Origin of the sequence: Mesocricetibacter intestinalis, from assembly GCF_004363295.1 — a bacterium.
Classification (GTDB): domain Bacteria; phylum Pseudomonadota; class Gammaproteobacteria; order Enterobacterales; family Pasteurellaceae; genus Mesocricetibacter; species Mesocricetibacter intestinalis.
Genome location: NZ_SNYQ01000002.1, coordinates 187,409 through 245,079, shown reverse-complemented (window position 1 = coordinate 245,079; position 57,671 = coordinate 187,409). Strand labels below are relative to the sequence as shown.

At 44.8% G+C, this 57,671-nt stretch carries 35 protein-coding genes and 2 pseudogenes (2 of these 37 running past the window's edge); 5 read left to right on the top strand and 32 right to left on the bottom strand.

Annotation, left to right across the window (positions count from 1 at the left end):
• Positions 1-520 carry the 5' portion of a type I DNA topoisomerase gene (topA, locus tag EDC45_RS03850; protein WP_133543633.1) on the bottom strand. The gene continues 2,087 nt to the left of window position 1, outside the view, so only the first 520 of its 2,607 coding nucleotides appear in the window; it begins with the start codon at positions 518-520; its stop codon lies off the left edge, out of view.
• Positions 521-786: 266 nt separating this feature from the next.
• On the opposite strand from topA, the gene EDC45_RS03845 reads away from it, so the two are divergent.
• Positions 787-1,683, top strand: coding sequence for a LysR family transcriptional regulator (locus EDC45_RS03845; RefSeq protein ID WP_133543631.1), 897 nt, complete (start codon positions 787-789; stop codon positions 1,681-1,683).
• Between the two features lie 8 nt (positions 1,684-1,691).
• Here the strand turns inward: EDC45_RS03845 and recD are convergent, their stop codons facing one another.
• From recD to EDC45_RS03790, 11 genes are all read right to left on the bottom strand, one after another.
• Positions 1,692-3,587, bottom strand: coding sequence for an exodeoxyribonuclease V subunit alpha (gene recD, locus EDC45_RS03840; RefSeq protein WP_133543629.1), 1,896 nt, complete (start codon positions 3,585-3,587; stop codon positions 1,692-1,694).
• A 12-nt stretch (positions 3,588-3,599) separates the two neighbouring features.
• Complete coding sequence (gene recB, locus EDC45_RS03835) at positions 3,600-7,286, bottom strand: exodeoxyribonuclease V subunit beta (protein WP_133543627.1); 3,687 nt, start codon at positions 7,284-7,286, stop codon at positions 3,600-3,602.
• Positions 7,287-7,410: 124 nt separating this feature from the next.
• Complete coding sequence (locus EDC45_RS03830; RefSeq protein ID WP_133543625.1) at positions 7,411-7,767, bottom strand: DsrE/DsrF/TusD sulfur relay family protein; 357 nt, start codon at positions 7,765-7,767, stop codon at positions 7,411-7,413.
• Positions 7,768-7,795: 28 nt separating this feature from the next.
• Positions 7,796-9,106, bottom strand: coding sequence for an NCS2 family permease (locus EDC45_RS03825; protein ID WP_133543623.1), 1,311 nt, complete (start codon positions 9,104-9,106; stop codon positions 7,796-7,798).
• A gap of 257 nt (positions 9,107-9,363) precedes the next feature.
• Positions 9,364-11,130: an assimilatory sulfite reductase (NADPH) hemoprotein subunit gene (gene cysI / locus EDC45_RS03820; protein ID WP_133543621.1), complete on the bottom strand. Its 1,767-nt coding sequence runs from the start codon at positions 11,128-11,130 to the stop codon at positions 9,364-9,366.
• 22 nt (positions 11,131-11,152) lie between these two features.
• Positions 11,153-12,952, bottom strand: a complete 1,800-nt coding sequence (locus EDC45_RS03815) for an assimilatory sulfite reductase (NADPH) flavoprotein subunit (protein ID WP_133543619.1) — start codon at positions 12,950-12,952, stop codon at positions 11,153-11,155.
• Positions 12,953-13,074: 122 nt separating this feature from the next.
• Positions 13,075-14,373 (bottom strand): sulfate adenylyltransferase subunit 1, encoded by a 1,299-nt coding sequence (locus EDC45_RS03810; RefSeq protein WP_424960659.1) that lies wholly within the window; start codon positions 14,371-14,373, stop codon positions 13,075-13,077.
• A 17-nt stretch (positions 14,374-14,390) separates the two neighbouring features.
• Positions 14,391-15,317: a sulfate adenylyltransferase subunit CysD gene (gene cysD, locus EDC45_RS03805; RefSeq protein WP_133543615.1), complete on the bottom strand. Its 927-nt coding sequence runs from the start codon at positions 15,315-15,317 to the stop codon at positions 14,391-14,393.
• A 60-nt stretch (positions 15,318-15,377) separates the two neighbouring features.
• Positions 15,378-16,109, bottom strand: a complete 732-nt coding sequence (locus tag EDC45_RS03800) for a phosphoadenylyl-sulfate reductase (RefSeq protein ID WP_133543613.1) — start codon at positions 16,107-16,109, stop codon at positions 15,378-15,380.
• Positions 16,110-16,133: 24 nt separating this feature from the next.
• Positions 16,134-17,570 carry a siroheme synthase CysG gene (gene cysG, locus EDC45_RS03795; protein ID WP_133543611.1) on the bottom strand — a complete coding sequence of 479 codons (1,437 nt, stop codon included), beginning with the start codon at positions 17,568-17,570 and terminating at the stop codon, positions 16,134-16,136.
• On the bottom strand, positions 17,567-18,622 hold the full coding sequence (locus tag EDC45_RS03790) for a sulfate ABC transporter substrate-binding protein (protein ID WP_133543609.1): 1,056 nt from the start codon (positions 18,620-18,622) through the stop codon (positions 17,567-17,569). The genes cysG and EDC45_RS03790 overlap by 4 nt, the downstream gene beginning before the upstream one ends.
• Before the next feature lie 285 nt (positions 18,623-18,907).
• Between EDC45_RS03790 and cysT the strand changes: the two genes are divergently transcribed.
• From cysT to EDC45_RS03775, 3 genes are read left to right on the top strand one after another with little or no spacing between them, the layout of a single operon-like run.
• Positions 18,908-19,729, top strand: coding sequence for a sulfate ABC transporter permease subunit CysT (gene cysT, locus EDC45_RS03785; RefSeq protein WP_133543607.1), 822 nt, complete (start codon positions 18,908-18,910; stop codon positions 19,727-19,729).
• A gap of 7 nt (positions 19,730-19,736) precedes the next feature.
• The gene (cysW, locus tag EDC45_RS03780) at positions 19,737-20,600 is read left to right on the top strand and encodes a sulfate ABC transporter permease subunit CysW (protein ID WP_133543605.1); all 864 of its coding nucleotides are present in this window, start codon (positions 19,737-19,739) and stop codon (positions 20,598-20,600) included.
• Positions 20,601-20,623: 23 nt separating this feature from the next.
• Complete coding sequence (locus EDC45_RS03775; RefSeq protein WP_133543603.1) at positions 20,624-21,697, top strand: sulfate/molybdate ABC transporter ATP-binding protein; 1,074 nt, start codon at positions 20,624-20,626, stop codon at positions 21,695-21,697.
• Between the two features lie 75 nt (positions 21,698-21,772).
• Here the strand turns inward: EDC45_RS03775 and EDC45_RS03770 are convergent, their stop codons facing one another.
• The 17 genes and pseudogenes from EDC45_RS03770 to EDC45_RS03685 all read right to left on the bottom strand — a co-directional run bounded on the left by EDC45_RS03770 (position 21,773) and on the right by EDC45_RS03685 (position 45,626).
• A complete protein-coding gene (locus EDC45_RS03770; protein WP_133543601.1) occupies positions 21,773-22,909 on the bottom strand; it encodes a DUF2827 family protein in 1,137 nt (378 codons plus the stop codon).
• Between the two features lie 77 nt (positions 22,910-22,986).
• Complete coding sequence (locus tag EDC45_RS03765; protein ID WP_166635098.1) at positions 22,987-23,619, bottom strand: YadA family autotransporter adhesin; 633 nt, start codon at positions 23,617-23,619, stop codon at positions 22,987-22,989.
• Entirely contained in the window at positions 23,616-28,190 is a 4,575-nt protein-coding gene (locus EDC45_RS03760) for a coiled-coil domain-containing protein (RefSeq protein ID WP_133543599.1), read from the bottom strand. Before EDC45_RS03760 ends, EDC45_RS03765 begins: the two co-directional genes overlap by 4 nt.
• Before the next feature lie 886 nt (positions 28,191-29,076).
• Positions 29,077-29,196: pseudogene (locus EDC45_RS10465) on the bottom strand (ESPR domain-containing protein); the annotation flags it as partial.
• 755 nt (positions 29,197-29,951) lie between these two features.
• The gene (locus tag EDC45_RS03750; RefSeq protein WP_133543597.1) at positions 29,952-30,647 is read right to left on the bottom strand and encodes a hypothetical protein; all 696 of its coding nucleotides are present in this window, start codon (positions 30,645-30,647) and stop codon (positions 29,952-29,954) included.
• Between the two features lie 218 nt (positions 30,648-30,865).
• Entirely contained in the window at positions 30,866-31,558 is a 693-nt protein-coding gene (locus EDC45_RS03745) for a hypothetical protein (RefSeq protein ID WP_133543595.1), read from the bottom strand.
• Between the two features lie 478 nt (positions 31,559-32,036).
• Positions 32,037-32,345, bottom strand: coding sequence for a hypothetical protein (locus EDC45_RS03735; RefSeq protein WP_133543593.1), 309 nt, complete (start codon positions 32,343-32,345; stop codon positions 32,037-32,039).
• A gap of 84 nt (positions 32,346-32,429) precedes the next feature.
• Positions 32,430-32,807 carry a hypothetical protein gene (locus EDC45_RS03730; RefSeq protein ID WP_133543591.1) on the bottom strand — a complete coding sequence of 126 codons (378 nt, stop codon included), beginning with the start codon at positions 32,805-32,807 and terminating at the stop codon, positions 32,430-32,432.
• An 88-nt stretch (positions 32,808-32,895) separates the two neighbouring features.
• Positions 32,896-33,204, bottom strand: coding sequence for a hypothetical protein (locus tag EDC45_RS03725; RefSeq protein ID WP_133543589.1), 309 nt, complete (start codon positions 33,202-33,204; stop codon positions 32,896-32,898).
• 548 nt (positions 33,205-33,752) lie between these two features.
• On the bottom strand, positions 33,753-34,061 hold the full coding sequence (locus tag EDC45_RS03720) for a hypothetical protein (protein ID WP_133543587.1): 309 nt from the start codon (positions 34,059-34,061) through the stop codon (positions 33,753-33,755).
• Positions 34,062-34,145: 84 nt separating this feature from the next.
• Positions 34,146-34,523: a hypothetical protein gene (locus tag EDC45_RS03715; protein WP_133543585.1), complete on the bottom strand. Its 378-nt coding sequence runs from the start codon at positions 34,521-34,523 to the stop codon at positions 34,146-34,148.
• An 88-nt stretch (positions 34,524-34,611) separates the two neighbouring features.
• Entirely contained in the window at positions 34,612-34,920 is a 309-nt protein-coding gene (locus tag EDC45_RS03710; protein WP_133543583.1) for a hypothetical protein, read from the bottom strand.
• 2 nt (positions 34,921-34,922) lie between these two features.
• Positions 34,923-35,120 (bottom strand): hypothetical protein, encoded by a 198-nt coding sequence (locus EDC45_RS03705; RefSeq protein WP_133543581.1) that lies wholly within the window; start codon positions 35,118-35,120, stop codon positions 34,923-34,925.
• Positions 35,121-35,355: 235 nt separating this feature from the next.
• Entirely contained in the window at positions 35,356-35,664 is a 309-nt protein-coding gene (locus EDC45_RS03700) for a hypothetical protein (protein WP_133543579.1), read from the bottom strand.
• A gap of 116 nt (positions 35,665-35,780) precedes the next feature.
• Positions 35,781-36,089: a hypothetical protein gene (locus EDC45_RS03695; RefSeq protein WP_133543577.1), complete on the bottom strand. Its 309-nt coding sequence runs from the start codon at positions 36,087-36,089 to the stop codon at positions 35,781-35,783.
• Between the two features lie 2 nt (positions 36,090-36,091).
• Entirely contained in the window at positions 36,092-43,828 is a 7,737-nt protein-coding gene (locus EDC45_RS03690; RefSeq protein WP_133543575.1) for a two-partner secretion domain-containing protein, read from the bottom strand.
• 34 nt (positions 43,829-43,862) lie between these two features.
• Positions 43,863-45,626 carry a ShlB/FhaC/HecB family hemolysin secretion/activation protein gene (locus EDC45_RS03685; protein WP_133543573.1) on the bottom strand — a complete coding sequence of 588 codons (1,764 nt, stop codon included), beginning with the start codon at positions 45,624-45,626 and terminating at the stop codon, positions 43,863-43,865.
• Between the two features lie 820 nt (positions 45,627-46,446).
• On the opposite strand from EDC45_RS03685, the gene EDC45_RS03680 reads away from it, so the two are divergent.
• Positions 46,447-53,484, top strand: a complete 7,038-nt coding sequence (locus EDC45_RS03680; RefSeq protein WP_133543571.1) for an ESPR-type extended signal peptide-containing protein — start codon at positions 46,447-46,449, stop codon at positions 53,482-53,484.
• 397 nt (positions 53,485-53,881) lie between these two features.
• On the opposite strand, the gene EDC45_RS03675 is transcribed toward EDC45_RS03680, so the two are convergent.
• From EDC45_RS03675 to EDC45_RS03665, 3 genes and pseudogenes are all read right to left on the bottom strand, one after another.
• The gene (locus EDC45_RS03675) at positions 53,882-55,270 is read right to left on the bottom strand and encodes a DASS family sodium-coupled anion symporter (RefSeq protein ID WP_166635102.1); all 1,389 of its coding nucleotides are present in this window, start codon (positions 55,268-55,270) and stop codon (positions 53,882-53,884) included.
• A 328-nt stretch (positions 55,271-55,598) separates the two neighbouring features.
• A pseudogene (locus tag EDC45_RS10460) lies at positions 55,599-56,386 on the bottom strand (ATP-binding protein).
• 334 nt (positions 56,387-56,720) lie between these two features.
• Positions 56,721-57,671 carry the 3' end of a leucine-rich repeat domain-containing protein gene (locus EDC45_RS03665; protein ID WP_424960658.1) on the bottom strand. The gene runs 1,569 nt beyond the window's last position, so the window shows 951 of its 2,520 coding nt (coding positions 1,570-2,520); the start codon falls outside the window, past its right edge; its stop codon occupies positions 56,721-56,723.

Below are 57,671 nucleotides of genomic sequence, written 5' to 3'. Positions count from 1 at the left end.
GGGTTTGCTGCGCATTAACCCGATCCAAATTCAGCTGTTCCGGCTTCTCAAAGGCCTGCTTAATCGCATTTTTAGTGATTTCATTAAATACCACCCGGCTGAAACGACTGTCATCGCCACCGATAACTTCGCGCAAATGCCAGGCAATGGCTTCTCCTTCACGGTCCAAATCGGTAGCCAGATAAATATGATCCGCTTTTTTCGCCAAGGACTTCAGCTCGGAAACCACCTTTTCCTTTCCCGGCAAAATTTGATAATTGGCTTTCCAGTCATGATAAGGATCGATCCCCATCCGTTTTACCAAGGCATTACGCTCTTTTTCTTTTTTTACTTTTTCCTTTTCTTCCGCACTTAATCCCTTGGTGGATACCGGCTTGGCTTTTTCACCGGCGGATATGCCGGCGCCGGGTAAATCGCGGATATGCCCCACACTGGACTTTACTACATAATCGGAACCCAGATATTTATTAATGGTTTTCGCTTTTGCCGGCGATTCCACAATAACTAAGGATTTGGTCATTTTTTATTACCTGATTCTTTTGTACTTATAAAATATTTGCGTTCAATCTTAATATTTGATATGACTACGCAGCGAAATATGATTATTTTTGATTATATGACTTTTTTGCTACCGGAAGGAATTATTTATCTATTTTCCGTATTCTTAACTATCCTCAACCGATACTCCGAGGCTGTTGATAATTTATATTCCCCCCCGCAAGGGTTAGTGAATTATCGACAGACCCTATTCTTTGGTCAATAGTTTTTTTATGAAAGGTGAAATAAGTGGATAAACTAAATGCAATTTCAATATTTTGCCGGGTCATAGAAACCCAGAGCTTTACTCAGGCGGCGGCTTATGAAAATATTTCCGTCGCCATGGCGAGCAAATTGGTCGCCCAATTGGAGGAACAACTTAAAACCCGCTTACTGCAACGCACGACAAGAAAAATAATTCCCACCGAAGCGGGACTGGAATATTACCGACGCTGCCAACCTATTCTGACCGAATTAGCGGAGGCGGATGCCAGCATCAGCGCCCTTTCAACGACCCTACACGGCCATCTTACGGTTTCCGTGCCGATGGATTTCGGCTTGCGCTTTATTGCGCCGAATCTGCCTAATTTCGTAAAAGCGCACCCTAATTTACATGTGGAAATGGAATTTAGTGATCGCCGGGTGGATTTAATGACGGAGGGTTATGATCTGGCGCTACGCATCGGCGCCCTGCAAGACAGCACCCTGGTGGCAAAAAAACTGGCAACCTCATCGGTTCATTTCGTTGCCTCCCCGGACTATTTGGAAAAACATGGCAGACCGCAAACGCCGGAAGATTTACAGCATCACGACTGCTTGCTGTATAAAGCCATAGGTAATCAGATTTACTGGGAGTTCAGCGAACCCGGCGGTAAAGTCAGAAGATTGAAAATGCAGTCCAAGGTAATTTGCAATAACGGTATGACATTGGCCTGCCTGGCAAAATCCGGATTGGGAATTATTACTTCTCCGCGTTTTCTCATTGAAGAAGAACTAAAAAGCGGCGAACTGGTGGAAGTATTGGCCGATTATCCGCAACCGAAGCTGGATATGCACGTAATTTATCCCCATCGCCGCCACTTAGCGGCGAAAGTAAAAGCCTTTATCACCTTTCTGAGCGAACTGAACTTTTGTCAGGACAAATAAGGGGGCGCCTAATCCTGTTGCAGCTGCCGGCCCAATCCGCTTTGTCGTTGTACGGATTTTCTCAGCGCACTTTTCCAAACATTTTTCGTGCCGAATACGCTCAGCTGCGACTTGGCTCGAGTTACCGCCGTATAGACCAGTTCTTTACTCAGTAAAGGCGAATTATGCGGCGGCAAAATCAAGAAAGTATGCTCAAATTCCGAGCCCTGTGATTTATGTACCGTCATCACAAATGCCGTTTCATGGGCGGGAACCCGGCTGGGAGATATGGCTTTATACTGCCCTTCTCCCGTTTCAAACCAGACCTTATCGGCGAAAAACAAGCCTATATCCCCGTTAAATAATCCGACATTGCTGTCATTGCGAATAACCATCACTGGTTTCCCTACATACCAGTCGCGGCTGTGTTTAAAATACAGCGCACCTTTACGGCGCAGGCCCTCGGCAATGCGTTGATTAAGCAACTCCACGCCCGACTCGCCGCTACGCAAAGCGGTGAGAAAACGGATTCGCTTAAAGGCATTAAAAATCCGTGCGACACTTTGCCCGTCAAACTGCGTAGATTCTCGAATCAGGTTAAGGTAAGCAAGATATTCCTTAACCGCCATACTCACCGCACGCGCAGCGTAATCCGGCGGATTATTCTGTTGTGCTGCACGGATAGCGGATTCCGCATCAATAAATTCAATATCGGTAAAATGTTCAAACAGGCTCAGGCTGCTCTCGGCCTGCATCTCGTTTACCGCTTTAGCCAGCCGGCCGATACCTGAGTGTTGACCGAAACGACGACTTTCATACAGATAGCACAAATGATCGCGAATCGGATTTCCCGCCGCTTGATAATCCGTTACTTCACCGGTTACATCCCTCAGATAATCGGCAAAATCACGCCCGTACCCCTGTTGCAGAAAGGCGCCTAGCTCACCGATAACAGCCCCCGCCTCCACCGAAGCGAGCTGATCCTTATCCCCCAGTAAAATAAGTCTGGCATCGGGTTTCAGCGCTTTCAACAGTTCGGCCAATAATCTCAGATCAAGCATAGAAGCCTCATCCACCACCAATACGTCCGCCGGCAGCGGATTATTCCCCTTGCCTCTTGGATACCCCTCGCCGAGCAAACGATGAACGGTCATACCTTCATTGGGAACCGATTGACGCAATGGCGCCGGCAGCGACATTTTATTCAGCGCATCGGCGATACTTTCGCTTAAGCGGGCGGCGGCTTTACCTGTAGGTGCCGCCAGCCGGATATGCAGTTTTGTCCCGTTAAGCTTCTGTAATGCGATTAATAAACGCGCTACGGTAAAGGTTTTTCCCGTACCGGGTCCGCCGGATATAAGGCAAAATTGCTGGCGCAACGCTGCGGCAATAGCGATTTTCTGCCCCGGATTACAGCTTTGTTCTTCCTTAAGTAAGGCTTTTACTTGTTCTATCTGAGCGCTATCGGTAAATAAGGGGCTATTTTTCACCGCCCTTTTCAAGTAACGGGCAACAAAATATTCGTCCTGCCAGCTGCGGTAAAAATAGAGGGCGTTAAACTGAAACACTAAGGGAGTAATCCGCTGCCGAGGCGCGCTGCTAAAAGCTATATGCCCTGCCAACGCCTCCTGCCAGCGGCTAAGAGGTAACCCTTCGATTTTACTGCGGATAGCGCCGAGATATTCAGCCCCCTCAGCCCGTTCCGCAAGCTCAAAAGGATTATGCAGCAACGCCTCGTTCAAAAATAGACAGGTATTTCCGCGCTGCTGCGCAAAGGTAATTAATGCCGCCAGCAGAACCGCTAAATCGGCAACCGCTGCGGAATAATTATGAGGTCGTTGTTTCTCCGCAATCAGTGCGGCGAAATAATATTCGCTTGCGCCGATCAATTGTTGTTGTTTCAGTTGGGCTAAAATGCTCAGCATATGGAATCCCGCTTAAAAAAGTGCGTCCAGCGCTTCAATCAGACGCTCATCAGGTTTAGTGTAAAACACGCCGTATTCTTCTTCCCTGCCGTTCATACCGCGTAGGAAGAGATAGTATACGCCGCCGAAATCGCGGCGGTAGCAATAATTGCTGTCCCGCGTACCAAGATAACGATGCAGGGCCAGGGTATAGAGTAAATATTGCAGATCATATTGATTATTTTGCATCCCTTGTTGCAAAACATCCTTGCCATAATGTTGCGGACTCATACCTAACAGATTGGATTTATAATCGGCAATATAATATTTTCCCCCATGGCGGAAAACCAAATCCATAAACCCTCGGATCATGCCTTTAATTTCCTCTAACTGCCAGTCCCGGCAATACAGCGGATGATATTGTTGCAGCAGACGATTAAATTCTCCAATCTTGAGATTGCGGCTTAATTTCAGATAAAACTGCATTTCCTGCAGATAATCCGAGGGAGCCAAATCTTTCAGGGCGATGCCGACCTCTGCCAGGGGATGGCTGCGGATATTTTCCAACCATTGAGCGAGCGGCGCCTGCCATTCTTGCGCCAGCTGTAATGTGTGGCATAAGGACTGTATCCCCTCTTCCGCCACCGGGCCGAAAGCATATTTTTCGAAATAACGATGTAGGGCGTTCCCCACATAAATTCCGTGCGGAAAATCAACGGGCGAAAACCCCGGCGGATAATCCTGAAAACGGCTTTCCTGTTGCCCCTCCGGCGACATATTATCCGCCGCAAGGGAAAAGTTATTCCGTTCTTCTCCCGCGTATTCTCCCTGCTCGGAAAAAGCATAAAAATCCACCCCGCTTAGCGGTTCCGAAGACGCAAGCATACCCGAACTCTTTTGTTCATGCATACGTGCCAGCGCGGTAAAGCCGAGAACCCGCCAGTCCCGTTCGATATTAAGGTTAAAGTATTCTCCCTCCAGCAGCGGAGGCCGAATTTCCTCCGTTAGCGCAGCAATCTCCTCTTCTCCATCGAACGCCATAATACGTAAATTCTGTTCGCCGATACGCCGCCCCAATGCCTCCAACAAAGGCCGGCTCTGATAAGTGCCGTCAAGCCCCCTTGTTTCGCCGATTTCGCCCTGAGTCAATGCATATAGCAGAGCATTCCATTGTTTTTCAAACTGCGTCGGCAAAACAAAAGAAATATGGTATTTAGCTCGGGTTAAAGCAACATACAGCAGACGCATTTCTTCCGCCAGGGATTCCTTATCTCGCTGCTCTTGATGTTGATTATCCATATCCCAATGTATTGCTTCCCGCGCCTTATCATAATAAGTGGAAATATCCCGTCGCGACGGCGTTTTAACGCCTTTAGCGATAAAAGGCAACCAAACGAGAGGATATTCGAGTCCTTTGGATTTATGTACGGTTACCACTCTGACCAGCTGCCGTTCGCTTTCCAATCTTATGCGCTGAGCATCGGTGCGGTTCTCTCCCTGAATCTGCGCCTCCAGCCAATGTACCAGGGCAGCTTCATTTTCATTTGTGGCGGCAGCCTGTTGCAAAAGCTCCGCCAGATGAAACAGATCCGTTACCCTTCTTTCCCCTTCTGCGCTACCAATCAAGCGCTGCACTATAGCTTCGCGCATAAATAGGCGATGCAGCATGGCTAAAACGCCCTGATAGCGCCAGATGCGCTGATAATGCAAAAAGCGCTCCACCCATTGTTCCCAATCCTTTTCACTATGCTTGATATGGTGAATATCCTGCGCCGTCAGTGAAAAAGTCGAGGTGGCAATCGCATTTAAAATATTACGTTCGTTCAGAGGGTTAAGACAGGCATTCAAAATCAGTAATAAATCTTTAGCTTCCCCGGCATCGAATACGTTGCTATCGTCAGATAAATAAACCGAAGGGATATCATAGGCCAATAAGGCTTTTCGGATCTCTGCGGCCTCATAGCGATTGCGCACCAGTACGGCAATATCCTTCGGCTGTAACGGAACCAGTTCTTGCTCTCCGCCAAATCCGGTATTATTCTGCGCCGCATCCTTCAACCATCGGGCAATACTTTGCGCACAACAACGGGCGGCTTGGGTTTCGTCGCCGAGATAAAAATCAAAGGCAGCGGCCTTTTGTCCGTTATCCATAAAGGGCGATAGCTTTTTGCCGTTGCCCACCGGTTCAAAACCTATGCCTTTATATAAGAAGGGCGCATGCAGAGAAAAGTCAAACAGCCCATTAACCGCCTTCAATAAATCCTGATGGGAGCGATAATTTAATCCTAGGGTTAGACGAAGCGCTGCCTGCCTTGAGGCTTTCAGGTAAGTGAAAATATCCGCACCGCGGAAGCGATAAATAGCCTGTTTCGGATCCCCGATCATTAAAAAACCGGTTGGAATTTCCGCGTTGGTCGGCGCGCCCATATAGAGTTTGTGGAAAATCTGGTATTGATTGTTATCGGTATCCTGAAATTCGTCAATCATGGCAAAAGGATAACGGTGGCGGACGGCATCCGCCAGTTCGTCGCCGCTCCGAGCATATAAGGCCTGTTTAAACAGATGGAGCAGATCCTCAAAGCTCTTTTCTTTATGCTTCAGTTTGTAATCCAGCAATTTAGCTCTTACGCCCCGAATATAATGGGCAAGGATCAGTTTGCGATATAATTCCGTATCCGCAAGGCTTTCCCTTACATTATCCAATTGTTCAAACAGCGGATGGTAAATAGGCTCCGCGCCCTCTTCCGCATAATCGATTAAAGCCTGTTGGGAAAAATACTTTATCCCCTTTTCCGGCAGGGCGGTTTCATAGGAATTTTGCGCCCAATCCTTCATTTCGCGCAGCCATTTAGGCGGATTGGAAGAATTAAAGACCCGTCGTTTCAGACGTTTTTTTTCGCCTTTTTTATAATCGCGCCCAATTTCCTCCAGAATCAGCCTTTCGATATCCTCCGCCTGCGCCAGCCATGCGGCTTTCAGTTGATCTAATGCCTGTTGCCCTCGTAATAAATAACCTTCGAAAAATTCCTGCAAAGAAAGATTCAGTAAACTGCCGTGCTGGGTTTCTATTTTCAACATATCGCCATACACATAAGGGCGAATTTCCGCCATAACCTGCTGTGGCGAAATAAAATGGCGATGAATAAAACGGGCGATCTGCAAAGGCTGCGGATAAAAATTCTCGCGCCAAAATTCTGCGCAGAATCTCTCTATCAGTTCGCTTTCGTCAGCCACCAGTTCCAAATCGAAATGAATGCCGGAATGAAAAGCGTACTGCATCAACATACGGCGACAAAAACCGTGAATAGTATAAATCGCCGCCATATCCATATTTCGTTCCGCAATATTCAGGCGTTCCACCGCCAGACCGATATCCAACTCGTCCACCAGCGTTTCCAACATCGCATTATCCGTATTGCGAAAAATCGCCTTATCCCCCTGGCGGCGGTAAATATTGAGTAAGGCCTTAGCCCTTTGAATACGTTCGCGGATCCTCGCCTTTAATTCCTGGGTCGCCGCTTCGGTAAAGGTAACCACCAGAATCTGCTCCACCCTCAGCGGGCGGGCAAAATTATGTGCCGCCGGCTGTCCGGCTTGCAGCAACAACCTTAAATATAATGAGGCGATGGTATAGGTTTTGCCGGTACCCGCCGAAGCTTCGATTAATACCCGACTGTTCAGCGGGACGGAAACAGGATCAAGTGCGGTAGTTTTTTCCATGCTTTTTTCAGTATAAAGGGCCATTGATTATAAGGCGGCGTTATTATAGCAATTTTGCCGTTAGCCGGCTCCCTTCCCATAAAACAACGCCTTCCCGCAGGAAGGCGTCAAATATAGCGGAAAATTAGAAGTTCAGTACTTTATCCGCTTCAAACGTCCAGTCCGCCAGTTCGATTAAGGTGCCGATCTGAACCCCCTCCGCCAACGGCAGCTCGGTAATACCGCGCGCATTGGTACAGGTTTTACAAAGTTTCACCGTTGCGCCCTGTGCGGTCAGAATTTCCAGCATCTGCTGAACATGGTATCCTTCCGCCGGCTGCTGTTTGGCCAGTCCGCCGCTTACCGCATCGGACATTAAAAACAACTTCAGTTCAATCTCCTCTTTATACTGTTCCTGCAGCTGTAGCGCCAACCGTAATCCGCTGAAGAAACTTTCGTTGCCGTAGGGGGCGGAGTTAATAATAAAAAGTAATTTCTGCATAATTTTTTCCTCTATCCGAAGGTCGGACTTAGCCGACCCATATAAATTTAATTAAGAACAGCAGGGAAACCACCCAAACCGGCCCGTTAATTTCTTTTAGTCGTCCGGTTCCGGCTTTCATAATACAGTAGCTGATAAAACCGAAGGCGATACCTTCCGTAATAGAATAAGTAAAAGGCATCATGGCGGCGGTAATAAACGCCGGTGCCGCTTCGGTCAGATCTTCCCATTTAACCTTAATCAGGCTGGAAGCCATTAAAATGCCGACATAAACCAAGGCTCCCGCCGTTGCATAAGCCGGAACCAGCGCCGCCAGCGGAGAAAAGAAAATGGTCAGCAGGAATAAAACGCCCACCGTAACCGCGGTCATACCGGTACGACCGCCAACAGACACTCCGGCGCCGCTTTCCACATAGGTACTGATAGCGGAAGTTCCGATAAAGGAACCGCTCACCGCACTGACGCTATCCACATATAACGCCTGTTTCATTTTCGGGAATCGTCCTTGTGCATCGCTAATGCCCGCCTTATCCGTTACCCCTAGCAATGTTCCCGAAGAATCGAACAAATTCACCAGTAAAAAAGAGAAAATAATGCCGAGCAGTGCGGTATCCAAAGCACCGGCGATATCTACTTTTCCGACCACCGCGTCCAAACTCGGCGGCATGGAAATAATGCCTTGGAAAATAACATTCTGATCAAAATACAAAGCCAGAGCGGTAATAGTTACAATAGAAACCAGTACGCCGGAAAAAATATTGCGCGCCGCCAGTACGACAATAATAAAGAAACCTAAAATGCCCAATAATACTTTCGGATCATGCAAATCGCCAAGCGCTACCAAGGTTGCGGGATTGGCTACCACCAAACCCATATTTTTAAAGCCGATCAGGGCGATAAAAAATCCGATACCCGCCCCGATGCCGACCCGCAGGCTTAAGGGAATGGAAGCCATAAGCCAGTAACGAATCTGGAATAATGTCAGCAATAATAAGCCCACGGAGCCCCAAAAAATGGCGCCCATACCGATTTGCCAAGAATACCCCAGTTTACCCACCACCACATAAGCGAAAAACGCATTTAGCCCCATGGCGGGCGCCAATGCAATCGGCAGGTTACTGAACAGCCCCATGGCGATGGTACCCAAGCCCGCAATAAGGCAGGTAGTTACAAAGACCACCTGTTTGTCCATACCGGCATCGCCTAAAATGGAGGGGTTCACAAAAACGATATATACCATGGTGAAAAATGTGGTCAATCCGGCGATAATTTCCGTTTTTACCGAACTATTATGTTGTTTTAGCTGAAAAAAGCGCTGAAGAGAAGATTGATGTTCCATGTCTCTGTTCCAAATGAATTTAAAAAGTCCGTATGAAAAACGACGAGATCAATTAAGATGACGGGAGTTTTTCTTGCCGAGTTTAACAAAATTGAATTCAGACTGCGATCTTTTTTCAGGGCTTATGCTTTAATTTGCCGCTTTCTTAAATCCCTTAAAAATATCAGCCGGAGTTACCCGCTAGGATAAATCCGGCTTTCAACATAGCTGCTATTTTGCCTAAGGCTTTAAGGATAAGTCTGTTTAGCCCCCATAAATCAATTGTTAAGCGTCGGAATCAATGCGGCATTCCAGAAATCCACAGCAGCATTTACCACCGGTTGAATAATACCTGTGCGAATCACAAAATCACCGAAACCTTCGTTTTCCTCACGTTCCGCCGCCCAGCGCCCGATCAGAGCGTCCAGTTCCTGCTGAATTTCCGCCAGGGTAATATTTTCCCGATACAGACGCGGAATACGCGCCCCTTCGCGATCACCGCCGATATGCAGGTTATAACGCCCCGGGGCTTTTCCCACCAGGCCGATTTCCGCCAGCATCGCCCGTCCGCAACCGTTCGGACAACCGGTAATGCGGGTAACGATAAAATCATCGCTAAGTTGATATTTAGCCATCAGTTTATCCAGTTCATCGATAAATGCCGGTAAAATCCGTTCCGCTTCCGCCATGGCCAAGGGGCAGGTGGGAAAAGAAACGCAGGACATAGAATATTCGCGCAGTTTGCTGACCCGATGGGAAATCAAACCGTAACGGCGCGCCAAGGCTTCGATTTGCGCCTTATCCTGCTCCGCCACATTGGCGATAATCATATTTTGATTGGCGGTAATACGAAAATCCCCCTTATGTACCTTGGCTATTTCCAGCATACCGGTCAATAGCGGTTTATCCGGCTGATCGGTTAAACGCCCGCTCTCGATAAACAGCGTTAAATGCCAGTTATTATCAATCCCTTTAACCCAACCGATACGATCGCCCCGTTCAGTGAATTTAAACGGGCGTATGGGTTCGAATTTTGCCCCCATGCGCTTTTCCACTTCGGCTCGGAAGCCTTCCAAGGTCATACGTTGAATGGTATAGCGGGTACGGGCATTTTTACGATCACTGCGGTTACCGAAATCCCGTTGCGTTGTAACAACGGCTTCTGCTGCCGCTAAGGTTTTATCCAACGGCACATAACCCAGTTCTAAGGAAACGTTCGGATAGGTTTTAGTATTACCATGTTCCATAGAAAGCCCGCCGCCCGCCAGAACATTAAAGCCGCATAATTTTCCCGCTTGGTCCTGAACGGCGATAAAATTTAAATCGTTACCGTACACATCCACATCATTAAGGGGCGGGATCGCAACGGCGGTTTTAAACTTACGCGGTAAAAAAGTGTTACCCAAGATAGGCTCTTCTTCCGGCTTTAGCAGCTCTTCCGAACTGCCGATTTTTTTACCGTCCACCCATACATCCAAATATCCCCTGGAACGCGGTAACAAATGTTCGGAAATTTTCTTGGCAAACTCATAGGCCTGCTGATGCAATTCCGATTCAATCGGGTTGGAGGTACAGAGTACGTTACGATTCATATCCGCGGCGGTAGCAATGGAATCCAGCCCGATTTTATGCAGCAGACGATGCATCGACTGCAACTGCCCTTTGGGCACGCCGTGATACTGGAAAGTCTGACGATTGGTTAAGCGGATGGATTGATAATAGGTATGTTCCCGGGCAAATTTATCGATTTCAATCCATTGCTGAGGTTTAATAATACCGCCGGGTAAGCGACAACGTAACAACATGAATTTAAGCGGCTCAAGCTTTTCCTGCAAACGTTCGGCGCGAATGTCCCGATCGTCCTGCTCGTACATACCGTGGAACCGAATCAACTGAAAGTTATCCCCTTTGAACCCGCCGCTGAGCGGATCCGCCAAATCCTCCAAAATGGTGCCGCGTAAAAAATTACTCTCCCGTTTTAGCCTTTCGTTATCGGACAGCGGTTGTTTTTTCCAATCCTGATTTTCTATATCCTGTTTACTCATTTCTTTATCCCCACCAATAAAATTAATAGATATCGCGTTGATAGCGACCCTGTTCACGCAATTCGTTCAAATATTCTTCCGCTCCTTCATTGTCAAAACCGCCCTTTTCCCCGATAACTTCAAGCAAGGCTGTTTCCACCGCTTTCGCCATGCCGGAGGCATCGCCGCAAACGTACAGATGTGCGCCTCGTTGTAACCATTGCCAAAGCTCATCTGCGTTATGACGAATTTTGTCCTGAACATATATTTTTTGCGCTTGATCCCTCGACCAGGCAAAATCATACTTATGCAAATAGCCCTCTTTAACAAACTGTTGCCATTCGAGCTGGTATAAAAAATCCTGAGTAAAATGCGGGTTACCGAAGATCAGCCAGTTTTCGCCGCTCGCCTGTTGTGCCGCACGCTGTTGAACAAAGGCGCGGAAAGGTGCGATACCGGTACCGGAGCCGATCATAATTACGGGTTTATCCTGCTGTTCCGGCAGCCGGAAATTCTCATTGCTTTCGATAAAAATATTGATGCTGTCCCCTTCGCGTACGCGATCCGCCAAATAACCTGAAGCCGCCCCGCTGCGGGTTTTGCCCCGGTGTTCGAAACGCAGGGCGCCTAAGGTTAAATGGACTTCCTCCCCCACTTCTTCCGCCGCTGAGGAAATGGAATATAAGCGCGGCTGTAAAGGACGCAATAAGTTTGCCAGTTGCGTTGCGCTTAATTTCCCCGGATAATCCGCCACTACGTCCGCCAGCATGGTACTTTGTACATAAGCCTGCAGTTTTTCTCCCTCTGCCGCCAATGCTTTCAGTTCGGAATTATCAATTTGTTCGGCATATTGTTTTACAAAGCTCGGCGTATTCTGGCTGATTTCCAGTCGGGATAAGAGCGCGGTGCGAAGCGGTAAGACCTCGTCTTGGATTTTTATTTCTTCCTCGCCGCTTAGGCCGCTGCCGTGTAGAATTTCCTCCACTAACAAGGGATCATTTTCAAACCATACCCCCAGCGCATCGCCCGGCTGGTAACTCAATCCGGAACCGCTTAGATCCAGTTCTATATGGCGAACGTCTTTTTGCGAGTGGCGACCGGTAATTTTCTGATTGGTCAGTAAAGTAGCGGCAAAAGGATGCTGACGATCAAACACCGCCTGCGGGTCCGCTTTGTTGGAGGCGACGGGAGAAATAGCGTTTACGGCGGTGGAAGTCGTTGTTTTTTGCTGAATAATCCGCACCATGTTTTCGATCCAACCGTCGGCGGTAGCGGTGAAATCCAGATCCGCATCGGTTCGTGGCGCTAAGGCTTTTGCCCCCAGTTCGCTCAGGCGTTGATCAAAATCTTTTCCGGCCCGACAGAATTGGGGATAGGAGCTGTCCCCCAATCCCAACACCGCATATTCCAGCCCGCTCAGATCCGGTGCTTTTCGCCCCTGCAGGAATTTGTACAAAGGCAACCCTTCTTCCGGAACTTCGCCCTCCCCCTGTGTGGAAGTTACCAACAGCAGGCATTTTTCCGTAGCGATATTTTTAGCTTTATAGTCCTTTAATGCGCTGCGTTTTACGCCGATTCCCGCCGCACTCAACTGCTGCGCCAGTTTATCCGCAACGGATTTGGCATTACCGGTTTGAGAAGCGGACAGTACGGTTACCGCCAAAGGCTCTGCTGTTGGCGCGCTTTGTATAAGGACGCCCGCTGTTTCCGGTTGCGCCCCCGAAGCGGCGGCTTTCGCCCAGCAGTAGCCGGAAAGCCAAGCCAGCTGCAAAGGGGCTAAATCATTCAGAATACGTGCGGTTTCCGCACTAAAAGGAAATTCGTTCGTTGTGTTTGTGCTCATATTGTTCCCCGCATTAAATGGGTAATTCTTGCTTGCCCGTAAGTGCGGTGATTTTTCGACGTCGTTTAAAAACGACGATAAAAAAACACCGCACTTTTGTCTGTTCCGACCTTCTGCCGCACTTAGCTGTCCAGCCCGGTAATAATACCCGCCGCTACGGTATGGTAAGTCGCTTCATCGATGAGAATGAAGGATCCGCCGACAGCGTTATCTTCATAAAGGGTGGCGGCAATAGGTTGCTGTAGAACAAGGTTGATGCGGGCAATATCATTCACTGCCACCTGCTCTCTGCCGCTGCTTTGAGATAGGGTTTCCACATCCAATACGCTGGCGATATGTTTGATCCGGGCAAAAACGGTTTTGGTTGTATGTTTAAGCAGGTATTTGCGCGCCGGATTGAGGGGGCGCTGATCAAACCAACATAGGGTTGCCGCCAGCGCTTGCGTCGGTACTAAGGGCGAATCCTGCGCCACAAACACATCGCCGCGGGAAATATCAATATCTTTATCCAAACACAGGGTTATCACCTGGTCGGTTTTAGCCGAATCAGAGGCGCCCTTGGGGTGAATAATTTCCCTAATTTCCGCCTGCTGTGCGCTAGGTTCGATACGGATTTTATCACCGACGCGGATCTCTCCGGCTTCTACCCTGCCTTGATAGCCGCGGAAATCGTTCTGCTTATCCGCATCTTGACGAATCACATACTGGACCGGAAAGAAAAAGGCTTCCCCTTTGCGTTGTTGTTCCTTCGTCGGCAAATTTTCCAAAATACTCAGTAAGGGCTCGCCCTGATACCAGGGCATACTTTCACTGCTGTAGACCAGGTTATCCCCCAATAAAGCGGATACGGGCACAAAACGGAGATTGCGTAATCCGAGTTGCTCCGCCAGGGCTTGGTAAGCCGTGCAAATACGCTCGAATTTTTCTCGGCTATAATCGAGTAAATCCATCTTATTTACCGCAACGATAATATGCGGGCAATTAAGCAGGCGCAGTATGGCGGAATGGCGCTTGGTCTGTGCCAGCAGTTGCAATTCCTCGGCGGCAAAATTTAATTGAGAGGCATCAATCAATACCACGGCCGCCGTAGCGGTGGAAGCGCCGGTAACCATATTGCGGGTATATTGTTCATGTCCCGGGGTATCGGCAATAATAAATTTACGCTTAGGGGTGGAAAAGTAGCGATAGGCCACATCAATGGTGATCCCCTGTTCGCGCTCCGCTTCCAGTCCGTCGGTAAGCCGGGAAAAATCGATCGCCTGTCCGCTGTTTTTGCTTCCTTTGTTTTGCAATAAATCGATTTGATCGGTCAGTAACGCCTTGCTGTCATATAATAAACGCCCGATTAATGTGCTTTTGCCGTCATCTACGCTGCCGGCGGTAATAAAACGTAGAGGGGTGAGTTTTGTTGTCATATAAATTCCTTAGCCTAATATGCTTAGAAGTAGCCTTCTTTTTTACGTTTTTCCATTGCCGCTTCACTCGCCTGATCGTCCAGTCGGGTGGCGCTGCGTTCCGAAATATCGGCGACGGCGGTTTCACGAATAATGTCTTCGGCATTTTGCGCTTCGCTCGCGACCGGACAGGTGCAGCTGATATCGCCTACGGTACGGAAACGTACATTGATAATTCGGCTTTGTTCGCCGCTTCCCTTCGGCGTTAAGTCCGTTACCGGTACCAGCAATCCTCCGCGTTTCACCACTTCGCGCGGGTGGCTGTAATAAATGGAAGGTAGTTCCAGCTTTTCCCGTGCGATATATTGCCAGATATCCAACTCGGTCCAATTGGAAATAGGGAATACCCGCATATTTTCCCCTTTGTGCAATTTAGCGTTATATAGCGACCATAGCTCCGGGCGCTGAGCTTTAGGATCCCATTGTCCGAACTCGTCGCGGAAAGAAAAAATCCGCTCTTTGGCCCGCGCTTTTTCTTCATCTCGTCTGGCTCCGCCCATTAAGGCGTCAAATCCATTATCCGCAATGGTTTCCAGCAAGGTAACCGCCTGTGCGGCGTTACGGCTGTCGGTTTCCTTGCGTAAGACCACGCTACCGCGCTTAATGGAATCTTCCACATGGCCAACAATCAGCTTCGCCCCTAATTTTTGTACCAGTTGATCGCGAAAAGCGATCACTTCCGGATAGTTATGCCCGGTATCTATATGTAGCAAGGGAAAGGGCAATTTGATCCTACGTTCGCCTAACTTAAAGGCCTTGCAGGCCAGTGCCAGCAAAACCACGGAGTCCTTACCGCCGGAAAACAGCAAAGCGGGATTGGCACATTCCGCCACCACTTCACGAATAATATAAATGGATTCGGCCTCCAGCCAGTCCAGATGCCCGTTCTGCAGTTGTGTTTGAATTGTCATCGTTATTCTTCCTTATGGATTTATAATTAAATCGGGAGCCCTTAGCGCTGAAAGATAAAATTATTTATGCAGACCGCATTCTTTACTGTCTTTATTTTCCCACCACCAGCGCCCGGCTCGAATGTCTTCGCCCTGCTTAATCGGGCGGGTGCAGGGATCGCAACCGATACTCGGATAGCCCTGTTGATAGAGTCTGTTGTAGGGTACCCCCTGCTGTAGAATATAAGCCCAGACCTCCCGTTCCGACCAATCGAAAATGGGGTTGTATTTATCCATGTTGCGGGCATTATCCCGCTCGGCAAAGGCAAGTTCGCTGCGGGTTGTCGATTGTTCCCGGCGTTGTCCGGTCAACCAGGCGTCCGCACCATTCAAGGCACGGTTAAGGGGTTCGATTTTACGCAGAAAACAACAACGCCGGCGCAGTTCTACACTCTCGTAATAAGCTTGTGCGCCCTGTTCCGTAATGAAATTTTGAGTCTGCGCCCGATTCGGCTGAAAACGTATCAGTTTCAGATCGGGATAGGTTCGTTCAATAAGCTTCAATAAATCCAGGGTTTCTTGGGGCAACAGACCGGTATCCAGAGTAAAAATACCGATATTCAGCCCATGTCTTGCAATCAAATCGGTAATCAGCATATCTTCCGCCGCCAGGCTGGAGGCAAAGCGTACTTGGCTATGGCTGTCCTCAATCTGACGCAGGCGCTGTAACAGCAATTCTTTTTTATAGGCTAAATTTTCCAACACCGCCTTATCTGGTTGCGGAATTTGCCATAAATTCGGTCGTTCAATCATATTGCTTTCCTTTAATAACGAAATTTAAGCGACCTGATCCCAATGAGGGTTCAGACTGTCCAATGTAAAGTGCGGTTGTTTTTGATAGAGTTTTTGTTCGCCGAACCAGGCTAGTTTTTCTTGTAACGCCACCACTTCGCCGATCACTATTAATGCCGGTGTTTCAGCTTCCGACGCCAGTTCGGATAAATTTAACAAGGTTCCGACTCTGGTTCGCTGGGCGGCTCGGGTAGCCTGCGAAATAACCGCAACCGGCGTATCCGGCGCACGTCCGTGGCTTTGCAAATTGGCAGATATATCCGCCGCTTTCAGCGTTCCCATATAGATCACCAGGGTCTGGCGGGAGCGAGCCAGCGTCTGCCATTCGATGGGCGCAGAATCCGCCTTGAGCTGGCCGCTTACAAACAAAACGCTTTGGGCATAATCGCGATGGGTAAGGGGTATACCGGCATAAGCGCTGGCACCTATGGCAGCGGTAATCCCCGGTACCAGGCTAAAAGGGATATGATGCTGCGCCAGTATTTCCAGCTCTTCGCCCCCTCTCCCGAAAACAAAGGGATCGCCTCCCTTTAGACGCACTACCCGTTTGCCCCGAGTGGCGAAGCGTACCAATAATCGGTTGATTTCCTGCTGGGCCATTTGTTCGCCGCCCGCCCGTTTACCCACAAAAATTCTTTCCGCATCACGTCGGATAAGCTCCAGCACCTGTTCGGATACCAATGCGTCATAAAGCACGACGTCCGCCTGCTGAAGTTCCTGCAAACCCTTTAGGGTCAATAAACCGGCATCGCCGGGGCCGGCGCCCACCAGTGCAACCGAGCCGCCGCGATAATCCCGCTGCAACTGACGGCTCAATTCCCGCTCCGCCTCTTCTAACCGCCGATTTTTGACCAAACGAGCTACAGGCCCGTTAAAAATCCCCTCCCAGAAGCGGCGGCGCTCCGTTACCGTTTTCAACCTTTCTTTCACCTGATTCCGCCATTGCCCCGAAAGTTGCGCCATAGCACCTAAATGCTGAGGCAGTAAAGCTTCCAGCTTTTCACGCAGCAGTCGAGCCAGCACCGGTGCCGTACCGCCGCTGGATATGGCGATTTGCAACGGATGGCGATCAATAATTGAAGGAAAAATAAAGCTACAGTGCGCTTGATCATCCACAACATTCACCAACTTATGTCGGCGTTCCGCCGCCTGAAACACCCGTTGATTAAGCTGTTCGTCATCGGTTGCCGCAATCACCAGAAAAACGCTTTCCAACTGGGAGGAATTAAACTCGCGTGCAATCCAGCTGATATTCGCGCGCTGATAAAGTTGTTCCAAGGTGGAATTCAGCATTTGCGCCGTAACCCGCACTTGCGCCCCGGCTTTAAGCAGCAGGGCGATTTTACGCGCCGCAACGCTGCCGCCGCCGACCACAAGCACCGGGCGCCCTTTTAAATCGGCAAAAACAGGCAAATAATTCATGGTTTCTCCTTAGCTGTCGGCGCAAGCTGTTTTGCCTTCTGCACAGCCGTATAAAGTTGATCAAAGGATCCCTGAGCGGTGAAATGAATGCGGTTAATACTGTCCCAATCGCCAAATACATCATTAACTTTAAAACTGTTCACCGCAGGGAAACGCTCGGCATAAGCGGCCAGAATCTGCGGATTACTCGGGCGGAAATAATGTTCCGCCGCCAATTTTTGTGCCTGTTCCGACCAAAGATTGAGTAAATAGGCTCGCGCCAAAGTGCGAACATTGCCATATGCGCTGTTTTTTTCCACTTCCGCCACCAATACCGGCGTGTAAGCGCTGTAACTGGGATAGATAATCTCGAACTTATCTTCGCCTGATGAGCGCATGGCAAGTGCCGCTTCGTTTTCCGGCGTAATCAGTACATCGCCCAGTCCGCGCCGAGTAAAAGCGAGGCTGGCACTACGTGCCCCCGCCTCCAATAAAGGCACATTGGACAACACCTCGCGAACAAAGCTTGTTTGCTGTTTTGCTCCGGAAAAGTTTTTTTGCGCATAAGCCCACAGCGATAAATAAGCAAAACGTCCGTTAGCGGAGGTTTTCGGATTGGCGAAGATAACCGATATTTCCCTTGCGGCCAGATCCGCCCAATCTCGGATCCCTTTAGGGTTACCTTTGCGTACCAGAAAAACCATAACGGAACCAAAAGGCGTGGCATGATTAGGTAAGGCTTCTTGCCATTGAGGATTCACCAAGCCTTTTTTTACCAACATATCAATATCGCTTTCCTGAGTCAGGCTAACCACATCCGCCGGTAATCCGTTGGCAACGCTTATTGTTTGTTTAGCTGCTCCGCCATGGGATTGGGAAATCGTAAAATCCTGTCCGTATTGGTGCTGATAAAAGCGACGAAACTGGGGATTATAGGCTTTATAAAAATCCCGAATCACATCGTAGGATACGTTTAACAAGAGGGGGCGTTCCTTATTACCGATGTTTTTCACAGCGAACGGAACGAGAAGCAAGAGCAGACAGAAAGCGGATATACATACAAATTTTTTCATTCTGTCCCCCTCTAATGACAACTCGGATACTTGACGTTTAAGTGATGACAATTAGTTATAAAGTAAAAAATTTGGGGGATAAAATAACGATTTTGAATTTCTTATAACCAAAACAGATAATATTCTTTGTTTTAATAATCAAAATATGCACAAAAGTTATAAGAAATAATTTTATGTTCTTTGCGCCGGAGAAAAAGTGCGGTTATTTTTTTAACAGTTTTCAATTGTTGCCCTTCCTGCCCCGCAGTTAAGGGAATCCCTATCTAAGAGCATAAAGGAGAGTGAATGAATTATCTTCTTCCGGGCTTCCGGCGCGGCCTGACCCTTACCCTGCTCTGGCTTGGTTCTATGCTGGTGCTACCGTTGATCTTGCTGATTCTGACCGCATTGCAACTTGAAGCCGGCGAAATTATGCAGATTATCAGCAGCCCCCAGGTTGTCGCCTCTATTCTGCTGTCGTTTAAAATGGCTTTTATTGCCATGGGCGTAAATCTGCTATTCGGTTTTGTATTGGCATGGATACTGGTACGTTATGATTTTTTCGGTAAAAAATTGGTAGATGCGCTGATCGACCTGCCTTTTGCACTGCCTACCGCAGTGGCGGGTATTGCACTGGCTTCGCTGTACTCCGCTAATGGATTATTCGGCGGCCTGCTTGCCCGCATCGGGGTTCAAATCGCCTATACTCCCAGCGGTATTGCCCTTGCCCTGATTTTTGTCAGCCTCCCCTTTGTGGTACGAGCCGTTCAGCCCGTATTGGCGACACTTGATCCTTCCTATGAAGAAGCCGCCGCCATTCTGGGCGCATCAAAACTCACCCGTTTGCGCCGTATTCTAGTTCCGGCATTGCTGCCGGCATTGATTAGCGGTGCGGGTATGGGGTTTGCCCGTTCCCTCGGCGAATATGGCTCGGTTATTTTTATTGCCGGTAATGTTCCCTTGGTTTCGGAAATCGCTCCGCTGATCATTATGTCTAAACTGGATCTGTATGATGTTCGCGGCGCCTCCGTAGTGGCACTGCTAATGCTACTGATTTCCTTTCTGATTATTTTGCTGATCAACCGTTTGCAATGGGCATTCAGCAAGCGTTTTATCCAAGTAAGTTGAGGTTTCCATGCGCTCCCGGTTATCTCAATCCTTAAACTGGCAAAAATGGCTTTTGCTTATTATCGGCTTAAGCTTCTTTGCCCTGATTTTACTGGCGCCGCTGCTCACGGTTTTTTATTATGCACTTGAACAGGGAATCACCGTCTTTGTGCGAGCCATCAGCAATGAAGAAGCATTAGCCGCCCTTTGGCTGACAATAAAAGTAGCCCTAATCAGCCTGCCGATTAATATCTTTGTCGGCATTGTGATGGCATGGACCATCGCTTACTACAATTTCAAAGGAAAAGCGCTGCTGACCGCTCTGTTGGATTTACCTTTCGCCATTTCTCCCGTGGTCGTCGGCCTGATGTTTCTGCTGTTATTCGGTCTGGAGGGGTTATTCGGCGGCTGGTTGTATGAACATCAGATTCGGGTGATGTTCGCTTTACCTAGCATCGTTATGGTTACCCTGTTCGTTACTTTTCCGTTGATTGCAAAATCCTTAATCCCGACGATGACGGCGCAAGGTAACAGCGAAGAGCAAGCGGCATTAATTCTGGGTGCTTCCACTTTTACCCTGTTCTTCCGTATAACCCTACCGAAAATAAAATGGGCGCTGATTTACGGCGTCATTCTGAGTAATGCCCGTGCCATGGGAGAATTCGGCGCCGTCAGTGTTGTTTCCGGGCATATTCGCGGGCTGACCAATACGATTCCGCTGTATGTGGAGATCAGCTATAACGAATACCAATTTGTCGCCGCTTTTGCCTGCTCCGCACTGTTGGCGTTACTGGCAATTTTTACCCTGCTACTGCAACATCTGATAAAACGCCGGCATGGAGAACCCCCTAGCCATACGGATAACGCGCCCTCCGTTACCCGCCCCTTATAAAGCCGAAATAAAAGGAAACCTCTATGTCCATTCGTATTGAAAACCTGGAAAAATATTTTGCCGGCTTCCACGCCCTAAAGAATATCAATCTGACCTTTGGCCAGAATCAGCTGACCGCGCTACTCGGCCCGAGCGGATGCGGAAAAACCACCTTATTGCGCACCATCGCCGGACTGGAATTTGCCGACAGCGGCAATATTTATTTCGGCGATAAAAAAGTTACCGCACTTTCCGCCGCACAGCGTAATGTAGGCTTTGTATTTCAGCACTATGCCTTATTTCCGAATATGAATGTATTTGATAATATTGCTTTCGGTCTACAGGTTAAACCGCGCCGGCTGCGTCCCGAAAAAGAAAAAATCCGCCAAAAAGTAACCGCTCTTTTAGCATTGGTTGAGCTGAGCCATCTCGCCGCCGCTTATCCTAATCAGCTTTCCGGCGGTCAACGCCAGCGTGTTGCTCTGGCTCGTTCCCTGGCGGTAGAACCTCAGGTACTCTTGCTGGACGAGCCTTTCGGTGCGCTAGATGCACAGGTACGTAAGACCCTGCGCCGCTGGCTGCGAGATTTACACCTTGAACTCAAGGTTACTTCGGTGTTTGTAACCCATGATCAGGAGGAAGCGCTGGACGTTTCCGATCGCATTGTGGTTATGAACCGCGGCAGTATAGAACAGAGCGATCAGCCGGAGCGTATCTATCATTCACCGCAAACCCCCTTCGTAACACAATTTGTGGGTGATGTTAATGTATTTCACGGGCATATTGATCAGGGAAATCTGGTGGTGGGAGAATTTGCACACCGCTTTAATAATACGAACCAAACTCAGGCGATCGATAATCAATCGGCCACCGCTTATATCCGCCCTTACGAACTTACTCTCTCCCGCTCTGCGGAAAACGCTCTGGCTTCAGGACGAATCGTTCATATTAACGCCATAGGTTTTATTGTACGGATTGAAATTGAAAGCCGACAAAGCGAACAGCCCATTGAAGTGATTCTGACTAAAAATGATTATCTGCAACAGAAGTATCAGGTAAAGGATCTGGTTTATTTAGTACCGGATAAGCTCAATCTGTTTCAGCAAATGAATATCTGAGCAAATCCGGAGAAACAAATAATCTCCGGATTCCGTCCCAAAGATAAAATTAGACAAGTAAGAAGAAAAAAATAGCTATTCAAACAGGCGCTTTAACTCTTTTTCATAATGGTAAATATTTACCGGATTATCCGGTAACAACGAGTCGAGATATTCATTCGCTCGTTTAACATAGTCCGCATGATTTCTATCATGATGCTCAATCACTTCCAGTAAAACTTTAGCGCCTTCAAAAGCATCAAACTGATCATAATAATAGCCGATCCCTTTCGGTAATAATTTTGAATTATGAATAAAGGGATAACCGCCGTATAAAGCATCATTATAGGCATAATTCAAACCGTTTTCCCATTGATGACTAAGCACCACATCCACATAACGGGTCAGAAAATCCGGCATCTGATAACGGTCTTCCACCGTCATCACATTATCTTTTACAATCTGGGTTCGACCGATAAAATTAAAAAAGGTCGGATTATCTTTTTTATCATAGGTATTGCAGGCATAATAATGCTTTATCTTTTCCGGCTCCGTACGATAAGCCTGTTCAACAATCAAAATCGGAATAAAACTGGTTTTGACCACATTAATATTGGGTTCAAAACTCGCAATCCGTTTACCTTTTTCACGCCTTTCGGGGCGATAGCCAAACTCTAAATTATGCTGTTCTTTTAATCGCTTAATCACTTTATCACAAAATAGCGGCGACCATATTGCGGGAACAACACGGGATTCGCAGCAATACATAATAGAAAAATAAGAACGGCAGGTATTTTCATGTTGGGGAATCATCCATATCGCATCAAAAGTTACCCCGTTAAATGTACGCCCTGCCGGCTTTTCAAAAATAAAATATTCCATATCCATAATAAAATCATTGCCTATTTTGTAGCAGACAACTTTTCCGTTATGGGCATGCATGCGCTCTTTCTGATGGGGTTCAATGGTTAAAGTTCCTTCAATCAATACATCCAATTCATCAATCACATCATCAATATAGGCAAACTTTAATCCCAGATTATCTAGCATAAAGCCTTCCGGCGGGGTCGTACGTTTTTCCGGCCCCCAGGATACCAAAACAACATCTTCAACCAAGTTGGAATGTTCGAATAAGGTAAAAAGATGAATAATATTTTGATTTGCTCCGTTAGACCAAATATCCGTGATCTTTGGTTCTAAATTAAAAGTGATTCCTACTTTATATTTACGCATAAATTTCTCACTAACAATATAAAAAAATCACTCAGATGATACATACCTGAGTGATTTTGATAAAGATTAATTAATCATTATTTCCATTGATAACCAATACCGGCCCCCACGTTCAAATCACCACGGGTTGAAGCCGCACCGCTAACTTTGAAAATAATTTTATTATTATCCGATAACTTAGAGTAACCGACCGCAACGGCATTCTCGCCTTTAAAGTTTCCTACGCCGACACCTACTGTATTCGCCCCAGGCTGCGTTACTTGCGGGATATTAGCCATTGCAGTAACGCCGGCAATACCTGCACGAAGTTTTTTATCGGTTCTTCTCAAATCTCTACGCACAGATTCGGTCTGAGCCTTAACCTCATTAAGCTGATTAACATTAACCGCATCCGTCCCGTTAATCCCCCGAGCTACATTAGTAATACGACGTTCATTACCCTCGCTGCCGACAGAAACGGTATTTGGTGCATCTGCAACAGAATTAGTACCTAATGCAACAGAATTATCCGCTTTTGCTTGGGCATTTTGTCCTAGGGCTGTCGCATCTTTCGCCGTTGCTTTTGCATTGCTGCCAATTGCCGTTGTATTTTCCTCACTCGCTTCGGAGCCATAACCTAAAGCGGTTGAGTTTTTACCCGTTGCTTTAGCACTATCTGCATTTCCATCATTATTTGCACTGAAAGAGGTTTTACCGTCTTCACTGATCAAACCTGCATCTTCAATTTTTTGTAATGTTGAACTTGCACTATCCGCCGCTGTTTCTGCTTTTGTTGCGGAATCATCTGCCGCACTAGCTGCACTTTCTGCAGACTGGGCCGAACTATCTGCTGCGGTTGCTGAGCTATCTGCGGCTGTTGCCGAGCTATCTGCTGCAGTTGCTGATGAATTTGCCGCTGTCGCTGAACTATCTGCTGCAGTCGCTGAGCTATCGGCAGCTGTTGCTGAAGAGTTTGCGGCGGTTGCCGAACTATCTGCTGCAGTCGCTGAAGAGTTTGCGGCGGTTGCCGAACTATCTGCTGCAGTTGCTGAACTATCTGCAGCTGTTGCTGAGCTATCTGCTGCTGTTGCTGATGAATTCGCAGCGGTTGCTGAGCTATCTGCTGCAGTTGCTGAACTATCTGCTGCAGTCGCTGAACTATCTGCTGCTGTTGCTGAGCTATCGGCTGCTGTTGCTGAGCTATCGGCTGCAGTTGCTGAGCTATTTGCTGCAGTTGCTGAGCTATCTGCGGCTGTTGCCGAGCTATCTGCTGCTGTTGCTGAGCTATCGGCAGCAGTCGCTGAGCTATCTGCTGCAGTTGCCGAACTATCTGCTGCAGTTGCTGAGCTATTTGCTGCTGTTGCTGAGCTATCTGCTGCAGTTGCTGATGAATTTGCAGCGGTTGCTGAACTATCTGCTGCAGTTGCTGATGAATTTGCAGCGGTTGCTGAACTATCTGCTGCAGTCGCTGAGCTATTTGCTGCAGTTGCTGAAGAGTTTGCAGCGGTTGCTGAACTATCTGCTGCTGTTGCTGAGCTATCTGCTGCAGTTGCTGATGAATTCGCAGCGGTTGCTGAGCTATCTGCTGCAGTTGCCGAACTATCTGCTGCGGTTGCTGATGAATTTGCAGCGGTTGCTGAACTATCTGCTGCAGTTGCTGAGCTATTTGCTGCAGTTGCTGAAGAGTTTGCAGCGGTTGCTGAACTATCTGCTGCAGTTGCTGAAGAGTTTGCGGCGGTTGCCGAACTATCTGCTGCTGTTGCCGAACTATCTGCTGCAGTCGCTGAAGAGTTTGCAGCGGTTGCTGAACTATCTGCGGCTGTTGCTGAACTATCTGCGGCTGTTGCTGAGCTATCTGCGGCTGTTGCTGAGCTATCTGCGGCTGTTGCTGAGCTATCGGCTGCTGTTGCTGAAGAGTTTGCGGCGGTTGCTGAGCTTGCCGATGATTGAGCTGATTGATCCGCTGCAGTTGCAGAGCTTGCCGATGATTGTGCTGATTGATCCGCTGCAGTTGCTGAGCTTGCCGCTGATTGAGCTGATTGATCCGCTGCAGTTGCAGAGCTTGCCGATGATTGGGCTGATTTATCCGCTGCAGTTGCTGAGCTTGCCGATGATTGAGCTGATTGATCCGCTGCAGTTGCTGAGCTTGCCGATGATTGAGCTGATTGATCCGCTGCAGTTGCTGAGCTTGCCGATGATTGGGCTGATTGATCCGCTGCAGTTGCAGAGCTTGCCGCTGATTGAGCTGATTGATCCGCTGCAGTTGCAGAGTTTGCCGATGATTGTGCTGATTGATCCGCTGCAGTTGCAGAGCTTGCCGCTGATTGGGCTGAATTGCTTGCAGCTGTTGCTGAGCTTGCCGATGATTGAGCTGATTGATCCGCTGCAGTTGCAGAGCTTGCCGCTGATTGGGCTGAATTGCTTGCAGCTGTTGCTGAGCTTGCCGCTGACTTAGCAGATTTATCTGCTGCTGTAGCAGAGCTTGCCGATGATTGTGCTGACTTATCCGCTGCCGTAGCTGAATCCGCTGCAGATTGAGCTGAATTATCTGCTGCTGTTGCTGAGCTTGCCGATGATTGTGCTGATTGATCCGCTGCAGTTGCAGAGCTTGCCGCTGATTGAGCTGATTGATCCGCTGCTGTAGCAGAGTTTGCCGCTGATTGAGCTGAATTGCTTGCAGCTGTTGCTGAATCCGCTGCGGATTGGGCAGCTGTACTTGCTTCTGTTGCTGAGTTTGCCGCTGACTTAGCGGATTGATCTGCTGCTGCAGCTGAACTTGCTGATGATTGTGCTGATTTATCCGCTGCTGTAGCTGAATCCGCTGCAGATTGAGCGGAAGTACTTGCCTCTGTTGCGGAATTTGCTGCAGCTGTTGCCGAGTTTGCAGCCGAATTAGCTGATTGTTCAGCAGCCGTAGCTGAGCCTGCTGCCGATTGAGCTGAATTATCTGCTGCTGTTGCTGAATCCGCTGCGGATTGGGCAGATTTATCCGCTGCCGTAGCTGAATCCGCTGCAGACTGAGCTGATTTACCCGCTTCTGTCGCTGAATCAGCTGCAGATTGGGCTGAATTGCTTGCAGCTGTTGCTGAGCTTGCCGATGATTGGGCTGAATTGCTTGCAGCTGTTGCTGAGCTTGCCGATGATTGGGCTGATTTATCCGCTGCTGTTGCTGAATCCGCTGCGGATTGGGCAGCTGTACTTGCTTCTGTTGCTGAGTTTGCCGCTGACTTAGCGGATTGATCTGCTGCTTCAGCTGAACTTGCTGATGATTGTGCTGACTTATCCGCTGCTGCAGCTGAATCCGCTGCAGATTGGGCGGAAGTACTTGCCTCTGTTGCGGAATTTGCTGCAGACAGCGCTGAATTAGCTGCAGCTGTTGCAGAGCCTGCCGCTGATTGAGCTGAATTGCTTGCAGCTGTTGCTGAATCCGCTGCGGATTGGGCAGCTGTACTTGCTTCTGTTGCTGAGTTTGCCGCTGACTTAGCGGATTGATCTGCTGCTGCAGCTGAACTTGCTGATGATTGTGCTGACTTATCCGCTGCTGTAGCTGAATCCGCTGCAGATTGAGCGGAAGTACTTGCCTCTGTTGCGGAATTTGCTGCGGACTGAGCGGAAGTACCCGCTTCTGTTGCTGAATTTGCTGCGGACTGAGCTGATTTACCCGCTTCTGTAGCTGAATCCGCTGCAGATTGAGCGGAAGTACTTGCCTCTGTTGCGGAATTTGCTGCGGACTGAGCGGAAGTACCTGCTTCTGTTGCTGAATTTGCTGCAGACTGAGCTGATTTACCCGCTTCTGTCGCTGAATTAGCTGCAGATTGGGCGGAAGTACTTGCCTCTGTTGCGGAATTTGCTGCGGACTGAGCGGAAGTACCCGCTTCTGTTGCTGAATTTGCTGCGGACTGAGCTGATTTACCCGCTTCTGTCGCTGAATCAGCTGCAGATTGGGCTGAATTGCTTGCAGCTGTTGCTGAGCTTGCCGATGATTGGGCTGATTTATCCGCTGCTGTAGCTGAATCCGTTGCAGATTGAGCTGAATTGCTTGCAGCTGTTGCTGAGCTTGCCGCTGACTTAGCGGATTGCTCTGCTGCTGCAGCTGAACTTGCTGATGATTGTGCTGACTTATCCGCTGCTGTAGCTGAATCCGCTGCAGACTGAGCTGAATTATCTGCTGCTGTTGCTGAATCCGCTGCAGACTGAGCAGAGGTAGCTGCTTCTGTTGCTGAATTTGCTGCAGACTGGGCAGATTTACCCGCTTCTGTAGCTGAATCCGCTGCAGATTGAGCGGAAGTACTTGCCTCTGTTGCGGAATTTGCTGCAGACTGAGCAGAGGTAGCTGCTTCTGTTGCAGAATTTGCTGCAGATTGGGCGGAAGTACTTGCTTCTGTTGCTGAGTTTGCCGCTGACTTAGCGGATTGATCTGCTGCTGCAGCTGAACTTGCTGATGATTGTGCTGACTTATCCGCTGCTGTAGCTGAATCCGCTGCAGACTGAGCTGATTTACCCGCTTCTGTCGCTGAATTAGCTGCAGATTGGGCGGAAGTACTTGCCTCTGTTGCCGAGTTTGCCGCTGATTGGGCTGAATTGCTTGCAGCTGTTGCTGAGCTTGCCGATGACTTAGCGGATTGATCTGCTGCTGTAGCAGAGCCTGCCGCTGACTTAGCGGATTGATCTGCTGCTGCAGCTGAACTTGCTGATGATTGTGCTGACTTATCCGCTGCTGTAGCTGAATCCGCTGCAGACTGAGCTGATTTACCCGCTTCTGTCGCTGAATTAGCTGCAGATTGGGCGGAAGTACTTGCCTCTGTTGCGGAATTTGCTGCGGACTGAGCGGAAGTACCCGCTTCTGTTGCTGAATTTGCTGCAGACTGAGCTGATTTACCCGCTTCTGTCGCTGAATCAGCTGCAGATTGGGCTGAATTGCTTGCAGCTGTTGCTGAGCTTGCCGCTGACTTAGCGGATTGATCTGCTGCTGTAGCAGAGCCTGCCGCAGATTGAGCTGAATTGCTTGCAGCTGTAGCAGAACTTGCCGCTGACTTAGCGGATTGCTCTGCTGCTGTAGCAGAGCCTGCCGCAGATTGGGCTGAATTGCTTGCAGCTGTAGCTGAACTTGCCGCTGACTTAGCAGATTTATCTGCTGCTGTAGCAGAACTTGCCGCTGATTGGGCTGAATTGCTTGCAGCTGTTGCTGAGCTTGCCGCTGACTTAGCAGATTTATCTGCTGCTGTAGCAGAGCTTGCCGCAGATAGAGCTGATTTACTAGCAGCAGATGCCGCAGCTTGTGCTGATGCGGCAGCCGTTTCAATTTTAGAAAGATTATCAGTTACGGTTTTAGCTGCTGCGCTCGCTGCAGTAATAGAAGCCTTCGCACTGCCTGACAAACCATAAGTAATAGTACCATTTTTATTGGTAGTAACAGTAAGATCCTCTGTGGCACTAAAAGTTATATTATTATCACTGCCCAAAGTCCATTTTTTTGCTGAAGTGGTAGTACCATTCTCAATAACATTAAAACCATAAGTTCTTCCCGCATCGGCTTTATTTCCCATAGAAGTTGATAATTGAGAAATCGCCGTTGATGCTGTATTCGCAGTATTTAACGCTATAGTTGCTGTAGATTGAGCCTTTGATGCCGCTGTAGAAACAGCAGTTACATTGGAATTTGTCTGGAAAAGCTGTTGACCTGTTACGGCCTCGGTTGATGTATCACTCAAGTTTGCATTTGCAACATTAATTATTGTTCGTTTTGTGCTGTCATTGCCAATGGAAACTTGATTGCTTGCTGTTGTGGTAGAATTTGAACCTAAAGCAATACTATTAGTATGTGTTGAATTTGCTTGATATCCAATGGAAACCGCATCTGTGGCAGTTGCAGCCTTTTCGCCAATTGCAATACCATGCTGTGGTGCGGACGCATGTGGCCCAATTGCAATACTCCCTCCACCTGAGGTAGTAGTATTGGTACCAATAGCTATAGCATCTTGACCGCCTTTCCCTGCATTTGCACCAATAGCGATACTACCAACTTTATCTACTACAGCACCTTCCCCAATAGCAATACTACCACCGTTATTAAGGCTTGTAGCTCCGGTTCCAATTATTGCATCGCCGTTAGTCGAGCCAATTGCTACACCGGCAACCGCATCACCACTTAATGTCGTTGCCAACCCCACAACTACAGAGGCAACAGCACTTAAAGAAGCTTTTTTATTGACGGATGATTTGGTCTTTCCTCTTGAACGACTAAGTTCCGATACTACAACCCATGTCTGTGTAATATGATTGAAAATAATTTTAAAAACTCTGTTCATAATAAACCTTTTAAATAGTTCCTTTGGCTGCTTTTAAAACGATTTCCCTATCATATCCATTTGCGTATGCGCTGCTGAATCGGAAATTAATAACAAAGTAACAAACAGCTAAAATCACCTTATCCCTTTCCAGCTATAAAATGACGGCCTAAAATTCATACTTTCCATACTGAACGGGCCTTTTAAGCATTATTTATTCCATTTCATACTAAAGGCAACCTGCAGATTTTTCGCAGTTGCCCAATGAAAAAAGAATAAAAACAGCTATAAAATTGCTTTTTTAGAGGAATTCATAAAAAAACCCGATAAGTATAGAAATATGAACAATAAAAATCAAGCAAAAAAAACAGTAAAAACATCATTTTACCCATACCCTTATATCAAAATGAAATATAAAAAGTTTAAAATTTAATCTGGGGTTATAACTCCCCGATATAATTTTATTAAAGAATGGAAATACAGCTTCGGGAAGAGAGCTAGCATAGGAAAACAGGGGCGAATTTTGCACAAAACCATCTTGATACAAATTAACTAAAAGCTTAAACAAAATCCAAGCTATCGAACATCGCTATACCGAGGCCTAGCAAAGGTAAATCGCTAATAGTTGCTCAGCGAAAAAGCGCCTACAATTAGGTTTAAGCCTATAAGCCTTGAGCATAGGCAAAAATAAGGCGGAAATCGAGAAGATAACCGCCTTTTTTAATTTTAATATCCTTTACTTATGAGGATCATCCCATATATTAAACCACTGCTTATCAGTTACTCCTACAGCTATAGGTACGTAAAAGTTTTGGATAATTGAGCCTTCTCACTTTTTCCGGCTCCGTAATATCAAAAATAGCACCGGAATATGTATAATAACTTTCATTATAAATTGAATTTACATTAGTTAAGTGCTCTGTCATTATTACCTGATAATCGCGCCCTGATTCAGGCATAAAAGTTAAGGCAAATCCATAAATATTTTCCGAATTCTCAAAAAGCTGTCTTAAAATTGCATATTTCTTGCCTATAGTTTTAATAAAAATAGTATAAGGTTTTTCAGCTTCCAGCCTGTATTCCCTGGATATATAGGTATGATCCGCTAACTTAACGCCATATTTTTTCTGATAATCTTCAAGAGGAATATTAACCATATTAATGGATTTATGATTAAATTCTTTTTGCGGCGGTGGCGTGATCATAAAGGTTCCCCATAAATATTTGGCATCGGCGCGCTTCATACGCGCACCCGACTCCACAGCCTTAACGATCGTATCGTTAATCGTTAAACAACCACTTCCCGGCAACACAAAAACATCGGCGTTATCCGTTGTAAACTTCACTCTTGCACTTTTATCGGCCGGAACATTTTCATCAAATGTCTTATCAGTATCAAAAAGCTGAATTTGGGTACATGCTGAAAGCAACAAGCTAGCAAAAATAGCAGCACAACAATGGGTTATTTTCATAAGCGTATGACTCCTATTATAAAAAGATAAATTTAAAATAATCGATCGGATAATAAATAAAGATTAGTTCTATATTTTTTATACCGGCCATATATCTTGAGATAACAATATAGAAATAACCTACGACATAGAAAAAATAAGGCGGGAATCAAAATAATAACCGCCTTTTTAATTTAATATTCCCTATTTCTAAGGGTAATCATATATAAACCGAGGTATTACCATATCCCCTTACAGCTATTGGTAACTATAACTTCTTTTGGATGGTCTAATTTTTTCACATTTTTCGGATCCGTAATATCAAAGAAAGCCGGGGCATATATATAAGAGCTTGATTGTTCATTGCTTGAATATTTGGAAGACATTATTACCTGATAATCATGCCCGGATTCAGGCGTAAAACTTAGTGCGAATCCATAAATATCTTCCTGCTTATCAAAAATTTTGCTTAAAATTGAAGCCTCCTTGCCTATGACTTTAACAAAGATAGTATAAGGTTTTTCAGCCTCCAACCTGTATTCTCTGGATATATAAGAATCATCTACTAATTTGGTGGCATAATTTTTCTGATAATGCTCAAGAGGAATATGGGGCATATTAATGGATTTGTAATTAAATTCTTTCTTAGACGCCCCTTTTGTTATAGACACTCTTTGTGAATTTTCCGAATCAGTATGTTTTAAGCTATTGAAAGCTTCTACGGCTTTAACCACTGTATCATTGATCTTTAAACAACTGCTTCCCGGTAATACGAAAACATCGGAATTATCCGTTGTAAATTTCACTCTTGCACTTTTATTGACAGGAGCATTTTCATCAAATCTCTTGTCAGTATCAAACTGCAAAAATTGGGTACATGCCGAAAGCGATAAACTTGCCAAAATAGCAGCACAACAATGGGTTATTTTCATAAGCGTATGACTCCTATATAAAATATAAATTTAAAATAATGACTAAACATTATTTACGATATTAATTACCACATCATATATTTTGTGATAGCAATAATTAATTTTTACTTCCTGTACTTATCATAAGCTTTGCATCTTTCTTTCATATAATAATAACAATACAATATGCTATCTGTTCTAAATCTATACCCTTGTTCATATAAGCATTGACCATATTTATCTCTTGTAAAAGAATTATTCTGGTTAACCTTATCAAAACAATCATTTTCAGTTTTTAATGATGCTTTTTCTTTTGTATCAATATGCTCCCAATATGCCATATTATCAATAGTGTAACTATCTCTATATAGGAAGAAATCCAAGCACCCTGATAAACAAAAACAAATTAAGATAAATATAAATTTTTTCACTATTTATTCAACCTAAATATTAATTAAACTATTTTATCAGCAAATACTTATCTGGATATTTACATATATTATCTAAATTTATTATAATCTTTACATCTTTCCGGCATATACCAAAAGCAATATAATATGTTACTCGTTCTAAATCTATATCCCTGATCATATAAGCATTGTCCATATTTATCTTCTGTAAAAGAATTATTCTCATTAACCTTATCAAAACAATCATTTCTGACTTTTACTGGTGCTTCTTCTTTCGTATCAATATGCTCCCAATATTGCATACCATCGATAAGATGACCACCTCCATATGACAATAGAAAAGGATCTACACATCCTGACAATATAAATAAACTTAGAATAAGGATAATCTTTTTCATTTTTAATCTCTTAAATATTCTTATGCTCCAAGGATAAATATTATTAACTACTCTTACTTATATTAGTTTAGTATGTAGCCTTATTTAATTCCTGAAGTTTTTAAATGCTCTACAAGATTCTTTATTTGAATAGTGATAACAATAAATAGAAAAAAGATCAGGTTTAAAGACAAACCCCAGATCTCTAAGACATTTTCCATGATATAAAGCCACTTCATATCTTTTGAGTATAATATTAGTTTTTAAAGTTTGTTCTCTCCTCATCATTGCTATTCCTTGATGATAGCAATTTGTATATACATCAAATGTTACATTCTCTTTTGTTTCTATATTAATCCATTGAGATTCTCCTCTAGGAATACTGTCTGAATAATTAGGAATTAAATAAACAATACTAGAACAACCTGTTATATAGAAGAAAATAACTGGAATATACTTTAATTTATCTTTCAATATTAACATTATTTAATGATACCATTAATTTATAAGGGTATTTCCATATAAAAATTAGATTAATAAATTTTTAGTTTAAATATAATTGGTAAATATATTATCTAAATTTATTATAATCCTTACATTCCTCTTTCATATACCAAAAGCAATATAATAAGTTACTTGTTCTAAATCTATATCCTTGTTCATATAAGCATTGCCCATACTTATCTCTTGAAAAGGGATTATTCTTAGTAACCTTATCAAAACAATCATTTTCAGTTTTTAACGGCGCTTTTTCTTTTGTATCAACATGCTCCCAATATGCCATATCATAGATAACATTACCACCTGCATATGAAAATAGAAAAGGATCTACACATCCTGACAATATAAATAAACTTAGAATAAGGATAATCTTTTTCATTTTGCATCTCTTAAATATTCTTACGTCCCAAGGATAAATATTATTAACTACTCTTACTTATATTAGTTTAGTATGTAGCCTTATTTAATTCCTGAAGTTTTTAAATGCTCTACAAGACTCTTTATTTGAATAGTGATAACAATAAATAGAAAAAAGATCAGGTTTAAAGACAAACCCTAGGTCTCTAAGACATTTTCCATGATATAAAGCTACTTCATATTCTTTTAATATGGCAATATATTTTATAGGATCATTTTTTTTTACCATTTCTATTCCTTGATGATAGCAATTTGTATATACATCAAATGTTACATTATCTTTTGTTTTTATATTAACCCATTGAGATTCTCCTCTAGGAATACTGTCTGAATAACTTGGGATTAAAGAAACAATACTAGAACAACATGTTATATAGAAGAAAATAACTGGAATATACTTTAATCTACCTTTCAATATTAACATTATTTAAAATACAATTAATTTATACGAATATTCCCATATAAAAACCGAATTAATAAACTTTAGCTTAAATATCACTCGTAAATATATTATCTAAACTTATTATAATCCTTACATTTTTCCGGCATATACCAAAAACAATATAATAAGTTACTTGTTCTAAATCTATATCCCTGATCATATAAGCATTGCCCATATTTATCCCTTGTGAAAGAATCATTTTCATTAACCTTATCAAAACAATCATTTTCAGTTTTTAATGATGCTTTTTCTTTTGTATCAATATGCTCCCAATATTGCATATCATCGATAAGGTGGCCACCTCCATATGACAATAGAAAAGGATCTACACATCCTGACAATATAAATAAACTTAGAATAAGGATAATCTTTTTCATTTTTAATCTCTTAAATATTCTTGCACCCCAAGGATAAATATTATTAACTACTCTTACTTATATTAGTTTAGTATGTAACCTTATTTAATTCCTGAAGTTTTTAAATGCTCTACAAGACTCTTTATTTGAATAGTGATAACAATAAATAGAAAAAAGATCAGGTTTAAAAACAAACCCCAGATCTCTAAGACATTTTCCATGATATAAAGCTACTTCATATTCTTTTAATATGGCAATATATTTTATAGGATCACTTTTTTTTACCATTTCTATTCCTTGATGATAGCAATTTGTATATACATCAAATGTTACATTCTCTTTTGTTTCTATATTAACCCATTGAGATTCTCCTCTAGGAATACTGTCTGAATAACTCGGGATTAAAGAAACAATACTAGAACAACCTGTTATATAGAAGAAAATAACTGGAATATACCTTAATTTATCTTTCAATATTAACATTATTTAATAATACCATTAATTTATAAGGGTATTTCCATATAAAAATTAGATTAATAAATTTTTAGTTTAAATATAATTTGTAAATATATTATCTAAACTTATTATAATCCTTACATTCCTCTTTCATATACCAAAAGCAATATAATAAGTTACTCGTTCTAAATCGATACCCTTGTTCATATAAGCATTGCCCATAATTATCTCTTGAAAAGGGATTATTATTAGTAACCTTATCAAAACAATCATTTTCAGTTTTTAACGGCGCTTTTTCTTTTGTATCAATATGCTCCCAATATGCCATCTTATGAATAAGATGACTCCCTCCATATGACAATAGGAAAGGATCTACACATCCTGATAAGAAAAACAAACTTAAAATAATGATAAGATTTTTCATTTTTAATCTTCTAGATAATTAAACGTTCTTACACCATCATTATTATAAATCTTATTCAAAAATTTAGACTTTTCTTCTATTACTTCTGAATCATATACAAATTTTAAGTTGTTAATATTTTGACCTCTATATGAAGATAGAAAAGGATCTGCACATCCTGATAATACAAATAAATTTAAAATAAAGATAAGCTTTTTCATTTTTAATCTCCTAGATAATTAAATGTTCTTATACCATGGTTATTATAAACTTTATTTAAAATATTATATTTTTCTTATATTGCTTCTAATTTATCTACATAATCTTAAGTTATTAATATTTTGACCTCCATATAAAAATAGAAATGGATCTACACATCCTGATAATAAAAATAAACTTAAAATAAGGATAATTTTTTTCATTATTTATTCCATTTAAATATAATTGGTAAATATATTATCTAAATTTATTATAATCCTTACATTTTTCCGGCATATACCAAAAGCAATATAAAAGGTTATTCGTTCTAAATCGATACCCTTGCTCATATAAGCATTGTCCATACTTATCCCTTGAAAAGGGATTATTTTGAGTAACCTTATCAAAACAATCATTTTTAGTTTTTAATGATGCTTCTTCTTTTGTATCAATATGCTCCCAATATTGCATATTATGAATAAGATGACTACCTCCATATGACAATAGAAAAGGATCTACACACCCTGATAATATAAATAAACTTAAAATAAGGATAGTTTTTTTCATTGTTTATTCCATTCAAATATTAGATAAAATATTTTCACTAGCAAATACTTATCTAGATATTTCCATATAAAAACTCAATTAATAAATTTTTGATTTAAATATAATCCGTAAATATATTATCTAAATTTATTATAATCCTTACATTTTTCCGGCATATACCAAAAACAATATAATAGGTTATTCGTTCTAAATCGATACCCTTGCTCATATAAGCATTGCCCATACTTATCCCTTGAAAAGGGATTATTCTTAGTAACCTTATCAAAACAATCATTTTCAGTTTTTAATGATGCTTTTTCTTTTGTATCAATATGCTCCCAATATTGCATATTATAGATAACATTACCGCCTGCATATGACAATAGAAAAGGATCTACACATCCTGATAAGAAAAACAAACTTAAAATAATGATAAGATTTTTCATTTTTAATCCCCTAGATAATTAAACTTTCTTATACCATGGTTACCATAAACTTTATTTAAAACATTAGACTTTTCCTCTACTGCTTCTGATTTATCTACAAATTTTAAGTTGTTAATATTTTGATTAGCCACAGTATGTGCTTGTAAACGCCCAATCCCATTATTAGGTAGCGCATTTTTATTATTACCGATAAGGAATCCGAATATTCCCGAATAAACCAAATCTCCCTCTATACCTATATATCTGGTATTTACTTTATTAAATACCCCTTTTGCCTGTTGATGAATTTCTTCCGAAGAGTAAGAACCGCCTGCATGTAAATAGCTTATGGCCGTATTTTTATAGTCCTGCTTCAGATAATTCGCCCAATTCAGCATATTTTTATTTTCCGATACGCCCAAACTATGTGCGGTATTATGGAAGATATATGTGGGTTTGCCCTTAGCGGCTGCATATTGATTATATTCATCCAATTTTTTAGCAATTTGCGCATGATCTTTGGTGGCGTTGGATACTCCAAAAACCGCCGGCAAATTAGCCCAAGCCCTAAAGCGCTCAAATCCGGCATAGAGAAATTCATTCCAACGTCCCGCGCTACCTCTATTTAAAATAACCCCCAAATGCTCTAAAGAATTCAGGTCATCAGCATATAAAATGGCACTTTCTACTTTCTCTTTCCTTGTCAAATTAAGCATACCGGCCGTAAACAAATTACTTAGCTGTTCCGCCTGTTTTTCGGTTAATATTCGCTCCCCGTAGATTAATTCCTTTAACTGCTGCGAGTTATCTTTATCAAATTCCAAGCAGTCAATATGCTCGCAATTCGCTGGCTTACCCATAGTAAAGCTGGAATCCTCATTTTTTTCCGCTTTGTAATAAAGCTTATCGCCGGAATCCGAGATGTTTTTAATAAAATCCATCGCTATATTTAAATCCCGCGCTAAATCGGATTTGAGTTTTTCGGTATCCGCTTTGGTTAATATTTGATGACGATTTTCCTTTTGCAGATTGGCTATCGTTTCCTCAATACCTGAAGCGGATAATTTGTGCTGATTTTCCATATCTCTAATCAGAATATTTTTGTCATTGATCCTACTGGTTGTGATAGCGGATTCATTGTTGTGCTGTTTCACTTGCCCTAATGCTGCGCTTAGCACCCCTTTTGCCAATCCCCAGTTTCCTTGGCTGAAAATCCCGGTTACGCCCTTATACTCTATTTGGGCGCTACCATCAGCTCGGTTTGAACCAATATGCTCTAACGGAGTACCGGCAATATTTTGCGCCGAGCTTCCGCCGCCGACGGAAAAACCGCCCCCGAAGCCAAAGCCCTTGGCATTGTGGCTGCTGTAATTTTGGATATCCCGGTGGGTTAGTGTTCCTGTGGCGAAGCTATTTCTGTTCTGAACCTCCGCTTCTCGGGTTGAGGTAATAAGCGCACCTTTTAGATCCGTATGTCTGCCTATATTCACCTGATACCCCTCATCACCGGCATAGATACCGGACTGTTCTTTAACAGCGGCATAATTGGCATTGATTTTCGATTGGTTATAGCTGCCGCCGGCTGAAAATCCGTAGCCGACGGTAACCTGTCCGCTGATATTTTGTTGTTTACCCTTGTAGCTCATGGTTTCCTGCAGGCTTTCAATATGCAGATTTTCGGCATCAATCCGAATACCTTTGCCCAGAATCTGTGCGCCTTGTATGCGGGTATCCTGCCCGCTACGCAGCTGAGTTCTGCTATGGCTGTCGCCGATATGCGTATAAGCATAGGTAGTTTCATCAGCGTTGCCGTAGCCTTTGCCATAATTTCCGCCGGCGGTAATACCCATGGCCATACCGCCGTTGCCATAGGTGATGGATACGCCGGCATTAAAACCGCTGGATTTATTTTGGCTTCGCTCTTTATGGGTTTGTTGTGCCGCCCGTAGCTTGATATGATTATCCGCCGATAAATAAGTACCCTGTTTACCGCCGATATCCGCACCGATAATATTGATATCGGCTTTTTCAGCGCCTTTGGCAATTATATTGAGCTGTTTTCCTGCGTTGATTTTGGCTATTGCGGCGTTGGAACCCTGCGTATGCGTACTATTGATATTTTTCTGTTGGCCATAGGTTAAAGATATGCCCACATTGCTATTATTTATATCACCATTCGCCAATATCCGAGTCGGTGCAATGGCTTCGAATATTTTTTCCGCCGCTCTGGCACTGTCCCAAAGGGCGTTCGCCGTAGCCATAGCATTAATTCTGTTGTGTTTGCTTTCTCCGATACTTTCGATAGTTTTTACAGCGCCTTGTACCGCCTGCAGTGCAGACAATGCCGGTGCGCTAAAGGCAACCGTTAAACCTTTCTGTTCAAGGCTATATTTATAATTGGTCGTATAACGGTTATCCGCCGCTTTGATGGTAACCTGCCCGGCTTGAATATTGACATCTCCCTGTACCGAAGTCAGAGTGCTGCCTTGTTGCAGATAACGATTCTCCGTGAAAACATCGGTCGTTCCCTTTAAACTGCCGACTCGGCTTTCTTTGGTATAGGATCTGTGCTGATCGCTTTCCGTACTTTGCTTACGGCTGCCGATACTAAAGCCGATACCGCCCGACCCCATCAGCCCGGATTTTTTCACCTGATTAAAGCTTGTTTCGTAAACCCGGTTCTCCGCCGCATTAATATCAATATTTTTAGCGAGAATTTGCATTCTGTTTTCTGCGACCGCATCGCTGCCGCGTAGGCTGATATTGCCCCCTTGCGAGTGCAGTAAGATATTATTTGCTTCTATCTGCGTCCCCTTCGCCAAATCATAATCATGGCGATAGAGGTTAATCGAGGAGGTGCGGCTTGTCAGATTCCGGCTGTTCCATTTACGTGCGGTGGACAGTTGTTCCCTTTCCCGGCCTTCCGCAAGGCTAATATCGCCCGCCGATATAATATTGAGATTACCGTTGCCGCTAAGTTGTGCGGCACGCATATTTATGCCTTGCTTAGCGAATAGGGTTGCATTTCCCGCCAGTTTTAATTCGCTGCCGATCTCTTTGCTTTGCTCCAGACGATAGTAGTTATCCGCATCGGCGTTGTAATGTTCTTTATTTCGGGTTGTCTGAGTATCCAGATTCAACCGAGCGCCGGCGCGAATATCCGTTTCACCGGCGGAAATCAGGCTTGCCGCCCTTAAGTCGATATTTTGTTGCGCCTGTAATAGTAGCCGCCCCTCTTTAGCACCGACTTCTACGATTGCCTGCCGATTAATATCTTTCTTATAAAAATCCCCCGTATCCCGGCTTTCCGCCAAGCTGCTTTCAATACGGATATTTTTTCCTTGCGCCGCCAGCAGGTTCTGCGCCCGGAGTTTACCGCCCGAATTCAGCAAGGTTTCCTCTGCGTTCAGCAATAGCCGTTCGGCACCGATGGTTCCGCCGTTATTCAGAAGATTACGGGCGGAAAGTGCGGTCAGATTTCGTCCGGAAATTACGCCGCTGTTATGTATATCGCCTGTTATCCTTGCGTTAATGCGCTGTGCCGAAATCACGGCGCCTCGGTTATCCGAATCCGTATTACGCCCGACAACATATACCTGGGGTACCAATACCGATCCGGTTGTGCCGTCCGCCAAGCGAATTTCCTTGCTTACCAGCCATACCATATCTTCCGTCAGCGCTTTCATTTGTTCCGCCGTCAGCGCTACGCCGGGGATTAATCCGAAATGTTGGGCATAGCGTACGCCGCTGTCCATCAGCGCCAGATATTGCTCGTAATCGGAAGCGTAACCGCTCAGAAAACGTCGCCCGGTCAGCTGATTGATTTGTTCATTTACCAGACGCTGTTCGTAAAAACCGTCGCCTAAACGTTTTAATGCCATACGGGCATCGGATTTCAGCGCTTTTAGCATATAATCCGAACTTAGCCATTTGGCGCTATTGATAAATCTAGGATCCGTTTCGACCAGATAACGCCCCGCCGGATCACTATTTATACGATACAAACTTGCTTGCGGCAGGCGAATATCCGGGCTGAGGGTTTTTATACTTAAATTCGGTGCGGAAATCCCTTGTCCCGCTCCCGCATCTTTTTTAATCTCTGAATTCGGTTGCACCGGGTTACGGGAAGTGAGCACCGTTTGCGGCGCTTGTTCGAGATTATCGAGCTGATAACCTCCCGACGCCTCGGTTACCGCCCGGCGATCGCCGATTAGGTTTTGAACAATGCCAAAATCTTTTTCCCGAGTCGGGTGAGTTAGAGTGAAAGGGCTTTGATTCACTTCATAATGGCCGTGGTTGCCGTGTTTTTTCTGATGTTTCAGAAAATAACTATGGCCGATGTCGGTAACCTCGATCCGTTGTTTTAAATCTTCATTGTGCAGACTGGTAATACCGTCGCTAAGAATCGGCCGAGTTCCGTTAGCGCCGAAACTTTTCGTTCCCAGCTGTAAGGTGCCGCCAATCAATAGCTTGCTGTACTGATTATGCAGATTATCGCCGTCCAGAGTTAAATTACCGCCGATCAGAATTTTGCCCGGATCTTGCCGTTCAATATAAGGGGTATTTGTAATGCGGTTATATTTCCAGCCGTACCATTCTTTCCGTACGATGGTGGCTTTTTTCGGATCATGAAAATCAAACCATGCATCACGCCCGTGCCAATTGAATTTACCTTCGACCTGATTACGGTAACGCTGAGAATCGGTTTGTGTCGCTACCTCATGTATATATTCTTTTTGTTCCTTAGCAGCCAAGGTTAAATGCAGATCATGATTGCGTAAATTTGCGGTATTAATAGTGGCGTTCCCTAAGGCTTCGATGGTAGCACTGCCGTTGTCGACGAGTTCCGCCTTACCTGCGGCATAGTTGCTGGCGTCCAACTTGCCGCCTATATGGAGATCGCCCAAGCTGAAAATGAGGGCATGATCCCTATTGCTCAGTCTTGTTACGCCTAAATCCAGACGTTGTCTGGCGGCAATAGTGGCGGCCTGCACCTTGTTTGGATCCTGACTATTGGTCAGCTGTGCCGCTGTAATGGCAAGGCGATCACCATAAATACGACCGCCGCCCAGATTATTGAGGCCGGAGGTATTGAGCAGGGTAACTGCCCCGTCAATTAGCCCGCGGTTATTAATTGTATTGGCGGAAACCCTTGTATCAAGCGCACTCAATACGCCATTTTCCGCATTTTCCACTAAATTACTGTGAATATTTAGGGCTTTTCCGCTCAAGAGGCGGGCATTATTATAGAAATTGCCTTGAGTAGTGAGATTCAGCACGCCGTCCGCCTGAAAAACGCCGCTCAAGACTAAATCTTTGCTCAATCGGATATCGGCGTTACTTTGTGTTTTAAGCGTACCCTGACTTGTATCGGCAAAACCTTCGATATTCAGTGCAAGATTGCCTTTACTTTCCAGCTTACCTTCGCCGTTCTTTACAGTAAGCTTGCTACCCGCCAACGAGAGGGCGCCCAGCGCCAAAATTTCTCCTTCTCGGTTATCCAGTGCGGCGGCTACTCCGGCGGAAATATCCGCCCCGCTGTAGATGCCGCCCGCCCGGTTATCCAGCCGCTCGGCATTAAGGCTCAACCTATTAGCCAGTATGCCCTGGCGCGGTGCGGCAGTTGTTGCCTTAGTTCGAGAATTATTAATTTGTTGCGCCGTAACATTTAAGTGATTTCCTGCCTGAATTAATGAGCCGGATTCCGATACTTTGCTATTGTTAAGCCCTTCCTCTAACCGAATCTGAGCATCGCCTGCAGCTTGCACGCTGCCTTCGCTGTTATTTAGCCGTTGTGCGTTTAGGTTTAGGTTGTCCGCACTGAAAATAACGGCTTTTTCTCCGTTATCTATTTGTTTCGCATTAATCGTCAGCAAAGCCTTGCCGGAAATATTCCCCTGTCGGTTATCCAGATCTCCGGTTTGCAGCCATAACCGATGGCCGGCAAACAAGCTGCCCGCGTAATTATCAATATCGGCGGCGGTTAAGTTCAACGCTCCGGAAGTTGCCAGTTGCCCCTGCTTATTAATAAAGCCCTCGCTGAAATTAAAATCCAGAGCCTTTGTACTTCTGCTGTGCAACATCCCCTGGGAATTATTCAACTGTGCGGCTTTGAATTTTAGATAATCGGCACTGATTTTCGCCTTTTGAGTCGAAAGTTGAGCCGGAGTATGCAGCGTTAAATCCTGGTTTATATGCAGAGCGGCGCCCTGTAGGGAAAGATTGCCCTGCGCTGCCTGCAATTGCGCTCGGTTTGCCGAGAGGTGGGTATTGGAAAAATCCAAGCTGTTACCATTCGCCTGCACTAGGTTAGAAGCCAGAATTTTGCCCTGTGCTTTCAAGCTTTCCCTTGCCTGCAAGCTGATATTATTGCCTTTATGGCTAAAGGAAGCCGGACTGCGGCTTTCCTGTTGCCCTTGCGGGCGAAACTGAATACCTGCGCCTATGGTGGCATCATGGCTTATATCCATATGCTGCGCCCGATAATTAATATCCCCGCTTGCCAGTGTTTCGCCCGTTTGTATGATGTGCTGCCCGGCATCCAAATTTATATGATTATGGCGTGCGGTTATCGAGCCGTTATGGCGGATATTTTGCCCCGCTTTCAGTTTGACTGCGCCCTTTAAGGTTTGAATATCTCCGCTGTTAACCAGCTCTCCCTCGCCGTTCAGATCAATATTGCCTGCGGCGCTAAGGGTTCCTTTATTGAGAATATGCCCGCGTCCATCGATGATTAGCGCATCGCTGCCGGCGCCGATATGCCCGGCATTACGCACGCCCAGCCCCTGCTCGGTTCCCACCATATAGATTTTTTGCGCATACATACCGCCCAATTTGCTCACATCAACGGCAAAGTGCGGTTCTTTTTGGACGGTTTTTTCCGCCTCTTCCGCCCCCCGATGGATAATTTGTACCCCTTGCACCGAATCACTGTGTTTTACCCGATTTTGTCCGCTTACCAGATTTAACTGCTTAGCCCCCCAGATACCGGCATTGATCTGAGCTTCTTTAGCGATAATGTCCGTGTAATCCACTCTGCTGTTATCCAATCCTTTGCCGGCAACGGAGATTTTTCCTTTTTCCACCACATAGGATTCCAGTCTGCCGTCCACAATTTGCGGCCGCCCCGTGGTCAGCGTCGCACGATGCGCATTAAGAATACCGCAGCCCTCGCAATGTAATCCGGACGGGTTAGCGATAATCACCTCCGCTTTTTTACCTGCAACTTCTACATAGCCTTTCAGAATACTCGGATCCGATGAATTTACTTCATTTAAAATAACCCTTGCTTCGCCGTGAGCAAGATTCGGATTAGCTTGTACCATACCAGCCAGCTGAGTTCGCACCGCCGTGCGGCAGTTATTTAAAATGGCGCCGCGACTGTCCACATCGAATTGGCGGTATTTATTATGCGAAAGCCCCTTATCATTAGGCGTTTGAATATTTACCTGGGGTAATCCGTTGGCGGTTTGTAGCAAAATAGGTTGCTGATTTTTCCCAGCGGAAGGATCCGCTTTTATTATGAGCTCTTGCGCAGAAGAAGCGGGGCTAAAAGCAACCAACCCCAAACCGCAATATAGGCTGAAAACCAATGCGTTTAGCTGCGCACTTTTTGCCTTAGTGCATATATTTTGCTTGTTCGGAGCCGGAAGCGAGCCGCTTTCCGCCACAGACTTAGCGACGGATTTAGCCAGTTCGGAAACCACAATCAGGCTTTGCCTGGTTTTACTGAAAATTACACGAAAGTATCTGCGATTCATCTTATTATCCTTAATCTTAATCAATTATCCTTAATTAGAAAGAATAGCCGAGGTTAAAGCCCGTTACCCCGTAAGAGGTTTTAAATCCTTTGGGCTTGCTCAGCGGTGTACCGATGAAAAAATCATAATAAAACCCTTTCCAGCCGCCGCGGACACCCGCCGCCGTACCAATTAAATAGCGTTGCCCCGTCGGTACGGCGGGGGATAAGCGCCCTCGAACCAAACCGCCGTCCAGTGCAAAATACAATGAAGATTTCCCATGCGGATTCCACGCCAGTTCATTACGCCACAACCAACCGCGTTCGCCGTATAAACTTAGCTCGCCGTCAAAACCGCGAACGCTATAACGCCCGCCGAGAGAAAAACGATCTTGTAAAATCAGCGCACTTAGGTTCCATTGAGCCGTCCAGGCGGTATAAAACTGCCAGGGCTGTGCGCCGATGGAGAACGGCTGTTTCAGGCTGACTGCCGCACTGATAATTCTCGGTCGGGAGCTACCCTCGTTACGCATTTCTTCCGGCGCCGGCAGAGAACCGCGCACGCCGGTTCCGCGCTTATAGCTCAGGTTAAGCTCCAATGTTGCATCGGCAAGGTATTCTTTATATGTTATCCCCGCTTCCCAACCTGCCATTCTGCGCCGTTGCACTTCGATTTCCGAATCGTCGATATAGTTTGCTGATTGACGCGACCACAGGGCGGCGGAAATGCTGGCTCGGCGACTGCCGTCGCGATAAAACAAATAGGACAGCGCCAATTTATCGGTTTCGCTTGCGCCGGAATAAATATAGCTATTGCCGGGGGAAGAAAATACTTCCTGACGGTAACGGTTGTCGCTGTGATAAGCGGTCAGCGCCCAATAACCGAAAGGAACGGAATAATAAAAGGAAAGGTTTTTCGCAGAGCGTGTGCCCTTTTCATCGCTGCGGCGCTTTATGCTATGCGTAAAGGCGGTATAAAAAAGATCATTGGCGGAAAACAGATTATCGGCGAAAAGGGTTATGGCTCCCTGCCATTTTCCGGTCGATTTCGAACCGGAATCCTCCAGCCCCAAATTAAGGCGAAACGGAAAAGCCTGAGCATAAGTGATTTTTAAATCACTTTCGCCAACGGCGGCATTTTTTCCTTCGCTCGGTAAAATTTCGATATTTGCATCCGCCGTAGGCAAACGTTTCAGATTCTCCAGGCTTTGTTCGATATGGCGGATATTCAACAAGTCGCCGCGTTTAAAAGCGGTCGCCGTCAGCAGAGTTAGCGGGGTAAAGCGCGCCACCCGGCTGCGATCTTCCACCTTTATATTGCCGATTTTTCCCGGAATAAGGGTAAACAGCAGTTCCCCCCGCTTTAGATCCTGCTCCGGAATAACAATGCGCGTAGTAATATAGCCCGCTGCAATAATCCGGTTTTGTACCCCTTTAAGCAGAACGCCGATACCTTCGGCACCGAAACAATAAGGGAGCTTTATACCGAAGTCTTTCAGACTATGCTGAAGTTCGGAGCTAAAACGACTTGGGGTAAGGAATAGCGAATGATCTGCGGCGGGCGCATAATCCTGTAAACGGATTTGCCGAATTACATAACAGGGGCGCTCACCGCTCGGAAAGCCTAAGTCTTCACTGCGGACGACATTATTAATTTCCGTTCCCGGATTAAACCGTTGCGCGCGGTATTGCGCCTGTTGCTGTTGAAGTTGCTGCTGTACGGCATCCAGCCGGTTCAGCGCACGGATATCATCTGATTCAATGCAATATCCGGAAGCCATAGTACAAACCGCCAGCGTAAAGACGGTAAATCTTTTCATAGGATCATCCTTGATCTCAATAATCAAAAAGAAATAAAACTACAGTGGAACAATAAAACCGAAATCAAATAAGCCTCATATTCTAAAGTGTTTATTTTTTATGTAAAGTCTGTTCACAAAAAACACAGAAATTTATTTTGGCTCCGATGTTCAAAACCCGCATATGCTCTCCGACAGGATATATTCTTTGGCTTGTTCCCCGCCTGCTCTGTTCGGGCGGAAAGTGCGGTATAAAAAAGTCGGATTTTTTATTTTATTTCGCTATTTTTCGCATTGATTTATCTTAAATTAGTCTATATAATCCGCAGCGATTTATTTATTGGGTAATTTTTATCTAAATTATTTAATGAATTGTTACCGTTGTTAAAATAATGTTATATACCTCTTAGTTAATATAACAAAGTTTTTATTCGGTACTTCGTTTGGAAAACGTTGATTATCAAAGGAGTGAGGGAAATGGTATTCCCGCCTGATTTTATGGAAATTTATTCTTCATATTCTAATCTTATCCTCGTTACAAAGGGCGAAGCTTCTCCCCTATCCATATCTATACATCGGCTAAATAGATTTTCTTTAGCTGCGATGGATTCAATAATATTTAATTTATATTCCGAGCGGTCTGAGCATTAACCGCTGCTTTTCAGTTTTGTCGTAAAAAGAAATTCGCCTCTGAATAAGATTTCGGCCTTTCTTTTTACGCAGAAATTGTCCGTTTGATAAATACAATTTGTTTTTGGCTTTAAAAAGCTTTGGTTTATTTCGGACAAATTAACGCTGTATATCTTACTAAATATCTTACTAAACTTAATTAAGGATAATTATGAACAGTATCTATAAGGTAATCTGGAGTTTTAGCAAAGGCACTTACATTGTTACCTCTGAATTTACCAAAAGCAAAGGAAAGACTAAAAGTAAAAAAACGGCGCTGGCATTAGCCTCCGTCTTAACGGCGGCAATACCTGCGGTAAGCCCGATGCTGGGCGGCGGACTTGCCGTAGGAGCGGGAGCGTTATTAATCAGCCAAAATGTAGAGGCCGCAGCGCAAACTAATAATTCGGCTAAAGGGATAGCCATAGGTTCTTCATATAGCGGTAAAAGTTATCCGGCAAGCGCAGAGGGCGGAGATGCCTGGGGAATTGCTATCGGCGGCCAGGCAACATCTACCGGTGTAGACGGAGCTATTGCGCTAGGTTCTAAAAGCAGCGCCCATAATGCTCAAGCTATTGCTATGGGATTTGAAACCCATGTAACCGGCAACCAATCGGTCGCTTTAGGCGCAAACGTCAAGATTGCCGGAGAAGGTACCGTGGGTATCGGCGGCGATGATTTGGCAGGTTTTGCTAAAACCGAAGCGGATAAATATTATACCGAGTTAAGCGGTATGGATGGCCCTTCAAAGCTCAAATATAATTCGAGAGGATATGGTACCTACGATAGTAAAACCAGAAAAATTACTACTAATGTAAGTAGCGGGCATGGTGCGGTATTTGTCGGCGCCATGTCTTATGCCAGTGCAAACGGTTCCACCGCCTTAGGAGCGTATTCCGATTCAAAGAGCGATTTAAGTACCGCTATCGGTTTTGGTGCAATTGCGGATAAATCCGGCTCCGTTGCTTTAGGGGCGGCTTCCATCACCGATAAAAATGCGGCTCAGGTCAGCAACTACGATATTCATAATCATACTTACAGTTTTGCCGGCAAAACCCATGATTCGGGCAGTATTGTTTCCGTGGGCCGTGCCGGTAAAGAACGCCAAATTATTAATCTTGCCCCGGGTAATATTTCCGCTAACAGTACCGATGCGGTAAACGGTTCGCAGCTATATGCCCTGACCCAGGCCATTGAAAAAATCAGCTATTTATCCGTTAATTCAACCGCTGGCGGTAATACTTCAAACCGATATAATGACGGCGCCAAAGCGCTTAAATCCATTGCCATCGGTCCCTATGCAAAAACCAATGCGGAAGGTGCTATTGCACTAGGCTTTAACGCTTCTGCCGCAGCAAATGCAAACGGCAGTGTGGCTATAGGTCAAGGCTCAAAAACCAGCGCCTTAAATGCAATTGCTCTGGGCTTCCAGGCTTCCGCCTCGGTGGAGGGCGGCATTGCCCTAGGTAACGGTTCTAAAGCGGAAACAGCCAAAACCGCCGGCTATGATCCTGTTACTAAAATGAATTCCGTAAATACCAGCGGCGTATGGAAATCCACGACCGGGACGGTTTCCGTCGGCGACGGGGCAAATATTACCCGCCAAATCAGCGGTGTTGCCGCAGGTTCCGCAGATACCGATGCGGTAAATATCGCTCAGTTAAAAAGCCTGTCTACACAGGTGGATAAAGCCTTGGCAAAAGAAACGGATATCAGTGCCGAAAATACTAATATTAAGGTAAAAGAAAACGGCACCAATGCCAGCGGGGGTAAAAAATTCCAACTGGGACTGGCAAATAACCTTAATCTTACCGATACGGGCAGCCTGACTATCGGGACTACCCTGCTCAACCAAACCGGCTTAAGCTTAGGGGCGGGCAACCCTTCGATTACCACTACCGGAATTAATGCGGGCAATAAAAAGATTACCGCATTAGCGAACGGAACAGATGCTAATGATGGGGTTAATTTCTCTCAATTAAATGCGACAAATACCAATGTAACCAATCTTGGTAACAATCTCACCAACTTAAATACCAAAGTTGATGGTCTTGGTACCAATGTAAGCAACCTCAGCGACAATCTGAAAAATCTGAACGGTAATGTGGAGAACTTAAACACAACCATAAGCAATCTGGGCAATACCTATGCTAAAAAAGATTTTTCAAACCTGGATAACGGCGCGAAAGAATTTATTACTTCGTTAGTTTCCGCCGAGGGAAGCAACGGTATTCAAGTTACCACCACAACCGACGCCAACAAAAATAAAAAATTCCAAATCGGTTTGGATAATGCCACGAAAACTGCTTTAGACAATGCGGGCAAGGGGCTGCACAGCTTTACCCTGGGCGCTGATTCGGCAGGAACCGCCGCCGGAATTAATATCAGCAAAGATAATGCCCGTTTGGATATTGTCGGTATCAACGAGGTTAAAACCTCCGTCGACGGCAATAAAATTAATGTGGATCTGGCACAAACCGCCAAAGATAAAATTAATAACGCCGCTGATAAAAATCTAAGCAATCTGAGCGATGCGGGTAAAACCCAAGTAAAAGATCTGACCAAAGATGCGGTTAAAGTGGTCGGCAATAACGGATTAGAGGTAAAAACGAAGGATGACAATGGTAACCGAACCTATACCCTAAGCCTAGATAATGCCACTCAGAATCAGCTGAAAAAAGAAGAAACCGTGCTGAAAGGGGACAATATCGAAGTAACGGAAGGGGTAAATAATTCCAGCGGAAAATCCTTTACTGTTGCCCTAGCCAAAAATATTAATTTAACCGCCGCCGGTAGTGTAACCCTTGGTAACAGCGTATTAAATGCGACGGGGCTATATTTAGGCAATAATATGCCTTCCATTACCACTTCGGGCATTAATGCCGCGAATAAAACCATTTCCAACCTGGCTGCCGGCACGCAAGATAGCGATGCGGTAAATCTGTCGCAATTAAAGGCGACCAACAGCAATCTGACCAATCTGGGTAACAAGGTAGATGGTATCAATACCACCCTGAATAACCTAAGCAGCACCAAAGCCAATAAGGATTTATCCGATATTAATGATGCGGGTAAAGCGGTAATTAGCGGATTAGTGGCGGCAACAGGCACTGATGAAATTAAGGTTACGACCAATACGGACAATAGCACCAAGGTCAAAACCTTTGAAATCGGTCTGAGCGACTCGGCTAAAGCGGCATTAAATAAAGCCAATAGCTCTTTGCAAAGTTTTATCCTCGGCGCAGATGCGGAAGCTAAAGCAGCGGGTATTAACCTAAGCAAAGAAAGCAACCGAGTGGATATTGTCGGCGTTAACGATATAACCACCAGTGTAAACGGTAGCAAAATCCATATTGAGCTGGCACAGAATACGAAAACTAAGCTAGAAAATGCGGCGACCAAGGATTTGGATAATCTGTCCGATAATGGAAAAAATCAGATTAAAAACCTATCTAAAGATGCGATAAAAGTTGCCAATGGTACGGGATTAGCACTGAATACCAGTAATGCGGCCAACGGCAGCCTAACCTATACCCTGGGTCTGGACGATAAAACTCAAGCGCAGCTGAAGAAAGAAGAAAGCGTCATTAAAGGAAGCAATATCGAGGTAACGGAAGGAACAAATGATTCCGGTGCCAAATCCTTTACCGTGGCTCTGGCTAAACAGGTTAATTTAACCTCGGACGGTAGCCTGACTATTGGTAATACTCTGCTCAACAGCAGCGGGCTAAGTTTGGGCAACGGCAAACCTTCCATAACCCTGTCCGGTATTGATGCCGGTGATATGAAAATCACTAATCTGACTGCAGGTACCGCAGATAAGGACGCCGTGAATTTCGCTCAATTAAATGCCACCAACAGCAATCTGAGCAATTTAAGCAATAAGGTTGATAATCTTGATACCGGCATCAAAAATCTCGGCAGCAAGGCAGATAAAAACCTCTCCAATATTGATGATGCGGGCAAAGGGGTGATTACCGGTCTGATCTCCGCTACCGGTAGCAACGGTATTGAGGTAACCACCAGTACGGATAATGCGACCAAGAGCAAAAACTTCAGCATCTCGCTGGATAATGCCACTAAAGCCTCCCTTGCCAAAGCCGATGCGGGCATGAACTTTAGCGGGGACAGCGGTCAGTTTAATCAAGCATTAAATTCCACCCTGAATGTAAGCGGCGGCATCACCGATAAAGCCAAGCTGACCGATAATAATCTGGGAGTTATTGCCGAAAATGGTAAACTGGCAATCAAACTGGCAAAAGATATTAAGCTGGGGGAAAACGGCAGTTTAAGCGCCGCTCAAACCACTATTGGCCCAAATGGTATCAGTACCGATAAAGTTGCCGTCAACGGGGGGGCGACAATAGATAAAAGCGGTATTGATATGGCTAAGGGTAAAATTTCCAACGTCAGTGCCGCTACCGATGATAATGACGTAGTTAATTATAAACAGCTTAAAGAAGCCACCGCCAGCGGCGGCACCGCGCTACAAAACTTTACCGTGGGTGCTGATGCGGCGGCGGGTAACGGCGGAATTAACATCAGTAAAAATAATACCCGTTTCGATATTATCGGCAAAAACGCCAATGAGAATATTGTTACCGCCGTTGAAGGCAATAAGATCAGCCTGGATTTATCGGATAAAACCAAGGCTCGTCTGGCAACCCTGGAAAATAATGCGGCGGCCTCCCCGATCAGCTATGTAGATGATAAGGGTAATCCGGTCGTTAAAATTGGGGATAGCTTCTATCCGGCGGGTACTACCCTAGATAAAGAAGGCAAGCCGGTAAGCATTGCAAAAGACGGAACTTCTAATGCAGCCGAAGCGCTAAGCAAAGATCAGGCGGATAAAGTCGCCTTAAAAGCCGGCGATACCAGCCCGCGCCAGATAACCAATGTGGCAAACGGAATCGACGGCAAATTCGCCACTATGGCAACCCCTGCCATCACGGCAGAGAAAGCGCGCGAACTGGTCGCCAATACCCAGGGGCTATTAAGCAAATCCGGTACGGATCTGAATAAAGCCGTTACAGTGGCGGATTTACAGGCGGTTGCTCAGGCAGGTTTGGATTTTACCGGCGACAGCGGTACTAAGGTACATCGCGCCTTAGGTAATGCCCTGAACATTAAAGGCGGGATCACGGATGCGAATATGCTGACGGATAATAATATCGGGGTTATTGCCAACGGTTCCGACGGCTTACAGCTTAAGTTGGCGAAAAATATCCAACTGGGTGCGGACGGTAGCTTAAAAGCCGCCAATACCACAATTAACCAGGACGGTATTAATACCAATCAGCTGAAAATCACCGACGGCCCTAGCCTCAGTAATCAAGGTATTGATATGGCCAATGGAAAAATTTCCAATGTTGCAGCAGGTACCGAAGATAATGATGTGGTGAATTACAAGCAGCTGAAAGATGTGGCTTCTACCGCCGGATCGGCACTTAAAGAGCTTACTATCAGCACCGATAATCAGGATAAAATCAAGCTTGATAAAAATAACGCTACTCTCTCCGTTACCGGCGGTGCCAAAGGCGAGCTGACGGATAATAATATCGGGGTGAAGGTAAGCAATAACGGCCTTAGCGTCAAACTGGCGAAAGACTTGGATCTCGGTGCAAACGGTAGCCTGAAAGCCGGCAATACCATGGTGGATAAAGACGGAGTTAGCGTCGGTACCACCAAACTGAATCAAGAAGGTCTTAGTGTCGGAAATTCAACCCTAGGCTCCGATGGTTTAAAAATCAGTGGCGGGCCATCGGTTACCAAACAAGGTATTGATGCGGGTAATAAGGTTATCGGCAATATCGCCGAGGGCGTAAAAGAGCTTGATGCGGTAAATAAAGGCCAGCTGGATAAAGCCATCGCAACGGTTAAATCCGACACTGCCGGCAAACTCGATAAGGTAGAAAGTAAGATCACGGATCTGAACACTAAAGTGGATCAGGGCATCAACTTCGGCGGCGATAAACCGGGTGAAAGCATTAATAAAAAAATGGGTGAAACCCTAGATATCGTCGGCGGCGCCGATCCTACCAAGCTGAGCGAGAAAAATATCGGGGTTGTAGCCAAGGACGGTAAATTACAGGTTAAACTGGCGCAAAATATTGATCTTGGCGATAAAGGAACGCTGCGTGCCGGCAATAGCCAGATCGGCTCACAAGGCATCGAAGTTAAAGATGCAAAGGGCGATCGCTTTGTTATGGACAGCGACGGATTCTCATTCCGTAATGCCAATAATGAAGTCGTGAAAGCGCCGTCCCTCAAGAAAAACGGTATTGATGCGGCGGGAACCAAAATTACCCAACTGGCTGCCGGTGAAATCAGCGCCACCTCGCAAGATGCCGTTAACGGCTCTCAGCTACATGGCATTATTGACAAAGGCATGAGCTTCGGCGGTGATAATAAGGTTGCCATCAGTCAAAAACTGGGCGGGCAACTGAATATCGTCGGCGGTGCCGATGTGAATAACCTCAGCCGAAACAATATCGGCGTGGTGGCGGAAAACGGACAGCTGAACGTGCGCTTGGCGAAAAATATCGATTTAAGCCCAACGGGTAGCCTTACCACCGGCAATGTCAGCCTAAGCGCCGCCGGTTTGAATAACGGCGGCCAACGCCTCACCAATATAGGTGCGGGCAGTGCGGACAGCGATGCGGCCAATATGGGGCAGCTGCGCAGCGTACAGCGCCAGATTCACCAGACCGGCGACAGCATCAATCGTTTAGGTCGCGATATTGCGCATACCCGTTCCGAAAGCCGTACCATAGGTGCCTTAAGCGCCTCTTTAGCGGCACTGCATCCGTTGCAGTTCGATAAAGACAGACCGAATCAGGCGATGGTCGGGGTCGGCTTCTATAAAGAAAAATACGCACTGGCCGTAGGACTGGCACATCATTTCAATGAAGACGTCATGATGACTGCAGGCGTATCCTTGGGCGACGGGCGCAAAGGAAAATCTCAGGCAATGGCAAATCTGGGCTTAAGCTTCCGTTTCGGCGAAGACAGAAATAAAAAATCGCCGGTGATCGATGTTAATAACTCGGTCAATAAGGGGTATAGCAACGCCGCTACTATCCAGGTGATGCAAAATCGCATCAACCAGCTGAGCAAAGAAAACCAAGTGCAGAAAGCTAAAATGGACGCCATGGAAAAACGTCTGCAACGGTTGGAAAAACTGGTGGGCAATTTAGCCGCACAGAAATAGCCCGCACAGCATAATATTAAACGCCGGTATTAACCGGCGTTTTTTTATCTATGCGCAATACCGACCCAATCAAAGACTTAAATTTTGATACGGACACCCCATAGCGCCAACAGATACATACTTAATCCCCAGAAAAAATTAATCCGAAGTGATCGTAGGGACGCGACGCCTCGCGTCCATAAAAATATAACCTAAAACCAAAAATTAACCGAACGCCGGTATGACGCCCCTACAAATACATTATTAATCCACTGAAAAATTAATCCGAACGGAGCGGGGACGCAACACCTTGCGCCCCAATATAAACCTGTGCGGGTAATGTAAAAAAACTCGCTAAAATTTGACCGCTCTTTAGGGCGGCCAAACTTATTTAGAGAACTAATATTTATCTTTTTATTTAGAACCAGAAAAGATAAACATAGGTGGCGATAACAAAAATACTCAGGATATTCAACCAAATACCGACCCGCACCATTTCCGATTGCCGTACATGACCGGTGCCGAAAACAATGGCATTCGGCGGCGTTGCCACAGGCAGCATAAAGGCACAGGAAGCCCCTAAACCGATAATCAGCGCCAAGCCGAGTTCCGGCATACCTAATGACTGGGCGATGGAGATAAAAATCGGCACCAATAAGGCGGCACTGGCGGTATTCGAGGTAAACTCGGTCAGGAAAATAATAAAGGCGGAAACCAGAAGACCAATAAGAAAATAATGGCCATCACTGATTAAAAATACCACGCCATCAGCCAAAATCTTACTGGCGCCGGAATCTTTCAATACCGCACTCAGGGTTAAACCGCCGCCGAACAGCATTAGTACGCCCCATTCCGTGTTATCTTGAATCTGACGCCAAGAAGCGACCCCGGTGGCGCAAATAGCCACCGCAGCGGAAATCGCCACAATACTGTCAAACCCGGCAATATTCTTCGGTAACCCCAACATGGAACTGAGCATCGGATTAAGTACGCTGCTGAAGATCCAACAAAGCGCAGTCAGTACAAAAATCGCCAGCGTTACATAGCGCTTCTTATTAAATTCGATTTTTTCAAAATTCTGCTCGAATCTCATATTGAGTTTCGGTTTTAACAGCACCCATAAACAAGCAATCATTAAGGGCATCAGAATAATCATTACCGGCAAACCGAAGATTAACCAGTCGGAAAAGGTTAATTTCAAGTTAGAAGCGACAATCGCATTCGGCGGACTGCCGACCAACGTCCCCATACCGCCGATACTGGCGCTATAGGCAATACCGAGCAGCACAAAGGTATAGGCGCTATGGTTTTGTTTACTGTCCAGCTGACTTAGAATCCCCAATGCCAACGGCAACATCATTGCGGCGGTTGCGGTATTACTAATCCACATGGATAAAAATGCCGTAGTCGCAAACAGATACATCACCGCAATCAGCAATTTCCCTTTTGCCAGCGCCATAATCTTATTGGCGATCATCAAATCCAGTTTCTGAATATGCAGCGCCGTCGAAAGCGCAAAACCGCCGAAGAACAGGAAAATCGTCGGATCGGCGAAGTTCTTTAACGCCGCTCCCGTTGCAGACAGTCCCAATGCAACCGCCAATAAAGGCACAAGCAAGGCGGTAACGGTAACATGCAGGGCTTCGGTCAGCCATAACACCGCAATAAAGGCCAATAACGCCAGGCCTTTACTGGCGCTCGCCTCAAAGGGCAAAACGGCCAGAAGAATAAAAAACAGCAGAATATCTGCGATAAAGATTACGGCATTGCGATTAAATGCCGTCTTTTCGGGTTTCACTGTACTCATACGCCCCACTCCCTTAATCTAAGCAAATCTCACATCCCCCAACCGGGTGATGTTTAAAATATGTTACATCTTTGTTGTGTTTAAGTAATTTTGTTTTTTGTAAATTTGTGAAGTTGTTCAAAAAATAATTGGTTTCGGGGAGCTTTATAGGGGTAAGTAAATCATCGAAACAACAAAATACTTGTATATTCAAGGCAATAAATAAATTTATTGCGGATAAATTGCAAAAGAATAAACCCAATACTCCCAATTAAATATCGGTCGGATTGGAACGTTTCCGAATTTAAATCATTGAAATCCGTAATGCGACCAAATCTATCGCTAAGCATCATTTCTGCGGATACTGATTAATAATTACTCCGTTACCGACTGTTACTTCGGTTCCCGCTAAACTTTCTCTTAGCATCCTAAATGCTTTTGCCATTTTTTATCCGGCACAGTAGTACTCTTTATTTCTATCGGGTAAATCCGTTGATCCTATTCAATAATCAGATCGATCGCTTTCTGATGGGTATCAAGATAAAAATAAATGGGCGGCGTCATTCCGTTATTCAGGAAAGATTTAATAATTTCACTCACAAAAAAGTTTCTAAAAATTGACCGCTCTTTGCTCCGTTACTGATAGTTTCAGGGGGCAACCATTTAGTCGCCATGCTATTAAGCCTGTATCCAGCATATACTTCGATGTTTTAGCATCGTTTAAGATGATTATTATCATAAGGCTTAAGCAGATAAATAATACCCAATGCTTCTAAAATGGTAATCCAACGCTTCACCGTATTTTCACGCAGGGAAAATCCTTGCAAATTCAGCACGGCAATGCGCCGGTAAGGGTCTCGGCAACATTTTTCATTAGCTGAAAGGCTTGCAAACCGGAAAGCAAAAAAAGCCCGTTTTATTTCTGCCAATCAATCCTAATCTTCAGGCCGGAAAAGAGTTCCGGTACGTACTGTACCTTATTTAAAATCAACTTCCCGGTATTATTGGGCATAAATAAAGAAGGTTCATTTAATGCCTGATAACGCAAAGTCAGATCATCAAAAGTAATATATCTATAATCTCTGCCCATATACCGTAGCAATGTGGATTTCCCACCTGTCTGGGGCCCTTCAGCAAAAACGCAGGAAACTAACTGAGCAAAGGTTGCAATAAGAGCTGCATTTGTTATAAATAAAATTCCATAAGGGTTCCACTTTAGTTTAACTTAAGATACAATCTTAACTTATAAATCCCATATCCAAAGATAAATTAAGTTTATTTTACGAGCGCATCTTAAATTTAATAAGGATAAGAATGGATAGATAGCAGAAAACGGATAAATCATACATACTACTATTGGAAAATAGTTGTCATTAATCTAAGCTATTTAGAAATAGAGCTAATTGCCTATCATCAACATAAACTTTTTGTGATTTAGATGGATTAGCTCCACGTATACACCGAAAGTAGGTTAATATAACTTCCTTTCTAAAGATCGGATTAAATTTCTACAACGCTTATTTAAGTTGGTTAAATTAGATAAATCTACCAAGCCATCTTTGGTTAATTGATTTTTAGAAATATCTAATACTTGTAAAGTATATAAATTCCCTAAACTACCCGGCAAATGAGTTAATTTATTTTTAGAAACATCTAATCCTCTTAAATCGGATGCTCCTCCTAAGCTATCCGGTAATTTAGTTAATTGATTTCTAGAAATATCCAATACTTTTAAATTAGGCAATTCCCCTAAGCTATCCGGTAATTTAGTTAATTGATTTCTAGAAATATCCCATCCTTCTAAATTAGATAAACCACATAAACTATCTGGCAACTGGGTTAATTTATTTCCAGAAGTATATAATAAATTTAATTTAGATAGATTACCTAAGTTATCTGGCAACTTAATCAATTGATTTTTAGAAATATTCAATTCTTCTAAACTAGATAAATTACATAAATCATCCGGCAACTGAGTTAATTTATTTCTATAAATATATAATCCTATTAAATTAGATAAATTCCCTAAACCATCCGGTAATTTAGTTAATTTGTTTTCACTAACATCTAATCTTTGTAAATTGGATAAATTCCCTAAACCATCCGGTAACTTAGTTAATTTATTTCCAATAACATCTAATCTTTGCAAATTGGATAAATCCTCTAAACTATCCGGTAAATAAGTTAATTTAACACAATTATGAATATTTAATTCTTGTAAATTCGACAAATTACCTAAGCTATCCGGAAAATAATGTAATTGTTCACAATGCCGAATGATTAATTTTTGTAAATTAAATAAATTCCCTAAGCTATCCGGTAAATGAGTTAATTGATTACAATAACCAATATCTAATCCTTGTAAATTCGATAAATTCCCTAAACTATTCGGCAAGCTAGTTAATTGATTACAATAACCAAT

What these genes read in the sequence shown, in the direction of transcription:
- EDC45_RS03830 (WP_133543625.1), bottom strand. Translation starts at nt 7,767, where the DNA reads ATGCAGAAATTACTTTTTATTATTAACTCCGCCCCCTACGGCAACGAA.
- EDC45_RS03710 (WP_133543583.1), bottom strand. Translation starts at nt 34,920, where the DNA reads ATGAAAAATCTTATCATTATTTTAAGTTTGTTTTTCTTATCAGGATGT.
- EDC45_RS03735 (WP_133543593.1), bottom strand. Translation starts at nt 32,345, where the DNA reads ATGAAAAAGATTATCCTTATTCTAAGTTTATTTATATTGTCAGGATGT.
- cysT (WP_133543607.1), top strand. Translation starts at nt 18,908, where the DNA reads ATGAATTATCTTCTTCCGGGCTTCCGGCGCGGCCTGACCCTTACCCTG.
- EDC45_RS03750 (WP_133543597.1), bottom strand. Translation starts at nt 30,647, where the DNA reads ATGAAAATAACCCATTGTTGTGCTGCTATTTTTGCTAGCTTGTTGCTT.
- EDC45_RS03775 (WP_133543603.1), top strand. Translation starts at nt 20,624, where the DNA reads ATGTCCATTCGTATTGAAAACCTGGAAAAATATTTTGCCGGCTTCCAC.
- EDC45_RS03725 (WP_133543589.1), bottom strand. Translation starts at nt 33,204, where the DNA reads ATGAAAAAGATTATCCTTATTCTAAGTTTATTTATATTGTCAGGATGT.
- EDC45_RS03685 (WP_133543573.1), bottom strand. Translation starts at nt 45,626, where the DNA reads ATGAAAAGATTTACCGTCTTTACGCTGGCGGTTTGTACTATGGCTTCC.
- EDC45_RS03705 (WP_133543581.1), bottom strand. Translation starts at nt 35,120, where the DNA reads ATGAAAAAGCTTATCTTTATTTTAAATTTATTTGTATTATCAGGATGT.
- EDC45_RS03790 (WP_133543609.1), bottom strand. Translation starts at nt 18,622, where the DNA reads ATGAAAAAATTTGTATGTATATCCGCTTTCTGTCTGCTCTTGCTTCTC.
- recD (WP_133543629.1), bottom strand. Translation starts at nt 3,587, where the DNA reads ATGCTGAGCATTTTAGCCCAACTGAAACAACAACAATTGATCGGCGCA.
- cysG (WP_133543611.1), bottom strand. Translation starts at nt 17,570, where the DNA reads ATGAATTATTTGCCTGTTTTTGCCGATTTAAAAGGGCGCCCGGTGCTT.
- cysI (WP_133543621.1), bottom strand. Translation starts at nt 11,130, where the DNA reads ATGAGTAAACAGGATATAGAAAATCAGGATTGGAAAAAACAACCGCTG.
- EDC45_RS03730 (WP_133543591.1), bottom strand. Translation starts at nt 32,807, where the DNA reads ATGTTAATATTGAAAGATAAATTAAAGTATATTCCAGTTATTTTCTTC.
- EDC45_RS03825 (WP_133543623.1), bottom strand. Translation starts at nt 9,106, where the DNA reads ATGGAACATCAATCTTCTCTTCAGCGCTTTTTTCAGCTAAAACAACAT.
- EDC45_RS03700 (WP_133543579.1), bottom strand. Translation starts at nt 35,664, where the DNA reads ATGAAAAAAACTATCCTTATTTTAAGTTTATTTATATTATCAGGGTGT.
- EDC45_RS03745 (WP_133543595.1), bottom strand. Translation starts at nt 31,558, where the DNA reads ATGAAAATAACCCATTGTTGTGCTGCTATTTTGGCAAGTTTATCGCTT.
- EDC45_RS03680 (WP_133543571.1), top strand. Translation starts at nt 46,447, where the DNA reads ATGAACAGTATCTATAAGGTAATCTGGAGTTTTAGCAAAGGCACTTAC.
- EDC45_RS03720 (WP_133543587.1), bottom strand. Translation starts at nt 34,061, where the DNA reads ATGAAAAAGATTATCCTTATTCTAAGTTTATTTATATTGTCAGGATGT.
- EDC45_RS03815 (WP_133543619.1), bottom strand. Translation starts at nt 12,952, where the DNA reads ATGAGCACAAACACAACGAACGAATTTCCTTTTAGTGCGGAAACCGCA.
- cysD (WP_133543615.1), bottom strand. Translation starts at nt 15,317, where the DNA reads ATGACAATTCAAACACAACTGCAGAACGGGCATCTGGACTGGCTGGAG.
- cysW (WP_133543605.1), top strand. Translation starts at nt 19,737, where the DNA reads ATGCGCTCCCGGTTATCTCAATCCTTAAACTGGCAAAAATGGCTTTTG.
- EDC45_RS03800 (WP_133543613.1), bottom strand. Translation starts at nt 16,109, where the DNA reads ATGATTGAACGACCGAATTTATGGCAAATTCCGCAACCAGATAAGGCG.
- EDC45_RS03675 (WP_166635102.1), bottom strand. Translation starts at nt 55,270, where the DNA reads ATGAGTACAGTGAAACCCGAAAAGACGGCATTTAATCGCAATGCCGTA.
- EDC45_RS03770 (WP_133543601.1), bottom strand. Translation starts at nt 22,909, where the DNA reads ATGCGTAAATATAAAGTAGGAATCACTTTTAATTTAGAACCAAAGATC.
- EDC45_RS03695 (WP_133543577.1), bottom strand. Translation starts at nt 36,089, where the DNA reads ATGAAAAATCTTATCATTATTTTAAGTTTGTTTTTCTTATCAGGATGT.
- recB (WP_133543627.1), bottom strand. Translation starts at nt 7,286, where the DNA reads ATGGAAAAAACTACCGCACTTGATCCTGTTTCCGTCCCGCTGAACAGT.
- EDC45_RS03715 (WP_133543585.1), bottom strand. Translation starts at nt 34,523, where the DNA reads ATGTTAATATTGAAAGATAAATTAAGGTATATTCCAGTTATTTTCTTC.
- EDC45_RS03690 (WP_133543575.1), bottom strand. Translation starts at nt 43,828, where the DNA reads ATGAATCGCAGATACTTTCGTGTAATTTTCAGTAAAACCAGGCAAAGC.